This window comes from Acetomicrobium sp. S15 = DSM 107314 (assembly GCF_016125955.1).
GTDB lineage: Bacteria > Synergistota > Synergistia > Synergistales > Thermosynergistaceae > Thermosynergistes > Thermosynergistes pyruvativorans.
Genome location: NZ_JADEVE010000215.1, coordinates 1 through 57,671, shown reverse-complemented (window position 1 = coordinate 57,671; position 57,671 = coordinate 1). Strand labels below are relative to the sequence as shown.

Sequence of the window (57,671 nt, the reverse complement as noted above, 5' to 3'; positions counted from 1 at the left end):
TTCAAGTTCGTGCCGAAGCGCCTCTATTTTCCCTTTGATCGAGGCTTCGCTCGCGGAGGCGATGCGCCCTAATTCTTTTGCCCCCTCTTGAAGCGCTTCTTCAGCTTCCAGGCCGAGGACAGCAGAAAGCACCTGCCATCGCTCTGTAGGGGTTGAGTCCACAATACGCGTTACGAGCCCTTGAGGTATGAAGGCCGTGGATAAAAAAGCCTCCTTAAGTCTCTTGACGTCGTTTTCCGAGAGCGTCCTATCCCATGGATTCAGCACTTTGGCTATCTGAAGATTCACCTCTCGGACAGTTGACGCAATCGGTAGCCACTCTTCGCCCTCTTGGCGCTCGAGAAATGCCTCCTGGCGGCGCTCTTTGCCGAAAGCTCGGCGAACCCTGTAACAGAGGCCCTTAGCTTCGAAGAGACACGCTACCTCGCCACGGCTTGAACCGACTCTCACGAGTTCGCCGTGTTTTACCGGCCTCACAGGGGTTGACTCGCCGAATAGCGCCAATAACAAGGCATCGAGGATGGAACTCTTGCCAGCGCCATTGGGGCCAACTATAGCTACGGCCCCTGGTTCAAAGGATAAAGAAGCAGATTTAAGACCCAATATGTCGCGCACATGGAGATCGATCAGCCTCATTGCCGCATCCTCCCGATGCTGCTCAATCTCTCCCAGATCGTCGAGGGGTCATCGCCATGTAAAAGAGAAATGCCGGCCTCGCAAAGCATATCCCTCAATACGTCGTCTTGCTCCATTTCACCTACGTAGCGCTTCCACAGCTCGTTTACGTTCAATTCATACAGAGAGTCGTCTTCTCCTTCCCTCTGAGGTCGGATGGCAAAGACGGTGACGATTTGCCCTCCCCGCTCCAAAGCCCTGAAGCGCTCGAAGAGTTGTGCATCGTTGAGGCTCGCCCCTTGAAGAGCGACGCGCACGAAGGCATCGGAGGAAAGACGGTTCAAGTCCGATTCAAGCTTGATCATAGCTTCATTTTCATCGGCATACTTGAGCGTCTTCAGCGGTCTCCCTTCCAGCCTTAGAGCCCGCAGAGACCCTTCCTCGATCAAAAAACAGCCCAACGGTTTGCCTTCCTCTGCAAAGTCCAAACGAAAGAGCGGACCGCAATAGAATGCCTTAAACGTCTTGGCTTTTAAAGGTATATCACCATGCCTGTGGATATGACCGCAAACAGCTGTCTCTACGCCAAGCCCCATAAGGCCGTCGATGGGAAGCGTAACCTCAAAGTCAGCCGGCGCGCTCCCCTCTATGGCAAGATGCGCCATGGCTATGGGGATTCCCTGTGGTGAAGATTGTGCCCACGCGTCTTCCAACAACTTTATAATGCCTTCGGGTGGCAGTTGATGCAATCTGAGATATGGCATGAGCAATAGCCTGTAAGGACCGAGATTGATGCTCGTGGGTTGGTTTACGATTTTGAGGCGGCTTTCCCCTTCGAGGATCTCCCATACTTTTATGCCGCTCCAGTCGTGGTTGCCCTTTAGTAGCAAAACCATTGGGTGCTGCGGCTGGTCCAAAAGGCGCCTCAAGGACGAAGCGACCAACGTCACCGCATCTTCACCAGGATAACGAAAATGATCGAAGACATCGCCAAGCACTACAATGCACTCTACACAAAAAGCTTCAGCTAAGCAACAAACTTGCCTTAGGCCTTCGCGCGCTTCATCGAGCCTGTCTATGCCCCACGTGCGAGCCCCCACATGCCAGTCCCCGGTGACCAGCATCCGCATGACGAGCTACTTCCTCTCCCCCTTAACCCAAACCGAGTTCCTTCTCTATAGGTCTTAGGGCATTTATCACTTCCTGGATCAACGTATCGAGGGGCTCGCCCAATAATTCCGCACCCTTTTCGATCACAGCGCGATCCACACCTCGGGCGAAGGCCTTGTCTTTCCACTTCTTTTTGACGGATTTGACCTCGAGGTCGTTCAGTGACTTGCTGGGACGCACCAAGGCGACGGCGATGACAAAACCGGTGAGCTCGTCCAGCGCGTAAATGGTCTTTTCCATGAGCGATCGAGGCTCCACGCCGTTTATATCCCAACCGTGAGCCTGAACAGCCCTTATCACCTCAGGTGGGTAGCCTTCTTCTTCGAGCCAGACGACTGCCTTTCGAGTATGTTCTTCTATAGTCGGGAACTCCTCGTAATCTAAATCGTGAAGCAGTCCTACTATCCCCCAAAGCTCCTCGTCTTCGCCGGCGCGGCGAGCGAAATGTCTCATGGCCGCCTCAACAGCGAGAGCGTGTTTCAAATGGGCATCTTCTTTATTGTGAGACACAAGCAATTGCCATGCCTTTTCTCTGCTGAGATCCACAACAGCACCTCCTACAAAGATTTAACCTGAAATCTTAGTCCGAAACTCAAAGGAGCAATAAAGGCGGGAATGAAAGTTCCGGCGAAGGTCCCACGACGCGCCGCGTTTCTTCAAATTCAAAATCGAAGAGGATTTGAGAGATGAACATTTGCGTCACATTTTCCGTCTCATATGGTATGGAAAAACGTCTGTAGCCAAATTTTTCAGCATAATAAGTCAAAACTCCTCGATCTCCGTTCCTCGCCTCGAGGAGCGCATCTTTCAAGACCTCAAAAAAACTCTCTTCGTCAAAGAACGGATCGCTGCTAACCACGGCAATCGTCTTGCACTCGTCTACGAGCATCTCTCTATCCCAGATGCTGCAGAGCAAAAGGCCGACTTCTACGTCATCTACACCCTGCATTATGCGCTGAAGGGCCTTTTCCATCTCTTGAGAGAAAGAAAATATCATGAGAAAACCGAAGATTATGCTTCTGCTCTTGGCGGGGTCTACGAGTCTATCCCTGAAGAAAAGCCCGCCATCGCCTGACGATGGGCTGTGGATACATAACAGCTCACTGTTGAGTTCCAATGCGGAGCTGGCAATTGACTGAAGATCTTTGCCATACAAGCTCAGAGCCGAAACCGGGCTATAGTCCAAACCATAGGGCAGCCACGAAGCTACTTCGAGCTCGAGCGCCCTATCCCAGTAAGGAAGCACTCCCATCTATCGTCCACTCCTCTTTTCGTTCAATAATTTACATACCAGCTCAACGAGGCTATTGATCTCCGGCTTTGTAATCTGTCCATCGGCGCCGGCGCTTACAGCTTTGCGCTTTATGTCGTCTGCCATGATCGAGGAGAACACTACTACAGGTATGTCTTTGAGACGCTGATGCTCCTTTATGCGCTTGGTGAGCGTGAGACCGTCCATTTTGGGCATCTCTATATCGGTAATGACCAAATCGAAGCGATCTTCCTCATCGGCCAGGCGGTCCCACGCGGCCTTTCCATGGCTCACCATTTCCACATTGTGGAAACCTCCCTCAGCCAACGCCTCTTGAATGAGGCGGCGGATCAAAGGAGAGTCTTCGGCCACCAAGATCTTATAACGGTCAGGATCCACTACGCTTTGACCTGATTCTTTGAGGCGCACCGTATCGGGTGTAAGCTCCTTGGCTAACGAAGGATTCACCATCTGGACGATCCGTTCATAGTCCAAAAGCAGAATGTTGCGCCCCTCCCTCTTTATAACGTAAAGGGCATCCTCTCCCAAAAAGCCGCCCGTGAGCGAGGCGTCGAGCTCTTCGGAGTTTATGCGGTAAATGCGCTCTACCCCATCCACCACAAAGCCCAGTTTCATTTGATTGAATTCCGCCACTATGACCTTGCTCTGTTCGAGGGGAACATTGGGCTTTATCCCGAGATACGTCCGCAGATCCACAAGAGGTATGACCTCGCCTCGCACCGTAGTTATGCCAAGCATTGCAGGGTGGGACTGGGGCACAGGACGCACGCCGGTCCATCGCAGGATTTCTCTGGTCTTGTCCACGTTGATGGCATATGGCTGATCTCCTAACAAGAATACCACGACTTGCCACTCATTAGTCCCGACTTCTGTGAGAATACGCTCCTCGTCCATGGGAACACCCCTTTCTTCGCCTCAAGACAAATATAGTCCAATCTGCCCATCGCCACAAGCAGGTTACCCTGTTCGCCCAAAGAGCTGGGACAATTCTCTTAAAATGTAAAAAACCTTAGATTGCAAATATTCCTCCCTCAATCGCCATCTCCAGTTCCCTTTTGACCTGCCTGGGAAATTCATCCTTGCCTCAGATCCAAGCCCAAGCAAGTCTTGAGGGGAAAGAATCGCCCACTTGGCTACAGAGGATAAAGCCATTCTAACAAAATCCCAATGCACGCGCTCCGCAACGATCTGATGACCTATATAAGATTCCAATTGGCGTATTGCCTCGCCGGTGGCTTCCTCCTCAAACCATCCGCGCACCGTATTGTTATCGTGCGTTCCGGCGTAAAGCAATAGCCCTTCTTTATGGTTGTGCGGCGCAAAAGGATTATGAGCCACATCTCCGCCGAAGGCAAACAACAATACCGCCATGCCAGGAAACCCATAATGCCTCATGGCCGCCTTAACGTCATCCGTGATCAGGCCGAGATCTTCAGCGATCACTACGGCGTTGGGGAAATGCCTTCTCACAGTGTCAAAAAAGTCATAGGGACAAGCCTTCATCCACTTCCCATTTACCGCCGTCTCCTCTTCGGCTGGCACTGCCCAATAAGCTACAAAACCGCGAAAGTGATCAATTCTCAAGGCATCGAAAAGCTTGAGGTTGCGCTCGAAGCGCGAAAGCCACCACTTAAATCCACGCTCCTTCATAAGATTCCATTTATAGAGTGGGTTTCCCCATCGCTGGCCAGTCTTGCTGAAGTAATCCGGCGGTACACCAGCAACCGAGCGCGGGCAACCTCTGTCGTCGAGGTCGAAAAGCTCTTGATGAGACCACACGTCAGCGCTATCATGGCTGACGTAAATGGGCATATCGCCTATCACCGTTATGTCGTGGTCCTGACACCGCTTGCGCAGCGCCTGCCATTGACGGTCGAATAAATACTGTGCCACCTTGACCTGCCGTATGGCTTCCGCTTCTTTCTCAAGCAGGTCTTCCAAGGCCCTTTTGTCTCTATATTTAAACGCATCGGGCCACTCAACCCAGCTCCTGCTGTTGAACTTTCTCTTCAAAACCACAAAAAGGGCATACTCATCGAGCCACTGAGACTCGGACTGACAAAAACTCTCGAAGTCGTGATCGCAGCTAAAGCGTTGGCACACTTTTTCCAAGAGCGGTCCCTTTAAATATGCTGCTTTGTCGTAATCCACCACATCGGAGCCGTATCCTATGGGCTTCAGTTCTTCGCCCTTCAATAGTCCGTCTTCTGCTAAAAGTTCTGGACTTATAAAGAATGCATTCCCTGCAAAGGCCGATATGCTGCTGTACGGAGAATGATCACTACCGCCATCGGTGGGGTTTAAAGGTAATACCTGCCACAGGCTCTGTCCTGTTTCAGCTAATAGGTCTACGAAGCGATGAGCCTCAGGCCCAAAATCCCCAACCCCGAAGACTGAGGGAATCGATGATATGTGCAGGAGCAAACCGCTGCGTCGTCTGTCAAGTCCAACGCAATCGTTCGGAGTTTTATCCATATTGCTTGAGCCCCCTCGAGAATTCTTGCATAGTAAGATTATAACCTTATTTGCACCGGCCATCCACGTCGCGAGAATACGGTCATGCGAAACGCTTAACCGCAAACCAGCCCACTATCTCGTGGTGCATTATATACACCAGTAATTGACCTTTGCGTGCACTGGACAATACAAACCCAATGGTTCACATCAAGAACAAAACGCTAAGTTTTATTGACATTATGTTGTAATTACCTATAATCACTACTGACAATTTTACTATACCCTTAAAAAAGAGAGGTATGTCATGTGCGGAGGAAGACATGGTTGTTCTTGTCGTGACGCCCCAGATCCTCGTCTGGAGGGGTTTCTGGCTCCATGCCTTTTGCTTCTGCTCAAAAAGGAGCCGGTCCACGGTTACGAGCTCGTGGAGAGGATTAAAACGGTCAAATTGCTCAAAGCCCTTCCTGACCCTGGGGTCGTCTACAGATATCTGCGTCGCCTTGAGGATATGGGGATGCTCGAATCCCACCTGGAACCGGGGAGCGGTGGGCCGGCTCGCAGGGTTTACTCGATAACACCGGAAGGCGAAGATTACCTAAAAGCCTGGGTGGCAAGCCTGCGCGACATGCGCGATGCTTTGGATAGCTTCATCATGATGGCAGAAAAAGACCTCAGCTAAAGCCAAAGCAAGATCCGGGCTCAACGCCCAGGAGAGGAGGGAATAACCACGCCCACAGCTATTAAAGCCTCGGGGTTGGTTAAGCGATACGGCGACTTAGTCGCCGTTGACGGTATAAGCTTCGATGTAGAAAAAGGAGAGTCTTTTGGCTTTTTGGGCCCCAACGGGGCCGGCAAAACCACTACCATCCGCATGCTCACCGGGCTTTCCAAACCTACAGCGGGAAAAGCCGAGCTGTTAGGTCTCGAAGTTACATTGAACGCCGCCGGGGCCAAAGGGTTTACGGGAGTAGCGCCAGAAGTCTCAAACCTCTACGATGAGCTCACGGCCCTGGAAAACCTCATCTTTATGGGCAAACTCTATGGTGTAACGAGTAAGGATAGGCGTGAGCGAGCCGAGGCGCTGCTTGAGTTGTTCCGCTTGCAGGAAAAGAGAGATCATCCGTTTGGGACGCTCTCTCGAGGAATGAAGCGAGCTCTTACCATCGCTGCAGCCCTCATTCACAACCCAAAGATATTGTTTCTGGATGAACCCACTGTAGGATTGGATGCGATGGCGGCGCGCTCTTTGAGAAAGACTATCAGAGAGTTGCACGATCAAGGTATGACGATATTTTTGACCACCCATTACCTGGAAGAGGCGGACATCTTGTGCGACCGCGTCGCGATCATCGTGAAGGGGCGAATCGTCATGACAGGAAGGCCTGAGGAACTAAAGGAGATGGCCACTAAGGAACAAGCCGTCGAATTTACCGTATCCGGAGATGCTTTGACGCTCGTGGAGCCTCTGGCTGCGCTAACAGGAACTAAGCCTATGCTTATCAACTCAAGCACTTTGCGCTGCAGCGGCACTACGAATTGCCTTCTGCCTCACATCTGCCGAGCGGCGCAAGATGCTGGGGCAGAAATTGTGTCTATCAATACCGTAAAACCCACTCTCGAGGAGGCTTTCGTAAGGATAACCGGGCTTTCTCCAACTGTTATGGCTACGGAAAAGGGAGGGAAGTGACGATGCGCGATGACTTAAGGGGAATATGGTGCATTATCGAAAAAGACATGAAGACTTATTATTCCAAACCACCGGCCATCAGCTGGGGAATAGTATTCCCTATCACGTGGGTTCTGGCCTTCTATCTCAGGAACCCTGTGGATTTCGATGGGTTGGTCCCTGGACTCGTAGCCATGACCGCACTATTCAGCACTACCGCAGCTGAAGCGGTGGTGATAAATTTCGAGCTTCGCCTGGGGTCATTGGAGAGGCTTCTCCTCGCTCCTATCAGCATGATGGCAATTTTGTTGGGCAAAATTCTGGGCGGAGCCATATTCGGCCTCTTTATGAGCTCGGCAGTGGCAGTAATATGTGCCTTATCTTTAAACCTTCACGTGGATTGGACTATATTTTTCTCAATCCTCTTGCCAGCGCTGTTGGCATTTTCCGCCATGGGATCGCTCCTTTGTCTGATGGTTAGGGAGGTTTTTGAGGCTCAAAGCTTGCTTAATCTTCCTCGCTTTGTCATGGTATTTATAAGCGGCGTGGTATATCCCCTTGAAGCAATGCCGATGGCCTTGCAGCTTGTGGCTCATCTTTTGCCTCTCACCTACGCCATAAAAGGGTTTAGGGGAGCCTCAGGTCTCAGCCAAGGCGCCCCAATAGCCCTTCATGCTACGGTTCTAATGGCGTTCTTTCTGCTCTTTCTATTTCCAGCTGCCAAGCTGCTATCTAAAAAGTTCGAATAACCTTTCTATCCTCCACCGATAAAAGGGAGGAGTTTTATGCTATCGCCGGGCTGGATCACTTCGTCCATACCGAGCATCTTGCCGTTGCACACGGCCACACCGACGATGGCAGGGTCTACCCCGCCCATTTTTAGAAATTCGCGCAACACCAACGGCCGATCAATCGGAAGTTCTATCTTCTTTTCTTTGCCGTCGGCCAGCTCTGGCATTAAAATGAGCGTCGCCACACATTACCACCTGCACACGCCCTCAGCACGAGCTGCTTCTGCCACAGCCTTCGCTACAGCCGGAACGACGCGCTCGTCAAATGCCGAGGGAATAATGTAATCTGCCTGTAGTTCCCGTTCTGAAACAAGGCCGCTCAAGGCATTGGCAGCGGCCAGTTTCATGCCCTCAGTTATTTTCATAGCTCCCGCATCGAGGGCACCCCTGAAGATACCTGGAAAGCCGAGGCAGTTATTTATCTGGTTCGGAAAGTCGCTCCTCCCAGTAGCCATAACGGCAACTCCAGCCTCTTTAGCTTCATCAGGGAAAATCTCAGGCGTAGGGTTAGCCATGGCAAAAATTATGGCTCCCTTCTTCATGGACTTAGCCATATCCTTAGTTACCGCTCCAGCCACAGATACTCCGAGGAAGACATCTGCTCCTTTAAGAGCAGTCGCTAAGTCTCCAGAAAGCCCCTCAGGGTTGGTAATTTCGGCCAATTCCTTCTTCGCCCAATTTAGGTCTGTCCTATTTTGGCTTATAATTCCCTTGCTGTCGCAAACCACGACATTTTTAGCTCCAGCGCTCAAGCAGACCTTTGCGATGGCAGTACCGGCAGCGCCTGCTCCATTTATTACAATACGGACGCTGTCTATGGTTTTGCCGACCACTTTTAAGGCGTTTTGGAGACCTCCCAATACTATAACGGCAGTGCCATGTTGATCATCGTGAAAAACGGGAATGTCGAGGGACTCTTGAAGTTTCCTCTCGATTTCAAAGCAGCGAGGAGCGGCAATGTCTTCCAGATTTATGCCGCCGAACGTCGGAGATATGAGGCGCACTGTCTCTACAATCTTTTCCACGTCCTTTGTCGCAACCAATATGGGAAAGGCGTCTACATTTGCGAATTTTTTGAAAAGGTTGCACTTTCCCTCCATCACAGGAAGTGATGCGAGCGCTCCGATATCGCCCAAGCCCAACACAGCGCTGCCGTCGCTCACGACGGCTACCAAGTTCCAGCGGCTGGTGACTTCCCATACTTTAGAAGGATCGTCGTGTATCTGCCTACACGGTTCAGCCACGCCAGGCGTATATGCTAAAGCAAGGTCTGCGGCATCCTTCAAGGGAACCTTATACCCTACTTCTATTTTTCCCCGATGAGCCTTGTGCAATTCAAGGGCCTTCTGGTAAACATCACTGCGTTCTGCCATTGCTACTACCACCCTCCGAAAGGTTATATTTGCGGCATCCACCTCACCGCCCCGTGTTATAATTTTAGCTTACATGAGTAGGTTTGGCAAAAACGTAGTTATTATCGGCACGTAAGCCAAGATAAGAAGTCCTACTATCAAAACAATAAGGAAGGGAAACACTTTTTTAGTGATGTCTCCCATAGTAATGTTAGCTATGCTGCAGGAAGCAAAGAGAGAAATCCCAACGGGAGGCGTGGCCATACCAATGGCAAGCGAAATAACGGTTACAACGCCAAATTGCACCAAATCTATACCAACTTGCTCCGCAATCGGCGCAAACACTGGGACAATAAGAAGTATTATCGCAGCTGTTTCCATAAATGTCCCTAATATCAAATATATAACAAGCATCAAAAAATAGATGACGTATTTATTTGTCGAGAATGACAGAATGCTATTCGATACGATTGTAGGCACTTGTTCTACCGTCATAAGCCAGCCAAAGGGATTAGCAGCAGCTATAAGCAACATTATCATGGCTGAGTTGAGCGACGCTTTGTAGAATATTGGGATCAAATCTTTGAGCGTAAGTTCGCGATATACGAAGAAACCGACAATTAGTCCATAGACAACCGCTATGGCCGATGATTCTGTTGGCGTAAAGACTCCGCTCATTATGCCCCCCAGTATTATAATAGGCATCATCAATCCCCATGATGCGTCGGCAAATGTCCTAAGGCGCTCCTTCCAGCTGTGACGTTCCTCCGTAGGGTACCCAAGTTTACCCGACATATAACGGTTCATAAAAAGGAGCAATGCGGAGAGAAAACACCCTGGAACGATCCCGCCTATAAGGAGTTTTCCTACCGAGACATTGGCCGTAACGCCAAAAATGACCATGGTGATGCTTGGCGGTATAATTACGCCGAGGCATGCAGCTGCAGCAACAACAGCCGCTGCATAACTGCGCTCGTATCCGCGTTTTTCCATTTCTGGGATGGTAAGGTTTCCTATGGCAGCGGCGGTAGCAGGAGTGGATCCGGATATAGCAGCAAAGAAAGTGCATCCCAATATAGAGACTGCGGCCAACCCGCCTCGCACATGTCCCACCAGAGTGCTAGCCAATTCCACAATACGCCTCGACACGCCGCCCCGTTCCATAATAGCTCCTGCGAGCATGAAAAAGGGTATGGCCAAAAGGGGAAAGGAATTGGCACCAGCCACCATGCGCATGGGGATCAATGTAAGCGGAAGGTTACCGGAAAAAATCATAGCAAAAAGGGCAGCGATAGCCAGTGCAAACCCTATCGGCACATTGATCGCAAAACATATAACTAACGTAGTCAACAAAATAGCAAGCATTGAAAAATCACCCCTATAGCCGGTTGTCGCTGCTGTCTACGCTAAAACTTTTTAGCGATTTTAAAACCTCCTGGCTTCCATAAACCAATATCAAGATGCCCATAGCTGGGATAGAGGCATAAACATAACTCATTGGCAAGCCCAGAGCAGGCGACGGCTGTCTTGAAGTCATAACGATTACTTTCCAGCCATAATAAATCATACAAGAACCAAAAAACATGACTATCCCTTGAACTAATATCCTTAAAATTTCTTGCATGCCCTTAGGGAGCAACCTCACCAGTGCATCGATACCTATATGTATTCCTTCTTTGATTCCTATAGCAGCAGCTACAAAAGTACACCATACGAATAGAAACCGTACTAACTCTTCACTCCACGATGGGGCTCTATTGAATGCATACCGCATTATCACCTGATAAAATGTAAGACCGGCAATTACCATCATCAAAATGGCTAAAAACCATTTTACCCCTGTATTAAACCACGCATACACGCTTCGCCTCTCAACCATGTCGACCCCCCCACATAAAACAGAGAGGAAGAGACCTCGCTCTTCCTCTCTGTTCGACACAAAAGTTATTTTGCGCTCATAGCTTGCTCTACCAGCGCTTTACCGCGCGCTTCGTCACCCTCGCCAATCACCTTATAGAACTTGGGGTACACCTTCTCGACAGAGACCTTTGCAAACCCGTCCTTCTCTACTTCGTTTATTTCCATGCCCAGATCTTTTAAGACGCCCAACATGCGTGTCTCGTATTTCGCAAACTCTTCACGTTGAATTTCACAGGCGGCCTTAGCGCATTCGGCTATAATCTGCTGTTGTTCTGGAGTAAGCTTCTGCCAAAGCATCTCTGAAACGATATATTGCCTCGGATAGTAAAAATGGCCGCTCAAAGACAGGTATTTTTGCACCTCGTAAAACTTTTGGCTGTAGATCAGATTTAACGGGTTCTCTTGACCATCTACTACACCCTGTTGTAGAGCCGTATAAACCTCGCCAAAGGCCATAGGAATAGCAGAAGCGCCGAAAGCGTTTATGGTGTCTATCATGATTTCGCTTTCCATAACGCGAATCTTTAAGCCCTTCATGTCGTCAATCGTCTTTATGGGGCGTTTGCTGTTGGTGAAATAGCGAAAACCACCATCGTTGTATGCCAGGTGGCGTATGCCTACACTCAAATATTTCTGCTGAACCTGCTGCCCCACAGGCCCATCAAGCACCTTGTGCGCATGATCGAGGTCAAGGAAGAGAAACGGCAGATCCCATATGGAGGCAGCCGGCACAAAGCGCCCCATGGGGCCATTTTCCACGTCGCCCATCTCGATGGCTCCCATTTGCACGCCTTCAACTATAGTCCTCGCGTCGCCGAGCTGTGCAGCTGGGTAGATCTGAACGTCAAATGCGCCACCAGACTTTTCTTCGACCATTTTCTCAAAGGCATAACACGCCACATTTTGGGGATCTTCCATTATAGTGTTTCCATTGTGAGCGAACTTAATAACCATGGGCTTGCTGGCAGCAAAAGCCTGGGGCGCCATAAAAATCAACGCACACAAAACAACCACTAAATATTTAGAAATCTTACTCATCCTCTACACCTCCAATGTTATGTTGTAACCAGAAGCTTTAGCCACTTATCACTTTCTCTGCTATTTCTCTAAACTCTTCTATTGTGAGCAAGCCCCCCTTCGACAAGGACTTTTCTTTCACAGCGTTGACGATTTCAAGTTTTTGCTCTTCGTTGGCAGTGAGGCCTAACTTGTCAAGATAAATCTCAATGTTGGGAACGCCGCTCATCTTGCCGATGACCACTTCTGTTTCAGGGTGACCTACGAGAGGATAAAGGTATGGCGCAAGCTCGAGAGGGGCAATATCTTTCGCATTCTTATACCAGGCTGCCACTATGCCAGACTCTATCTGATTAATGCGATCGCCCACGATGCCCTCATTGGGCCTCACGGTGAAGTCGGAGATCTCCCTGAGGAATTTAGAGAGGGGATACATCTTTTCATATTTTAATCCTGTATCAACACCATACATACAGAGGAGTGAAAGGGCAACCATCTCGTAAGGAGCATTGCCGGCTCGTTCTCCTATACCGGAAATCGAGGTATGAGCTATATCTGCTCCTGCCGCCATGGCCATGATGGTGTTCGCCGCACCGAGACCGAAGTCATCATGAAAATGAACGCCAATGGGCTTATCGCTGATACGCTCTTTTACTTTTTTGAGGAGATACGGTACTGCGTGAGGATTTAATGCGCCAAGCGTATCCACAACGGTAAGTTCATCCATGTGTCCTTCTTTGGCAACGCGCTCGATTAGGTTGAGATAATCATTCATGTCTGCCCTGGAGCCATCGATCGTGAAGAAAGAAACGTATAGACCATTCTCATGAGCATATTTGGTGGCTTCTATCGATAGATCTATAGCCTTCTCCGTCGTCCACCCGTAAGCATTTTTAATCAAATGATCACTTGAAGGTATTTCGAGGACTACGTTCTTCACGCCACAATCGATGGAGCGCTTTACGTCATCCTTCATGCACCTGGCAAAGGCAAAAATCTCAGGTCCCAAGTTGCGCTTTACAATCTCGGTTATGGCTTCTGCGTCCTGCTTCGATACGGCAGGCATCCCAGCCTCTATGCGGTGAATTCCTACTTCCGCCAACTTCTCCGCTAAGGCTATCTTTTGATCCTTATTAAAAACGAGGCCCGCCTGTTGTTCGCCGTCGCGCAAGGAAACGTCATGGAACTTTATATTCTTAGAAAAGACCATGTCCTTTCGCACTTCGGGCACAAAATTCCAAGGGCTGGTAAACCACTTGTCCGTTTTCCATGCTATCTTCGTGTCGATAAACTTAGTCATCTTAACTCCTCCTTTATTGGTTTGTTCTACGCTGTGCCTAAATCTTCCATCATTTTTTTATTGACCCAGTACTTGGGCCTACCATCTTTTAAGGTGCGCACCACCTCCTGTGCCGCTTTTCTTCTGAGTTCCGGCTCGCTTTCCTCGGAGTAAAACGCGGCATGAGGCGTTAATATTATGTTGTCCAGCTCTGCCAAAGGGAAAGGGTAAGCGGGCGGTTCGTTCTCGAGCACATCGAGCCCTGCGCCGGCAATTATGCCTTCCTTTAATGCTATATACACGTCGCCTTCGCTCACCAGCGGACCGCGGGAAGTGTTCACGATAAATGCTGTGCGCTTCATCTTTTTCAGGTTCTGTAAGTTTATTATGTGTTTCGTCTCCTCGGTAAGCGGAGCGTGAATGGAGAGAAAATCGACAGACGCAAGAAATTCGTCAAAATCATGGAATCTCTTCACGCCCAATTTGTCAAAAACTTCCTGGGGCATATATGGGTCATAGGAACAAACGTCCATGCCGAAAGCTTTGGCCCTCTCTGCCACGCGCTGACCGATGCTGCCCAAACCGAAAAGGCCAAAAAGCTTACCCCGAAGTCGCGGTATCGGTTTAGCCTCGTTCACGTCCCAAGAACCGCTTTTTACACGATTGTTGAGAAAGGCAACCTTGCGCACACCGCTCAAAAAGAGGGCCATAGCATGGTCCGCCACTTCGTCTTGGCAATAATCTGGAACATTGGCTACCATAATTCCTTTGCGGCTTGCCGCCTCGAGATCTATGTTATTAAACCCTATACCGGTACGCACCATCACCTTGCACTTGGTGAGGCTATTTACAACCTCGGCAGTTATTGGGGCATAAACGACGATCATGGCATCGCAATCCTTGCCTTCACGCGCCAACGTCTTCGGATCCGATCCACTTGCCAGGGTCAACTCGGCTCCTATAGTCGCAAGCTCCGCACGTTCTATCTCCATATCCGGAAATATCGTGTCCGTCATCAGCACCTTGTAATTAGACAAATACTATCCCTCCTTCTAAGGGGTTCACACCCTTATGTCTTCCGATAATTCGGCCTTGTAAACCTCTGCTATGGCCTCTTCCACATTGGTCAGGTGGTCTAACATGGCATCGCTCGCTTCGCGCGCGTTTCCGGAGAGGATCGCCTTCATTATCTTTTCATGAAATGCGGTGGCCACCTGTACTTGGTTCGGGCGTTTTATGACATCCAAGTTGACCTCCAAGAGGAGGTCGCGTATGGCGTTTAACATTTCTACGAGCACAGAATTTTGGGCGGCTTCGGCTATGGCGCGGTGGAAGGCGAAATCTGCCATGAGAAAATCCCTTTCTTCTCCGGCTTCTTGATGACGCAACGTCTCCTCAAAGGCTTCGGTTATCGTCTCTCTATCTTCTGCCGTAGCCCTTTCCGCAGCCAGGCGTACTATCTCTGCTTCTACGAGTTTTCTGGCCTCGATCAGTTCCATCACGGAAAACTGCTTGAGCAAATAGGCCAGCTTGAAGTGATCGGAGAGGAGCGATAGGTTTTCGCACAGGTGAGCGCCATCTTGCCTTATTTCCAATATGCCCATATATTGCAGGGCGCGCATGGCCTCACGCAGCGAAGATCTGCTCACCCCCAGCATTTCGGCCAGCTGCCTCTCTGGAGGGAGTTTCTGCCCTGCTTCCAACTCCCCTTTGAGAAGCTTCTCCTGGATCTGCTCTACGATGATTTGCGAAATCGTGCTCTTTTGAATCTTTGAAAATGTCATAAAACGATCTAACTCCTTATTTGAATCGTATTGAGCTATATCAGCTTGGTTACTTGCCCGCGGCAGTAGCGAGATCTACAAGTTCTGAACCATTCTTTTGCACGAAACCCTGCCACACCGGCTGTACGGCAGCGGTAAAGGCTTCCTTGTCAACTTCGTTTATTTGCATACCAAGCCCTTTAAGCTTCTCAACAAGCATAGTATCAGACTCGCCATTTAACTTACGCTCATAATCTCTCGCTTCATGAGCAGCAGCTTGTATAATTTTTTTCACGTCACCAGGATAACGTTCCCACATTTTAGGGTTAATAATAAACACACCTGCATTGTATATATGGCCAGATAAAGAGAGATATTTTTGAACTTCATAGAAACGAGATGATTCTATGACAGCAAGCGGGTTTTCTTGCCCGTCAACTACACCTTGTTGAAGTGCGGTAAAAAGCTCAGGAAACGCAATAGGTATTGCACTTGCCCCTAACGTCTTAAACATTTCAATCCTTATTGGAGACTCTGCGCTTCTGAACTTTATGCCTTTCATATCGTATGGAACCACAATAGGTCTTACATTATTGGTAAAATGTCTAAACCCGTTTTCCCAATAAGAAAGCACTTTTACGCCAACTGGTTCTAAAACGTCAGAAGCAAGTTTCTCTCCAAAAGCTCCGTCTAATGCCTTGTGTGCCATTTCATAGTCTCTAAACAAGAAGGGAAGCTCTTCAACCGCAGCCTTGGGGTTCATGCCGGTCCAGATAGATATACCCATAATAACTGCTGCATCAAGAGTGCCCGCCATTACCTGCTGGAGTTCTTCTGTATCGCCCCCCAGAACACCGCTGTGATATGTATCCACTCTTACTGCGCCAGATGTTCTTTCTTCAACTAACTTCTTAAATAACTCCAATCCTTTTTGCGCAGGGTGTGTAGGTGCAAATATATGAGCCACCTTAAGCACAAAATTTTTATTAGCACCATAGGCAGCACTAGAAACCATAGGTACAACTAATATCATCACTAAAACTACCAGACGCTTCCATTTGCTAATCATTACAAATCCTCCTTTTATTTTAATGATCTGTTACGCAATCTTAAAAACTTATTATGCTACAAGTATCCACTTTTAACACTCACCTCTTTTTATAATGCAAAGCAATTTTTATTAACACTAATATCAAGCTTGTAACCAATATTTGAAGTTATTAAATAATCAACTTTTAGTTCATTAAGCTTGCCTTAAGCTTTGAACAAGTTTCGGCAAATAGCATTGTATCGACGCTGTATACCACATAATTGACACCAACTTCAAACCATCTCTTTGCTTCTTGTAGTTCGGTACAAAATACTCCAATACACACGTTTCGTTCCTTACCTTTGTTTATCATATCAATTAATGCATTAGTAACTGCATGGTGATGAATTTGACCAGGAAAACCAAGGGAATGAGATAGATCCACGGGACCCAACAAAATGGCATCTAAGCCTTTTATATTTGATATTGCATCAAATGATTCAATTGCTGATTTTCCCTCAAGCAAGAGAATAACACTGGTAGTTTCATTTGCTTTTTTATAAAACACTTCTCCTCCTATTCCATATCTATTGGCTCTCACGCAGGGACAGGCTCCCCTCACCCCAAGAGGAGCGTACCTTGCATATCCTATAGCAGCCTCCGCATCAGACACAGAAGATATACCAGGAACTACAACACCCGAAACGCCGGTATCCAGTGCCTTACAGACGGACACCGGCGATTTTTCGGCCACCCTTATTGTGCTAACAATCCCAGCAGCATCTGCAGCTTGGGCTAAAACTCTGCTCGTAGAATAATCTATTGGGCTGTGCTCCATATCTATGATGATAAAGTCAAAACCCGTATAGCCCACAATTTCCACAAATTCACTGGAAGTGGATTGAATAAACATCCCTAAAAACCTATGATTACTGTGTGCCAACTCTTTAAATGAAATCATCGCACCTTCCTCCTCATTTACCCAATGCATTAACTAAAAATAAAGAAACTTGGGGTATCAAAACCACTATCAAAAGAGCGATAGACATCGTAACAACTACATATATAATATCAGGAAACGTATCTTCTACTGATATGTCAAGGATTTTGCACGATGTAAACAGACAAACAGCCAAAGGTGGTGTTGCTCCACCAATAGCCAAGTTTAAGATCATCGCAATACCAAAATGGATGGGGCTGAAACCTAAATTTGTAACTACTGGTAACAAAATAGGAGCTGTTAATATTATTGTAGAATTAGTTTCCATAAATGTACCTAAAAATAGTAATAATATCATTATTAATAAATATATCACTACTGGGTTACTTGATAATGACAATAAAGCTTTAGCAAAAACCTCAGGCACATTTTGTGTTGCCATTATCCAACCAAACGGAGCAGCTGTTGCCATAATGAACAATATTATTGCACTCATTTCCGCACTTTTTGCACATATTGCATATATATCACTCAGTTTTAACTCTCTATAAATAAAAGCTGCAAGAAAAAACGCATAAAACACAGCTATAGCAGCTGCTTCTGTTGGAGTAAATATACCTGATAATACTCCACCTAATATAATAATGGGCATAAAGAGTGGCAAAAGTGCATCCACAAAAACCACAAAATGCTCACCTAGGGTAAGATTATTTCCACCAATATTCCTGTAACCTCTTTTAATTCCTAAAACAACATCCAAACCGATAAGAAAGCCAACTGTTAACAAGCCTGGTATAATTCCGGCTAAGAACAAGTCTCCTATAGACACGGTACACGCTGTTCCATATACGACCATCGAAATACTTGGAGGGATGACTATACCCAATGCACCTGCCCCGGCCAACAAAGAAGCGGTAAAACTTTTGTGGTATCCATTTTTAACCATCTCTGGTCCCATTATGCTTCCTATAGCCGCAGTAGTAGCCACTCCAGAACCAGAGATAGCCCCAAAAAACGCACAACCACCTGCTGCAGCCGCTCCCAGCCCACCAGGCACACGTCCCAAAATCATATTGGCAAGCTTCATTAGTCTAGGTGTAGCTCCATATGCCATAATTTCCCCTGACAAAATAAACAAAGGTAGAGCCATAAGGGGAAATGAATTAACCCCTTCGACCATACGCTGAGATATTATCGTCAACGGAGGAAATCCGCTAATTAGAAGAAATATCATTGAGCTTATACCTATCGCAAATCCTATAGGAATACCTATAACTAAAGCTACAACTAAAGTGGTAAACAGAGCTAATATCACAATTGTTCACCACCTGCATTTGCTTCTTTGCAATTCACTTTAAAATACAATCTAATTAACAAGTATAAGATCATTATAAAACCAGATACCGGCAAAGATATGTATACTAAGCCCATTGGAATCCTTAAGCCAGTACTCAGGTTTTTCATTGTGATATTTACGATAGGCCAGCTATAAAATATCACACATACTATAAAAAACAAGCACACAAGATCTTGTGCAATTTCTACGTACTTTTTAATTGTTTTTGGCAACAAGTTAACAAAGAAGTTTATATTGGTATGAGAATTGTGAGCTATTGCGATAGCAGCACCCAAAAAGGCTATCCACACCATTGAGAATCTTGCAAGCTCTTCTGCCCAGAAAAAGCTTATACCAAAAACATATCTACTCACTACTTGCGCAAACGTGACTATAGCCATTTCTATAAATAGAATCACACACATGCAATTGAGGATTTTCTCAAACACCTTCATCGGCGCACCTCGCATATGTTCGAGTTGTTTTGGCTGGATGGTCTGACCATGTGATAACTATACTATATGAGTTCAGGGAGGTATTGTCAAGTTTGACTATTGTTGACTTTTTGAGGAATCTGAAGCATGTAAATTGAGATAAAAAGGTGGGAGAGAAGAAGAAATCGGCCCTCCCACCCGCCGCAAAATTCTTCTGCCTCGCTAATACACGAAATCGTGACGTTTCTTAAAAAGACCGCGTCTAGTTAGACACCGCGTCAGACACGCCACCAAACGCACCAAAACAACCACTTTCAGATATCATAACTCTTAACCGATGAAGGCTCCGCCGTTAACTGCTATAACTTCGCCCGTGATCCATCCGGCCTCATCTGACGACAAAAACAATGCCGCGTTGGCAATATCGCGCGGGTTCCCCTCGCGCTTGAAGGGAATTGTCGATTTTAATTTTTCTACCGTCTCTTTGGGCCAATTGCGTTCAAATATTGGAGTGGCGATGGGTCCTGGAGCTATGGCATTCACGTTGATTCCATATGGCGCTACCTGAAGGGCGAGGGTCCTCGTAATGCCGATTATGCCACTCTTCGACGCCGAATAGTCAACACCTACCGGCCTTGCGGTTTGACCGCAGATGGACGACATATTGACGATCTTTCCATACTCTCGAGCGATCATGTGGTCTATCACGGCTTTACAACAAAGAAATGTCCCTGTTAAGTTAAGCCTTAGCAATTGATTCCAATCATCTAAAGTGATGTCTTGAATCCTGGCGCCGCGCCCCGTTCCAGCGTTGTTTACCAAAATGTCAACCTGCCCGAGTTCGCTTATGGCCTTATCGACCATAGAGTAAACCTGCTTTTCGTCTCCAACGTCAACCGATACAGCCACAGCCTTTACGCCTTGCGCCTTTAACTCATCAGCAAGATTTGAAGCTTTATGATAGTTTACGTCTGCGAGCACTAAAGATGCGCCCTCACGCGCAAAGACACGTCCGATTTCGCTACCGAAGCCACCGGCAGCCCCTGTAACGATTGCAACTTTGCCTTCTAACCGCATCTGGCTCAATCTCCCTTCAGCAAGCCTTCGTCTGCCAATATCTCAGCAACCCACTTGACTGTATTGGCACAAACCGAGGGGCACTTATCTTCATGACCACCGGCTGCGAGGAATTCTTTATAATCCTCTTTATCTCGGAGATCAAACGGTCTGCCCATTAATTTCGTTTGTATATCGCGGCAGATTGTACTTCCGTATTCACCTTTGAAGCGATCTACAAGCTTAGCCACTAATCTAAACGTCTTACGTCTCTCTCCGCCGGGATCGGCAAAGTTGTCGAAGTCCCGACCAATAAATGTGCTTATGACCATCACGCCACCGGTCAAAGCGCCACAGGCGCTTCCGGTTAAACCAATTCCGCCCGCCAAGCCAGTCGCAGCCTTAAAGACGTCGTTGCTTATTGTCCCCAAAACAGTCTTATAAGCACCAACGACGCACTGACTGCAACCTCCATATTGCCTTTCGTACTGATACGCCAGCTCCTGCATTTTGTCAATCAACTCACTAAGGTTCATTGCTCTCCTCCTTTGGATTCTTCGATGGCTCAATACTAATTTTGAACACTTGCCAAGCCACACTCAAGCCATGTCTTTAATTCTGTTAGTGCATCTCGCCTTCCTCCTAATCGTTTAAGCTCCCATTTGTAGTATATTAACCCTTACAAGGCAAATACGAAACGCGCAAGGATCGTTTTTGTGCTTTCGGCTTTTAACGTAAAGATGGAAAGGGAGGAGACCAGATGGCGAAAGGGTATGAGCGCATCGTTATATCGGGAGGAGCCTTCGAGCGAGGAGAGAAATACGGAGCAGCAGCTAAAGATAAGATCGAAATCGGCATTCGAAACTACAGCCGTATGTTTGAGGCGTTTTCCGGGATGGGATGGAACGAGGCGCGCAAACTCTCCGAGGTCTTTTTGCCCGACATTGAAGAGTACGCACCTGAAGTCCTATTAGAGATGAAAGGTATAGCAGCTGGGTCGGGAGCCGATTTTAAAGATATCCTCACATTGAATGCGCGCAGCGAGATTGCTTTGGATGCTGATGGCTGCACAAGTTTAGGCGTAACGCCACGACTTACCAAGGACAACAAGGCTTACGTGGCCCAAAATTGGGACTGGATCGCCCCTCAAAGAGATGCGCTCGTTCTACTTGAGATAGCTCAGCCTCCTGCTCCTTCGCTTTTAGTTTTGGCCGAAGCCGGCATGGTCAGCGGTAAGGGCTTAAACTCAGCCGGTTTGGGTGTGTGCCATAATGCCTTATCCACCGGAAAGAGGAGAGTGGGCGTGCCCATATTCGTCATCCTAAGAAAAGTCTTAAACGCGCCCACCCTTGGCGACGCGGTGGAAGCCGTGGCACAAGCGAAGCGGGCCAGTTCGGCCAACTTCTTGGTGGGCACTGCAGATGGGGAGATAATCGATATAGAATTCGCCCCTGAGGACTTCGACGTGCTCTATGCCGATGAAGGGTATATCGCTCATACTAATCACTTCACCTCTTTGCGATTGGTGAGAGTGCACGATCATGGCAAGGTTATTCTGCCTGATACGTTTCACAGGTTGGGGCGCATAAAGCGACTCATCCGAGAGCACAGCGGTCGTATCGATATAGAAACGATGAGCACATTCTTACGAGATCATACCAATGCGCCTGACTCGATATGCCGCCATGAAGATCCTCGCGACCCGGAAGGAAAGAGGCTTTCGTCTGTTTACTCTCTGATCATAGACATGACGGAGCGCACGCTGTGGATTACACACTCTAACCCCTGTGAGGGCAATTATTTCCCGGAAAGCCTGCCAGAAGGATAGAAAGCAACAATATAAGGACGGCGACAATACAGAAAAGCGCGGAAATTGCCGCCGTCCTTATATTTAGTTTCTTCGCGCCAAAAATTCTGCGCTATGTTGAAAGCAGCGTGAGCATCGTACCCGCAGCAACAGCAGTGCCGATGACTCCGGCTACATTCGGCCCCATAGCGTGCATAAGCAGGAAGTTGGAAGGATATTCCCTCTGACACATTCGCTGAACGACGCGTGCTGCCATGGGAACAGCCGATACACCGGCGGCTCCTATCATTGGGTTTATTTTACCGCCCGAAAGCACCTTCATAATCTGGCCGAAAACAACACCACCGGCGGTGCTGAAGATGAATGCCACCAGGCCAAGCGCTATGATCTTTATAGTAGCAGGGGTTAAAAAGTGCGGCGCATCCATGGTGGCTCCAACGCTCAATCCCAAAAATATCGTAGTAGCATTTAATATCTCGTTCTGAGCCGCATGGCTGAGTCGTTCCGTCACTCCGCACTCTCTAAGTAAATTGCCGAACATTAGCACGCCGAGCAGCGGCACCGCACTGGGAAGAATGAGCCCCGTGACCACAGTGGATACTATAGGAAATATCACCCGTTCAAGCTTGCTAACAGGGCGAAGTTGCTCCATTTTTATGCCTCTATCGGCCTTGGTTGTAAGTGCCCGTATAACGGGTGGCTGTATAAGCGGCACAAGGGACATATAGCTGTAAGCCGCTACTGCTACAGCCCCCAAAATCTGCGGTGCCAACTTCACCGTGAGATAGATCGCAGTGGGACCATCAGCACCACCTATTATGGCGATGGAGGCAGCTTCCTTGACCGAAAACCCCAAGAGTAGGGCTCCAAATATGGCTACAAACACGCCGAGTTGGGCCGCGGCTCCCAAAAGGAAGGTAATGGGATTAGCCAAGAGGGGGCCAAAGTCTGTTAGGGCACCTATGCCCATAAAAATGATGATCGGATAGATCTCATGTTCGATACCATACGATACATAGCGCAGGAAACCGCCCTCGTCAATGATACCGCTTAAGGGTAAGTTGACCAAGATACATCCGGTGGCTATAGGCACAAGGAGGAGGGGTTCAAACCCCTTGACGATAGCGAGATATAGCAGGACAAAAGCCACGATGAGCATCACAATGTTGCCTCCGGTAAGGCCCATAAGGCCAGACTGGCCAAAAATACCTTTTAGAGCCGTAAAATAGAGATCCATCTCGTTCCCCCCTAAGCGATAATCACGAGTGTATCGCCGGTGTTGACAGAGTCACCCGCTTTCACGCGAACCTCTTTAACGGTTCCAGACGCGGGGGAGAGAATCTCGTTCTCCATCTTCATCGCTTCTAAAACTAAAAGCAATTCGCCGGATTTAACGGCTGACCCGGGCTGCACAGAAACTTTGAGGATCTTGCCCGGCATGGGAGCAGATACAGTTGTGGCACCGGCGGGAGCCGGGGTTGATGGTGCTGGAGATGGGGCAGGCGCCGGGACAACCGGTGCAGGCGATGCGGGCTGAGTCTGAGCCACTGGCGCCGAAGCAACCGGTGCAGGCGGAGCATAAGCCTGCGTCGGTTGAGAGGCCACTCGCACACTTCCTTCGCCAAGTTCTTCCACTTCTACTTCGTATATCTTGCCATTGACTACGACACGGAATCTTTTGGGCATATAAATTTCTCCTCCTACTATTACTATATTGATCGGTTCTTGAACGGCAACTTAACTTTCAGGCACCTTCAATCTTCAAAGCCTTCCATTTGCTCCACACGCGCCGCCGCTTTCCAAAGGTTGAATTTAGCCATAACCGCTGGAGTGACGGACACTCTCGGTGCCCACGCGCTCGCCGAAGCCGCAACGGCCGCCGCAATTACGGCAACCAACTCTTCTCCTGCAGCGTCTTCTTCCCGCGATGCAAGCATTGGAGGTTGCTGAGCCGGAACAGACGGAGGTGGGGTTTGAGGCACAGATGCAGACACTGAACCTATGTCGCCGCGACTTACATCTTTTTTGGAAACAGATAGGAATCTAACACAGTAAATAACGAGCGTGAGCCCTATGAGCACGATGAACACAGTGCTAAAAGCGATTACGGAAAGCAGGAATGCCCCTGAGATGCCTGCTTCAAAATGAGAAACCAAGTCCGCCATCTAAAAGAGCCTCCTCAATTGGGGATTATACCGTGCTTGCGCTTAGGTCGCTGCTCGCGCTTTCCTTCGTTCAAGAGCAGCGCCTGATAGACGGCCCCCCTCGTCTCTTCTGGCAGTATCACGCGATCTACAAAACCACGAGACGCCGCAATGTAAGGGTTGGCAAAGGCCTCTCTGTATTCCTCTATCTTTTGCTTTAAGGCTGCTTCTTTGTCCTCGGCTTCTTCTATTTCCTTGCGAAAGATGATGTTAGCTGCCCCCTCTGCCCCCATAACCGCTATTTCAGCCTGAGGCCAGGCCAAGACTACATCAGCTCCAAGATCTTTGCTGCACATACCTAAATATGCGCCACCATAGGCCTTCCTGAGGATCACTGTTATCTTCGGCACCGTAGCCTCTGAATAGGCATAGAGCATCTTGGCGCCATGGCGGATTATACCGCCGTATTCCTGCGCTGTGCCAGGGAGATACCCCGGGACATCCACAAAAGTTACCACAGGGATGTTAAAGGCATCACAAAAACGAATGAAACGACTCGCCTTATCTGAGGCATCGATATCCAAGCATCCCGCAAGGTGAGCAGCCTGGTTAGCGATTATGCCTATAACTTTTCCGCCCAACCGCGCGAAACCAGTGACCATGTTTCTGGCATAAAGAGGCTGAACCTCGAAGAAGTTGCCTGAATCAACTACGCGAGCAATAACGTCGTGAATGCGATAACCCTTGTTCGGGTTAGTGGGGACGATTTCGCGTAATGATATATCTCCTCGATAGGGGTCATCGCCAGTATCGATTATGGGCGGCTCTTCCACGTTGTTGTTCGGAAGATACGAAAGGAGAGTACGAACTTGTGTAAAGCATTCATCCTCATTTGAGGCAAAGAAGTGGGCGACGCCTGAGGTCTGGTTGTGAGTCAGCGCTCCTCCTATCTGCTCAGATGTCACATCTTCACCCGTTACGGCCTTTATAACCGCAGGGCCGGTGATGTGCATAATGCCAATCTTGTCAATCATAAACACGAAGTCCGTAAGCGCAGGGCTATATACCGCTCCACCTGCACAAGGACCGGCTATGACCGAAAGCTGAGGAACCACTCCGCTCGCTTTTACGTTGCGGAAAAATATCCCACCGTAGCCGGAAAGAGCATCCACCCCCTCTTGAATGCGGGCACCACCTGAGTCGTTGATGCCGATTATAGGGGCGCCATTCTGCAAGGCCAAGTCCTGTACCTTCCAGATCTTCTTGGCGTGCATCTCGCCGAGCGAACCGCCCATCACGGTAAAATCTTGACTATAGACGTAAACCAATCGCCCGCCGACGGTGCCAAATCCCGTGATCACGCCATCGCCCAAATACTTCTTCTTGTCGAGGTCAAAGAGCGTGCAGCGATGTTCGACGAACTCATCGATCTCCACAAAACTCCCAGGGTCTAAAAGCTTCTCAATTCGCTCCCTGGCGGTGAGCTTGCCCTTCTCGTGTTGCTTCTCTATAGCCTTGCTCCCGCCGCCCTGTTTTACTGTCTCCCTCTTCTTCAAGAGGTCTTCGCACAGGACATCTATGCCTTTTTCAGGCATAACCCCAACCCCCTTTTTAACGTTTGCGCTCTGAAAGTTCCAACAGCACGCCGTTTGCGGCTTTTGGATGAATGAAAGTGATCCTTGCCCCGCCAGCTCCATAACGAGGCTTTTCGTCAGTCAGGCGAACCCCGTTGGCTTTGAGCTCTCTTATAGCCTCTTCTATATTTTCAACGCGTATAGCTATATGATGGAGACCTTCTCCTCGCTTTTCCAGAAACTGCGTCACTGGGCTATCGTTTGAGATCCCTTCGAGCAATTCTATCTCCGTGTCGCCCAAGGGAAGAAAGGCCGTCACAACCTTCTGATCAGGCACCTCTTCCCTTCCCGTGCACTTGATGCCGAGCACTCCCTCCCATAGCTTTAATGTCTCATCGATACTTTTAACCGCTATTCCAATATGATCAACGCATATAGGCTTCAAAGAATTCACCTCCGCTTGACACACAAGAGTTCAGCTTTTAATAATTTACACCTCGGCAAAGCGCCTTGACTCTACAGCTCCCTTTAGCCATTCTATAATATCCTTGGTGGATGTTCCAGGGCCGAACACTGCCTTGACGCCCATATTAAGCAGAATTGGTATATCCTCTTCTGGGATAACGCCACCACCAAAAACGATGATATCGGCTGCGTTCTTTTCTTTTAACAACTCGATCACTCTTCTAAAATAGTACTCATGAGCACCAGAGAGGATCGAGAGCCCGATGGCGTCGGCGTCCTCTTGTATGGCGGTTTCAACGATCTGCTCGGGCGATTGTCTCAAGCCCGTGTAGATGACCTCCATGCCAGCATCGCGCAGCGCACGAGCCACCACCTTAGCTCCTCTGTCGTGTCCGTCCAAACCTGGCTTCGCTATTATAACCCTTATCTTGCGGCCTTCCATGGATTATCCCCTCCCACTCATTTGACGGCATCACAAGACGACGTTCTCGCGATATTCGCCGAACTCTTCGCGAAGGACGCCACATATTTCACCTTCAGTGGCATAGGCCTTAACAGCGTCTAATATCCGAGGCACAAGATTCATGGAGCTGTCCCTCGCGGCCTCTCGAAGCAGCTCGAGAGTCTCCTTGACGCGCAGGTTATCGCGCCTTGCGCGGAGAGCCTTAAGTCTTTTTATCTGCTCTTCTGCAACTTTAGGATCGACCCTGAGGATCTCGGGACGCTCGCCCTCCTCGGCAATCTGGAATTTGTTGACCCCCACAACTATTTGTTCGCCTTCTTCCACAGCCCTCTGGTAAGAATATGCGGCATCCTGGATTTGCTGCTGCACGTAGCCCTTCTCTATAGCCACTACCATGCCGCCCAAGTCGTCGATCTTCTTGATATATTCTTGGGCTTGACGCTCTATCTCATTCGTGAGCCACTCTATATAATAGCTTCCTGCTAAAGGATCGACAGTGTTGGTAACTCCTGACTCATAGCCAATTATCTGTTGAGTCCTGAGGGCTATGCGGACGCTCCTTTCCGTAGGCAAGGCCAGCGCCTCATCGAAACTGTTGGTGTGAAGCGATTGAGTGCCGCCGAGCACAGCTGCCATGGCCTGGAGAGCCACGCGCACTATGTTGTTTTCAGGCTGTTGAGCCGTCAGAGTGCAACCTGCCGTTTGCGTATGGAAACGGAGCATTTGAGCGCGCTCATTGCTAACTCCAAAGCGGTCTTTCATGATCTTCGCCCACAGACGGCGGGCCGCACGGAACTTGGCTACCTCTTCTAAAAAGTCGTTATGAGAGTTGAAGAAAAACGACAGACGCTCACCGAAGACGTTAGGATCGAGGCCTGCCTTTACGGCCGCATCTACATAGGCTATACCATCAGCCAAAGTAAAGGCTACCTCTTGAACGGCAGTGGAGCCAGCTTCACGGATATGATAACCAGAGATGGAAATGGTATTCCACTTCGGCACGTATTCGCTACAAAACGCAAAGGTATCCACGACAAGGCGCATGGATGGTGCAGGCGGGAATATGTAAGTGCCCCTTGCAATATACTCTTTCAGTATATCATTTTGAATTGTCCCCGAGAGCTGCTCTGCCGAAACCCCTTGCTTTTCACCTACAGCTATATACATCGCCAGGAGTATTGCCGCAGGGGCATTTATAGTCATAGAGGTAGAGACTTTATCCAAAGGTATGCCTTCGAAGAGGTGTTCCATATCCTCCAGGCTATCTATGGCAACGCCCACTTTGCCCACTTCTCCTTGGGCTAACGGGAAGTCTGAATCATATCCGATCTGAGTCGGCAGGTCAAAGGCCACGGAAAGGCCCGTTTGTCCTTGTTCCAAGAGGTAGCGATAACGTTTGTTTGATTCCTCGGCGGTCCCAAACCCCGCATATTGGCGCATCGTCCAAAGCCGACCGCGGTATAGAGTAGGTTGGACCCCCCTAGTAAACGGGTATTCTCCGGGAAAGTTCAGGTCCCTCAGATAATCCATATCTTTGATGTGTTCGGGCGTATATGCCCTATCTACTGGAATGCCGCTTATCGTGGTAAAGGTTCCTTTTCTTTCGGGATGTCGAGCGATGGTTTTTTTAATGACTTCATCATATTGCGCTCTCGCCTCTGCAATGCGCTTTAACTCGTTATCTTTAAACAATGTGCTCGCCTCCTTACCCTACGCTGCAAGTATACAATACAGAAGAAATATTGAAAGGCTTACCCCAAATATTTAATCGTTCAACAACGATAGCGTTTTTATTATCAGCCTACCTTTAAAAAAAGGCAAGTCCTTTGGAGAAAATACAGACTTTTCTATACAAAATAAATAAAAACCGCCCTTGGCTTAAAATCTCCAAGGGCGGCAAAATCACCGACTGTTTAGCGCTACTCCAACAATCCCAACTCTTCAAGCTTGCCCTGCGATGGCACGCCCTCGGCAGTCCACTCACGTAAGGCATAATAATCTACAAGCATTCGGCCGAGGTGTGGTATGCTGCCAGCTGCCGCTCCGGTCTTTTTGTCGTGAACCCCCAGCCTTGGAGGAAGTACGTCGTCTTTGCGCGTTATGCCTAACATATAACTGTACATCCTCTTTAGATTGAAATTGCGCTCCCCGGCTTTCATGAGATCATCACCGGATATCCCCCACCCCGTAACCGAAGTTATCCAACCAGCTATCGCATCTGGCCCAGCCGCATCCTTAGCACGAATGAGAAATTTGCACAACCCAAGATCGTTGAAAATTTCCATGAAATTCTGCATAAGATAGGCAATTTCAGCTTTGTTTTCGACACCGTGGCGCTCAAATGGCTTATCGAACCCCAAAGCAGAAAGCGCAAATACCCCTTGCTCAGCAAAGTAACCGAGGGCCTCAAGGTGACAGGCACCCCTGTTGGCCGTGGCATAATTTACGGCCATAGAGGTAAATGCCCTTGGATCATGATAAGCATATTCCAGGCCTTTAGTTTCCACGGCAAACTCCTTAGCAAGGCCGCCGAGTTGACTCGAGGCACGCCTTACCCCTTGGGATAAAAAGGCTCCAAAGCCTTCATCGTGGCCTATCAATTCCACCAGCTTCAAAATAACCTCGCCGTCACCCCAGCGGATCTCCATCCCACCGGTATCTTCTTTGGTAATGAGCCCATTTTCGTAACATTCCATGGCCCATCCTATCACGCCAGCCGTAGAGATCGTGTCCAATCCCAAGCGGTTGCACAGGTCGTTTGCGGCGCATATAACGTTTAGATCTTCGTTCAAAAGATTGGCACCGAAGCCGTCGCAGGTTTCGTATTCGGGGCCGTGGCAAACTGTGCCGGCGTGAGGCCCTATTTCTACACGCACGTCCTTGCCGCAACGGATGGGACAAGCAAAACAGCCATAGTGTGAAACGAAGACCGTTTCAGCTATCTTCTGACCGCAAGTCTTAGCTGCCCCTTCTTCCCAAGAGCCCAGCGACCAGTTGCGGATAGAAAGGTCTCCGTTTGCCTCCACACCCATTAACCCTCCGGCGGTGCCGAAATCTGTAAGACCTTTGGCGTTTGTTCTCACGATAGGCGTAAACTCGCGTATCGAAGCGGAAAGTTTTTCACGCTCCTTTATGGGAACCTGCAGAGTCCCTCTCACTACGACAGCCTTTAATTGCTTAGATCCCATTACCGCTCCCATACCAGTCCGACCGGCTGCTCGCGTTTGATGTCCCCCGGTCATAACGCCGGAGATGAGGACCTTTCTTTCTCCGGCGGGGCCGATGCACGCTACTTGGCATTTATCTCCGTGCCTTTTGCATAACTGATCGCACGTTTCATAAACATCGAGCCCCCAGAGATCAGAAGCATCCTTTAGCTCAACTCTGTCATCTTCCAAAAGCAGATAGAGCGGCGCTTTGGCGGTGCCACGAATGACAATGCCGTCGTAGCCCGTCTTTTTTAGCTCAGCGCCGAAGAAACCGCCCATGGTAGCCTCACCCCATATACCGGTCAAGGGCGATTTGGCGCATACAGAAGTCTTACAGGCACATGGGATAGGTGTACCTGTAAGAAGGCCATTCATGAAGACTAACGTGTTGTCTGGTCCAAGAGGATCGGCCTTGTATGTTTTTTCATCGTATAAAAGTTTTGCGGCTAAACCTGAGCCCCCCAGATGTTTCATCTGAAGCTCTGTCGGTAGCTCTCTCACGCCTATAGAACCTGAACTTAGATTTACTTCTAAAATCTTAGCAGAGGCCATAGTTCTCGCCCCCAACATCAGTACACCTTGCGATATAGTTCAATGATCTGTTCCTCCGTAGCAGAGCGCGGATTATTGGCAGGGCTGCCGCTTGCTATTGCATCGTGAGCCATCTTAGGGAGCGCTCTTTCGTAATCTTCTTTAGATATACCCATCTCCTTAATCGAAGGAATTTCAACGTCCTCGCATAGCCTGCTTATAGCCTCTACGGCTTCCCAAGCCGCATCGAGCACGCTAAGCCCTTCTATGTTCTCCCCCATGGCTTCTGCCACTTTGGCGAACTTTTCCGGCTTTGCAATGTAAGTAAACTCGGCCCACACAGATAATAGCAGTGCGTTAGATACGCCATGAGCGACATGAAATACTGCGCCTATAGGACGCGACATGCCATGTATAAGCGTTACAGAGGAATTATTAAAAGCTATGCCAGCCAATGTGGCAGCGCGCATCATATTTGAACGCGCTTCCAAATCTTCGCCGTTACACCATGCCCTACGAAGGTTTTGAGAGATAAGACGAATGGCCTCTAAGGCGAGCAGGTCGGTAGTGGGTTGTTCTTTCTTTGAAACATAAGCTTCTACTGCGTGACAAAAGGCATCCAAGCCTGTAGCTGCCGTCGTCTTGGGCGGAACACTGAGGGTCAATGTAGGGTCAGCAATTGCCACGGTAGGAATAATAAAAGAAGAGTTAATGAGCATCTTAACATCATTCTTAGTATCGGTGATAATAGTGAATCGGGTCACTTCTGACCCCGTACCCGCAGTGGTAGGAATGGCCACAAGTGGGGGGATGGGTTTTTTCACCTTCTCCGCACCCATGTAGTCCGTAATGCTTCCACCATTCGTGTGCAATATGCCTATAGCCTTAGCCGTATCTATAGGGCTCCCGCCTCCTATGGCTAAAAGAAAATCACACTTCTCTTCTCGATAGATCTTTAGGCCAGCCTCAACATAAGTATCCTTAGGTTCGCCTGGTACGTCCGTAAAAACAACATAATCAATTTCTGCGCCTTTTAAGAGCGTTTCTACCCTTTGCACATACCCAACCTTTTTCATAATTTCATCAGAGACGATCAGCGCTTTTTTGCAACCGAGCTTTCCGACTTCCCTGCCCAAATCCTCAAGGCAACCAGGACCTTGCAGTAATGTCCCCGGCATACGAAATTCAGTCTTGCGCAACATGGTTTCCCCCTCCTTAAATCAGTTTAACTTTATTTGATGATTAACCCTTATTTGATGATTAACCCTTAAAAACCTAATCCGTGATAACCTATCAGGGCAAAAAGGGCAATAACTGGTATTACAATCTGCGTTACGAATATAGGCCAATAAGCCTCCCTGTGAGTTTGGTGGCATATGGTCAACAGCGTTATCTGCGCCCCCTGATGAGGAAGCGTATCGAGCGTACCAGCAGCTATTACTGAAACGCGATGCACCCAATCCATGGGCACTCCTAAGGAAATATAAAGATCCTTCAAAGCAGCGTAGGCTACGCCTAATCCTCCAGAAGCTGATCCTGCGGCGCCAGCAGCTATAGCTGTGGTGATGGCTACGAGCAAAAGCGGTGGCATAGCCATTACCTTTAAACCCTCGATGATTTGGGCAAATCCTGCAGTATTTCTCACCACGCCGGCAAAACCCACTACAATAGCAGTGTTCAATATCGCAGGGGCTGAATTCAGTGCCCCCCTGTTTAAGATTTGAATCCAATTATTATATCCACCACCGTAAGGAGCCAAAAGCAATATAGCTAACACAATTCCTGCGAGCACCGCTGCCTCAACGGGCACTCGAAATACGTTGAACAGCGCAAGTATTACTATGCACGGGATCAAAGAAGGGATAGGATGAGGTAGTCTCTTTTCGCCCCCCGCACGCGCCATTGTTTGGCGCGTATGCTCATCCTCCACAAACGTATGGCCTTTAGCTGCATAGCGCTTCCCTTGCCATTCGAGATACCAAAAGATCAGGGCAATTTGAATTATAACGGCTAAAGCGCCACCCACAGGATCTGCTATGGAGGAAGTTCCTAAATATCTCATAGGTATGACGTTCTGGATCGCTGGGGTTCCAGGGCCGTTCATAGACCAGGTCCAGCATCCTGCAGATATAGCAGCCGGAATAAGCCTTCGGCTTATATTAGCCTCTTTAAACATGTACAAAGCAATCGGATACATAGCAAAAAATACCACAAAACCGCTTATTCCTCCGTACGTAAGTATTCCCGTTATAGTCATAATAATGGGGGCCACGTATTTGCCTTTTGTAAGGCCAATCATCCATCGAGCCAACGATTCTGCGGCTCCGGTATCTTCCATAACGGAGCCGAACACGGCACCGACAAAAAATATAAGGAAGAAGTTTTTCACATAATCTGCTGCAGTGGCCATGTAGGGCCCGAGCATCGTCTCAAATAGCGGTAAGCCGGCCACTAAGGCTACAAGCATGGAAAGCAAGGGACCCAATATAAGGGCACTCCATTTCTGAAACGCAAGATAACCAAACAGTGCAAGTGCTATGGGGAGTATCGCGATTTGCAAGAAATCCATATTTGTTTTCACCTCCACTGCTATAGAGTATAGCCTTAACATCACGAAATCTTATAACTCTCTATTAATGATTAGTTTTGCTTTGTATATCCTGAAGGTCTCCACCTCCTTTTGTTTACTTATGGTTGTCTTTGGTTGGTTTTGTTCACGATTACTCAAACCAATCTTACTCACGGTCAAAGTAAAGGTCAACTTTTAGCGGCATATGAAGCTAAAGAGACAGCTCTATACAATAAGGGTCGCTAATGTCTCAAGCCAACATTGCTTGGCACACAAGCCCTACCGAGAGCAGAGCAGGTCCCTTGTGTGCTATGCTTTGTGAGTCCACAATAACCGAAATGATGTTATAACAATTAGCTCCTTGCTTTCTCTTTTCTTTCCTTTAGCTGCCTTATCATCTCGGGAACAATCTTAAAGAGGTCGCCGACAATTCCGTAATTGGCCACCTTAAAGATGGGGGCTTCCGGGTCCTTGTTTATGGCTACGATAATATCGGAAGTTTGCATGCCGGCCAAATGCTGAATGGCTCCGGATATGCCACAGGCTATGTAAAGCTTGGGCCTCACTGTGCGTCCGGTCTGACCCACCTGATGTGCATAGGGGATCCAACCGCTGTCAACGGCAGCCCTGGAAGCTCCTACGGCACCTCCCAAAAGTTGAGCCAGCTCTAAAAGCATTTTGAAATTTTCGGGCCCCTTCATCCCCCTGCCGCCCGAGACTATAACGTCGGCGTCAGCGAGGTTGACCGTGCCTGCCGTGTCCTTGATGAAATCCAAGATAGAAATGAGCAAGTCCTTGGGAGTTGATACAGGCTCTATTCCTATGATACGAGCCCCATCTTTGGTAACTTTCTCGGGCATGGGCATGACTTTGGGGCGAACCGTTGACATCTGTGGCCTCTTGTAAGGGCATAGTATCGTCGCCATTATATTGCCACCAAAGGCAGGGCGAGTCTGCATGAGCAACCCTCTTTCTGGATCTATATCGAGTTCGGTGCAGTCTGCAGTGAGGCCCGTTTCGAGGCGCGTGGCCAAAGCCCCGGCAAAATCCCTCCCGAGCGTCGTAGCACCTATGAGGACAATTTCAGGTTTGTATCCATTTATGATGTTTTCTGCCTCGCGCACGTAAGAATTGGTCTGATACTCTCTGAGGTGAGGGGCATCTACCACGTAGATCTCGTCAACGTCGTATGTGCCCACCTCTTTGGCCATATCTTTTGCTCCATCGCCTATCACCATGGCGCATAGAGGTGCTGTTAACTTATCAGCCAGATCTCGCCCTTTGCCGAGGAGTTCAAAAGAGACATGGTTGATGCGGCCAAATTCGTGTTCGACGAATACCATCACCCCTCTATAGCCGGTAGCTTCCTCGCCATGTTTTTCTTCCATGAGAAGGGCCTTCATGGGGCAGGAATCGACGCATTGGCCACAGAGAATGCAAGACTCGAGCACTTCGGCGATGCCATCGTCGTTCAACCTTATAGCGTTGTATGGGCAAACTTGGACGCAAAGACCACAGCCTGTACACTGCTCTTTTATGACTTTGAGCGCCATTATAATATCCCCCTATATGCTTATAACTTGCTGAGAAGAGAGGGCGTCCAGGAGCTTAGACACAACTTCCGGGACTTCTCCTTCTAAGATCTGACCACCGGCCCGCGGGGGCGGAGTGAAAATCCGGATCACTTGAGTGGGTGAGCCATCGAAACCAAACTTAGCCTGATCTCCATTTAGGTCCTGTGGCCCCCAGATTGGAATTTCAGTCCTGGCAGCTCTCCTTATAGAAATTACATTCGGCAGGCGCGGCTGGTTTATGTCCTTTACTACAGTCATAAGGGCTGGCAATGTTGTCTCCACCACTTGAATCCCTTCGTCCAAGAGGCGCTCGACTATAATCTTTTTACTTTCTGAGTTTATTTCTTTTACTTTGCAAACATAGGTAAGTTGCCTAAAACCGAGCCTTTGAGCCAAGCCTGGGCCAACCTGGGCGGTGTCACCATCGGTGGCCTGCTTGCCACAAATAACGAGATCAATTTCGCCTAACTTTTTGATAGCCAGCGAAAGCGTATAAGCGGTCGCCAGTGTATCTGAGCCTGCAAAAGCCCTATCGCTTAAGAGGACAGCTTTGTCCGCTCCCATAGCCAGGGCCTGTCTTAAAGCCTCCTTAGCCTGAGGGGGCCCCATGGAAACTACTATGACTTCGCCGCCGTAGCGCTCCTTGAGCCTAACCCCCTCCTCGATAGCGTATTCGTCAAAGGGGTTGACCACGCTCTCCACACCTTCACGAATCAATGTGCCTTTAACAGGGTCCATCTGCACTTTGGCCTCAGTGCTCGGGACCTGCTTGATACATACCACTATACGCAAGCGAAAACTCACCCTCTCTTTCGCAGGAACTGCAACTTCTAAGCTCAACGGCCAACAAATTTCGGCTGCCGCTTCTCTAAAAAGGCCGCTACGCCTTCTCTTTTATCCTCAGTGGAACAGGCCAAGGCGAAGAGGTACGACTCATGGGCCAGCCCCTGGTCGAGGCCGAGGTTTGCACCTCTGTTCAAAGCTTCCTTAGCATATTGAACCGCAAGTTTGGGGAGAGCCTTAATTTTTTGAGCCCATAACGCTGCCTCTTCCATTAGGCCATCTGCAGGGACGACCTTGTTGACCAATCCTACACGGTAGGCCTCCTGAGCGTCTATCATGTCACCTAAAAGCACCATCTCCATCGCCTTTGTCCTGCCAACCGTGCGAGCAAGCCTTTGGGTGCCGCCACCGCCGGGGATGATGCCGAGCTTAACCTCTGAAGCCGCGAAGCGCGCGCTTTCGGAGGCTATCCTAAACGTGCAAGCCAAAGCCAGCTCAAGCCCTGCACCTATAGCATAGCCGTTTATGACGGCGATGACAGGGACGTTCAGATTTTCTATGCGATCGTAGAGCTCTTGGCGCTGCCTCGTGTGCTCCCTGCCCAAAACGATATCCCGTTCGGCGAGCTCTTTGATGTCGGCGCCAGACATAAAGGCCTTATCTCCAGCTCCCGTTATTATCACAACCCTAACGTCTTTGTCGCTCTCGATCGCGCCTATAGCCTTTTCGAGCTCCCCGACGAGCGTATTATTCATGGCATTCCTCACCTCGGGCCGGTTCACAGTGAGGTACGCCACTTGGTCTTTCACTTCGCAAAGGAGGATTTCGTTCGACACCTCGATCACCTCACGCGAAGGCGGATATGCCAAGGTCGCTGCTCGCTATGATGAGTTTTTGTATTTCGCTTGTGCCCTCATAAAGCGTGTTTATCCTTGCATCGCGATAGAAACGCTCGACAGGAAATTCATTCGAGAAGCCGTAACCGCCAAATATTTGAATAGCTCTATACGCCACTCGATTAACCATTTCACCGCAGAAGAGTTTAGCCATAGAAACCTCCCTGGTGCACCGCACGCCCTTATTTTTTAAGTGGCCGGCCCTGTAGACCAAGAAGCGCCCTGCATCGATATTGATGGCCATTTCGGCAAAATGCTCCTGAATGAGCTGATGGCCAGCTATCGGCTTGCCGAACTGGACCCTCTCCAAGGCGTATTTCTTGGCGGCGTCATAACACCCCTGTGCTGTGCCGACGCAGCCCGCAGCAACCGTATAGCGACCGTTGTCGAGGGCACTCATGGCCACCTTGAAGCCGTCTCCCGGGTTGCCGAGGACGTTCTCTTTGGGCACGCGTACATCTTCAAGTATCAGTTCAGCAGTGCTCGAGGCGCGAAGACCGAGCTTGCCATGGATATCTCTGGATGAAAAGCCGGGCGTCTTCGTATCTACGATGAAGGCAGTAATTCCTCTATGGCCGGCAGACTTGTCTGTCTTTGCGAATATTAAGGCCACATCTGCGCAACCGTTTGAAATCCACATCTTGTTGCCGTTCAATATGTAGCTGTCGCCATCGAGGACGGCGCTTGCCTGCATACTGGCCACGTCGCTTCCCGAATTAGGCTCGGTCAAGCCGAAGCATCCCAATATTTCACCAGAAGCCAATCTCGGTACATAGGTGCGCTTTTGATCTTCCGTGCCCCATCTTAAAATTGAAAGCGCTACAAGTGAAATCTGGACCGAGTAGATGCCGCGCACAGAGGAATCCACGCGCCCCAACTCCTCAGCCACGAGGGCGTGCGATATGTAGTCGAACCCTCCGCCTCCGTATTCCTCCGGAATGACGGTGCCAAATATCCCAAGCGCTCCCATTTTCTTGACGATCTCTTCTGGAAATTTCTCTTCCTGGTCATACTGGGCTGAAACGGGCGCGATTTCCTTGTCGGCAAAATCCGCCACCATCTTTTTTATCATCTGTTGCTCTTCATTAAGATCGAAATCCATTATTCATCCCTCCCCGAGCTTATCTTTAAGAGGTCACTGTTCGTATGTGTAAAAACCCTTGCCGGTCTTGCGCCCCAGATACCCTGCGCGCACCATCTTTTTCAGTATGTAGGGCGGGCGGTAACGCGGGTCTCCGAGCTCGCGGAAGAGGGTCTCCATCTTAGCGAGGTGTACATCCACGCCTATCATGTCGATCAATTCGAGCGGACCCATAGGCAGGTTGGCGCCCAGCTTCATCGCTGTATCTATGTCTTGGGGCTCGGCCACACCTTCGGAATACGCTACCACCGCCTCGTTGAGGAGGACACCTAAGATGCGGCTCACTATTCCTGCAGGTGTCTCAATCTTTATGGCTATAGGTGTCTTACCTAAAAACTCAGCGAGCTCCTTCGTTTTTTCCACAGTATCTTTCGACGTCTGCAGTGCGGGCATGATCTCGACGAGTTTCATGACTACCGGAGGGTTGAAGAAGTGCATTCCTATGACCCTGTCGCTGTGTTTTGCTGCGCTAGCGATCTCCGTTATGGGACAAGCTGTCGTATTTGTGGCGAGGATCACATTCGGCTCGAAGTTAGCGTCTAACCTCGCAAATATCTGCCTTTTAACTTCTACATCTTCAACAACCGCTTCGATCACGAAGTCCACATCTTTGGACATGACTGCCTCGATCTCCGTGCCGCCGCTGATACGGGACATGATATCCTCGACCTCTTCTTTCGTCATCTTTCCCTTCTCGACGCGCTTTTCGAGGCCGCTTCTTATCCTCTCTATGGCTCTATCCACAAAGGGCCTGTCCACATCGATGAGGACAGCGTCGAGCCCAGCCTGAGCACAGACCTGAGCAATGCCGTGCCCCATCGTCCCCGCGCCCACCACCATGACCTTCTTGAATGCCATCTCCTCCACCTCCCTGGTATAAAGTAATATTTAAGGTTACATCGACAACGATCTTTTTACTAAGCAACCGTTTTAAGTGCTTTCAGAATAAGTTCCCCATATCATCGAACGGGAACTCATAAGGGCCGCTTGCTACTTCCACGTACGGCTTCATCGCCTCGGCTTGCGAGATCAGATTCTCGGAGACCTCCAACTCGTCCAAGAGAAGTGTGTTTTTGATCCGCGCCATTTTAATCTGTGTCTTATCTAAAAGGTTAGAGGTCTTTACGGCAGCTTGAATGGCTAATTTGTCATTTTCTAAAACCATGGGTATTTTTGCCCCCAGAGGAACCGTCGAAGTCAACGGGTTGGGATACGTCTCTTCGAAGTCGAATTTCTTAAAGGCCCTCATCGTCGTAAAATCCGCCATACCCAAGCCATTGCCATTGCCGTGGGATTTGTCCGTAATATCCAACACCACTACCCTCTTTATGTTTGGTCCCCCTGTCATAGTCGGTACGGTGTATCTGCCAACTATGTTTGTATCAAAACCTGTGCCGCTTATATCTTTGCCGATCTCATCTATGATCAGCACGTCCAGCGAATCGAAGGGAATCTTCGGGTAGAGCCTTTTGGCTTCTTCTAACAGCTTCGGCTCCTCTTCCTCGATTTCGTCTTTTTTCAACACTGCTATCTTTGCGGTCTCGTGATAAGCGTTTTCGATAATTCCCACGGCGAAAAGCAAATTCATCTTTTGTAAGGCCACTTTAGCTATATCCACCACATTTTCTGCCATCTGCTCAAAACCCAGTTCATGGCATATTTCGGCGCCAGCTTGTTTGCCGAGGCCTATAGTAATCATCTTCATGAGACCGCTTTCGTATTTGCCCCTGAAGGTAGTATGCAGCTTGATCCTGTTAATTATGACGATATGATCGGCGCTCAAGGCGTGCTTATCTATGCGAACGGGAAGCCCCTTTGAAGTGCGCCCGATCTCGACGACCTCCATGGAAGAACGGATAGGCGCTCCTACATATTCCTCCGTCACGCCAAGGCGCTCAAGCACGCCTTTTTGTCCCTCCGCCGTAGCGCCGCCGTGACTTCCCATTGCTGGCACAATGAATGGCTCGCCTCCTGCGTCCTTTATGGCGCCGACCAGCGTTTTCACCATGAGTGGTAGGTTTGTTATCCCCCTGCTCCCCACGCCTATGGCTATGCTTTGCCCCGCCTTTATTGCAGAAAGCACTCCCTTATCTTTCAGCTTTTTAACGAGCTCTGAAGCTACATCTTCTATCTTTGGCCTTTCAAAACGCTGTCTTATCTTCACCATCCGAGGGATTGGCATATCGCATAAAAGCTTTTTCACTACGCTGACCACTGTCATTTCCTCCTCTTTTCCCAAACTTCAGGATTTGCCAGATGAGTAGGTCGATTACCCTTTAAGACCTGAGCTATTCCCTCGGCCGCCATAACGGCCATTCTTTTTAGGGCTTCACCGGTGTGAGCTGCCATATGAGGGGTAACGATCACGTTGGGAAGCGAAAATAGCGGGTTTGTAGGTAAGGGCGGCTCGGGATCAAAGACATCAAGGCCGGCACCGGCCAATTTTCCAGATTTAAGCGCTTTATACAAAGCACCTTCGTCGACCAAAGAACCGCGGGCAGCGTTTATAAAAATTGCGCCCTCTTTCATCAAGCCGAATTCCCTTTCTCCGATCATACGATAATTTTCAGGCGTAGCTGGAGCGTGAAGGCTAATGACGTCGGCCTCTTTTAGGAGATCATCTAAGGTTGAAACAAGCCTTATGGGAAGGCTGCTGTCAAGCATAGACTCCGTTATATATGGATCATAAGCGATCACGTGCATACCAAGGCCGTGGTTGCAAATATGCGCTACGGCACGTCCAATCTTTCCAATGCCTACCAAACCGAGGGTTTTTTCGCATAACTCAAGACTTTTAATCGAAAAGCGAGAGTTAAAATTATGCTCAACTCTAAGGGCTTTATCTGCCTCAAAGACATTTTTAGCTATGGCCAACATGAGCATCGCTGTGTGTTCAGCGACAGCGATCGTATTTGAGCCAGGAGCATAAACTACGGCGATACCTAACTCTGTGGCAGCTTTCACATCTACATTATCTACACCGACGCCGTGGCGCCCCACCACCTTGAGCTTAGGGGCCGCTTCCAAAACCTTTCTCGTTATAGGCGTAGAGCGAACCAAAATGCCGTCTACATCGCCCACCTCGCGTGTGAGCTGTTCTGGGGTGGGATCGCTGGCGATCACGACGTCAGCCACTTCGGATAAAATGTCAAGTCCCGCTTGGTGCACCTTCTGCACCACCATTACCTTGAATCTCATAATGATACCCCTCCAATTACTATGTAGTTAATCATCTCGTCATCGAGATTTCGCGCGCGATCTATAGTTCAACCATTGAGGCAGAGCGATACCGGATAGGATGATGATCCCCACGAGGTCCGTGTAAAGTCCGGGCTTTATTAAAAATAGCGCCGCCGCGAATAGAAACGCCCGCCCTATCATGCCAACACGACCAAACACAAAACCCTCGAGTGAACACGCCAAAGAGACAATACCTATGGATGCAGTGACGATAGCCAATATAGTCCACGTTACGCTTGGATGCATCAACATGAGCGATGGCGAAAAGACAAACATGTATGGGATTATAAATCCCGCCAAAGCAAGCCTCACTGCAGTCCATCCGACCTTGCTCGGGTTAGCGCCGGCCAAACCGGCTCCTGCATAGGCAGCCAGCGCCACAGGGGGCGTAACAGCTGACAGCGCTGCAAAATAAAGGGCAAAAAGATGTCCTGCCACCGGCGAGACCCCGAAGGCATCAAGCGCTGGAACCGCTACGGTGGCTGTGACGATATAAGCCGCAGTGGTGGGCATACCCATACCTAATATTATACAAGCCGCCATGGACAAGACTAACGTGAGAATGAGATTATCATGCGAGAGCATGACGATGACATCAGCCAGGCGCAATCCCAACCCTGTCAAGGAAAAGACCCCCACGACCAAACCCACGGTCGCACAGGCAATCGCAACGGTTAGCACATTTCTCGCACCATTCTCAAGCGCCTTTATGGTCTTACTCAAATTCAACCTTGTAGATTTGCGGATCATAGATATAACTATTGCAGCGATAATACCTTGGAACGCAGCATAGATCGGCGTATATTGGGCCACAAGAAGATATATGAGTAAAGCTATAGGAATTAAAAGGTGCCCTCCATCTTTAAGCACTAACCATATTTTAGGTAATTCCTCTCTGGGAATGCCCTTAAGTCCCTGTTTATGTGCTTCTAAGTGGACCATCATCCATACGGAGAAGAAATAAAGAACGCCAGGCACAAGAGCCACCGTTGCTACCTTTATATAGGGAATGCCTAAAAATTCTGCCATGATGAAAGCTACAGCCCCCATAACCGGGGGGAGAATCTGACCGCCAGTGGAAGCCGCCGCCTCCACTGCTCCCGCAAAGTACGATTGATATCCGACGCTTTTCATGAGAGGGATGGTGAATGTGCCTGTGGTAACTACGTTGGCAGCAGCGCTGCCGTTTATCATACCCAAAAGTCCGCTGGCCAATATAGAGACCTTCGCGGGGCCACCAGGACTACCGCCAGCCAAAGCCATCGCTAAATCTGTAAAGAATCTGCTCATACCGGTTTCAGCCAGGAAAGAACCGAAGAGGATGAAGAGAATTATATAAGTTGACGAAACTCCAAGGGGTATACCATATACTCCTTCTGCGCTGATAAACATATGCTCTATCAGTCGTTGAATGGAATAACCTCTATGTATAATGCTTGCAGGTAAATAGGGCCCCATATAAGCGTAAACCAAAAAGACAATGGCCAATACCGTCAATTCAATGCCTACAGCCCTTCGCGCAGCTTCTAACACCAACAATATACAGCAAGCCCCCATGATCAAGTCCATTTGGGTCGGTATGCCGCCGCGTATAGATATAGCATCATATTGTAGCAATAAATAAATGTTTACGCCCATACCGAGTATAGCCAATACATAGTCTAAGATGCCAGGATTTGATGCATGCCCCTTTTTAGAGGCAGGGTAAAGCAAAAAGGTTAGACATAGCGCAAAACCTAAGTGAACAGCCTTTTGCTTCATGGACGGAAGAGTGGTCAAGCCCAAGATGTAGAGCGTCAAAAGCGACATGCTTACAGCTATCACTTTGACTATAACTTCAGAGCCCCCGGTTACTTTCCTGAAGCGCGACTCTACGTCATACTTGCGTATCAATTCATCAAGATCTATCGTATGAGACTTATCCTCTGACTGCTTCTGGGTCTCCTCTGTCTGGTCCAACCAAAGTCACCTCTCGATCGATATCGACAGCTCAAAAAAGGCCTGTATGCGCTGGGCCCCGATAGCGATCGAAGCCCAGCGCCTCTACTGCAGTAGTATCAATATGTCATCTACTTAAGCACGCCGATCTCTTTAAAGTATTTGGCAGCACCAGGGTGAAGCTCTACGGTCTGGCCGCTCAAAGCATTTTCAGGTTTAATGTTTTCCGCTACTTTATGAATCTTGGCAAGATAATCTACGTTCTCGTAGATAAGTTTCACAACTTGATATACAAAGTCTTCATCTAAATCAGCACGGCATACAAACCAGTTGGCCACGGCAAATGTTTGAACAGGCTTTGGTTGATTTGGATATGCGTTAGCGGGAATCGTATATGGAAAATAAGCGGGGGAAAGTTCCTGAAGCTTTTTGACGATTTCAGGCGGAAATTCCAATATCTCAAAGTCCCCAGTGCTCATCAGATCCATCATCGTAGACGAGCCCAGTGCGGCGATCATGTTTGCTCCTACAGCCTGTCGGTTTTTGAGCAGTTCCACAGACTGAGCCTCGCTCGTATACTCCGGGATAAAATCCTTCCTCTCCTGATAGTCCATGCCATACACTTGAGCCATGTGGCGAGAGTTGAGCTCGGTAGCGCTGCCGACAGCCCCTACACAGAAGCGCTTTCCTTTGAAGTCGGCAAATGACTTGATGTTAGCGTCTTTGCGCACGGGAACCTGCATGACATTCGGATAAAGATAGGTGACGGAGCGGAAGTTTGTGAGCGCTTTCCCCTCGAAGGGACCGAGGCCATTAAAGGCATCATAAGCCACGCCGGCTTGGACGACTCCGAAATCCGCCTCTTTGTTATGGATGAGCCGCAACTCCACAGGACTGCCAGCGGTAGATTGCGCCGAGGCTTTGACATTTGGCATATTATGGTTAAGTAACTGAGCTATTGCGTTAGCCAACAGGAAATAAGTGCCACCGCTCGTAGCGCCGGTTATCTGAACCAATCTCGTTTGAGAATAGGCAATTTGCCCACTCGCCGCAACGAACAGAAAAACCACGCCTACCAAAAGCACTTTCTTCCAACTTTTCCCTCTCATACTTACACCCCCGTTTAAATTTGTCTTTTGCCCAATGCAAAACCTGCCCTCAGGGCTTTCAGATTCATCTCTTCCGTCCCCTTGGGAACGCGGCCCTGCACTGCCAGCTCTAATGATTTCTCGCTCACTATCTTAGTGACAGTGGCGATGACACCTAAAGCGACGATATTGCTCACTACATCGCGCCCAACATCGTTGCGGGCCGTTTCGGTTATCGGCATTTTAAAGACTGCGCCTTTCACGCACGGTAGTTCCTTTACGTATAGAGGATCAATTATGAGGGTACCGCCGTCTTTAAGCTGCCGCGCATATTTATCGGCAGATTCTTGAGTCATGGCGAGCAACAGGTCAGGATGCGAGACTTCGGGATAGTCTATCTCATCGTCGCTCACTATAACCTCAGAGCGGCTGGCACCGCCGCGCGCTTCTGGCCCATAGGATTGCGTGTGAGTGGCATTTTTGCCATCGAGTATAGCGGCCTCAGCCAGAATGATACCGGCGAGCATCAGCCCCTGCCCACCAGAGCCAGCTAATAGGATTTCGTATCGCTCCATCATGCTCCCTCCTGTGCACGTGCGACGGCCCTGGCATAAATTTCTCCAAAGTCCGGTTTTTCCTCTTTATGCAACACGCCTATCACAAACTTGTCCTTCAGCTTCTCAGGGGGAAGTTTGGCAGCTGCAGAGACAGGAACTGCATGGTCGCGCTGCCACTTCATCATCTCTGCAGGGTTTCCCATCTTATTGCGCCTGCCGAAGCCCGTAGGACATTGAGTCATCACTTCTACGAAAGAAAACCCCTTGTGAGAGAGGGCTTCCTTGATCACTTCGTCGAGCTGTTGCACGTGATAAGCAGTTCCTCTGGCTACAAACGAGGCCTCTGCGCCAATCAGCAGTTTACAAGCGTCGAACGAGTACTCCACCATGCCGTAAGGGGCCGTTGTGGCCCTGCTGCCAGGAGGGGTCAATGGGGAATATTGACCGCCGGTCATGCCGTAGATATTGTTGTTTATCATAATAACCGTAAGATCGATGTTGCGCCTGGCCGCATGGATCATGTGGTTGCCGCCTATGCCGACGCCATCGCCGTCCCCAGTTATCACGGCTACTTTTAATTCTGGTCTTACAAGTTTAAACCCGGTGGCAAACGCAACCGCTCTGCCGTGAGTCGTCTGAAATGTGTTGAAATCCATTATTGCATTTGACCTGGCAGAGCAACCTATACCAGTGATTACGACCATCTCATCCTTAGAATAACCCAAAGCGTCCACCGCCCTGATGAAGCTTCCGACCACGATACCATCACCACAGCCGGGGCACCATATGGTGGGAAGTTTGTCTATGCGCATATAGTTCAGTATATTAGCCAACTATACCACCTCTTTGACTTTGGCAAGGATCTGCTCAGGACTTATCATAAGGCCGTCTGTCCGATTTAGAGGCACCACATCCACAGACAGACGCCTGACTGCGCGCTCCACCTCGCCGATGAGCTGCCCCTTGTTCATCTCCGGCACAACGATAGCCTTGACTCTTTCGCCAGCATCTCTCACAACTTTATCCGGGAAAGGCCACAATGTCTTAGCCTTGATCACTCCCACTTTGATGCCTTCCTGCCGCGCGATTATCATCGCTCGCCTGGCTGAACGAGCGGTGCATCCATAGGCGAAAATCGCCACGTTTGCGTCCTCCATCTGAAATTCGTCCGTTAGCGTGATCTTATCTTTATGCTTTTCAATCTTGTCATGCAGGCGATCCATGAGCTTCGCAGCAACCTGAGGCTCATAGCAGGGGAAACCACGATCGTCATATGTATTGCTCGTTATGTGATATCGGTACCCCTTCCCCAACGGCGCAAAGGGCGGCACTCCATCGTCTTCCGGCAAAAACGGGATGTATTCTTCCGGGGGAACCTTCGGGAATTTGCGGTTTTCTATTTTAATCTCGCCTTCGGATGGCAAAATTACCTTCTCTCGAAGATGACCTATTACAGCGTCGGAAAGCAAAATGACGGGCGTCCGTAACTTTTCAGCGAAATTAAAGGCCGTTATAGTGAGATCGTACATCTCGCGCACCGAAGAAGGCGAAAGCACCACTATCGGGTGATCGCCGTGCGTCCCCCATCTGGCCTGCATGACATCCCCTTGGGCAGGAAGAGTGGGAAGTCCCGTGCTCGGCCCACCTCTCTGTACATCGACAACCACGCACGGCATCTGCACCATGGCAGCATAGCCGATATTTTCTTGCATCAACGTAAAACCTGGACCGCTGGTGGCCGTCATGGATTTTACGCCCCCTATAGAAGCGCCAACTATGGCAGCCATGCTGCCAAGCTCGTCCTCCATTTGGACGAAGGTGCCTCCAACCTTGGGCAACTTCTCAGCCATGATTTCGGCTATCTCCGTCGCAGGCGTTATCGGATATCCGGCGAAGAAGCGACAGCCTGCTCTTATTGCCGCTTCCGCGCAAGCCTCATTGCCCTGCATAAGCAACGCATTGTTTTTATTAATCACACTTTCTGCCTCCAATCGCCATTATATGCCATCAAGCTCCTCAGGCCTCACAAACAGAGGCGCGCTCCTCCACTTGCACGGCAAAGTCAGGGCATCTGAGTTCGCACATCTTGCAGCCTATACAATCCTCAGGGCGCGCTACATAAGCTTTGCCCTCGTCTATATGCATTTCCAACACCTGTTTGGGGCAAAAGGCGACGCAAATGCCGCAGCCTTTACACCACTTTTTGTTTATCGAAACGCTAAACTTCAAAAATATCCCTCCTTTAGAATAGGCGGCGAACCACCATGGCCACACCCTGTCCGCCGCCGATGCACGCCGTCGCCAGTCCCAGCTCTTTATCGTATGTCTTCAACGCATAAAGAAGGGTCGCCAAGATCTTAGTGCCCGTGGCGCCTATGGGGTGACCGAGGGCGATGGCTCCGCCATGGACATTGCATTTCGACATATCAAAAGACATGGCCTTTTGGACAGCCAGAACCTGAGCGGCGAAAGCTTCGTTCAGCTCTATCAGGTCGATATCTTCAAGCGATAGATTTGCCTTCTGCAACGCTTTAGGTACTGCATAAACCGGCCCCATACCCATATGATCCGGCTCGCAAGCCGCAACATCGTACCCAAGCACCTCGGCCATGGGTTTTGCGCCATTAGCACGAGCCCAATCAGCATCAGCTACAACGACGGCGCTTCCGGCATCACAAAGGGCAGAGCTCGTCCCTGCCGTTATAGTCCCACCTTCTTTATAGATAGGTGGAAGTTTTGCCAGCTTTTCCAGGCTCGTGTCGCGCCTGGGTATCTCCTCGGTATCAAAAGCTATTTCTTCTTTTTTGCTTTTAATCTTCACAGGCACAACTTCGCCCTTGAACTTGCCCGACTCCATCGCTGCTACCGCTCTGCGATGACTCTCAAGCGCGTAAAAGTCTTGCTCTTCTCTGGAGATTTTGTACTCCTCGGCCAAGATCTCTGCCGTAGCCCCCATCATCATCCCCGCCAAGGGGCACATAAATCCGTCCTTGTGAAGGGAATCGTGGGAAGTCTTGTCGCCCATACGATGCCCCCACCGAGCTTCCTTCAAGAGATATGGCACGTTGGAAGCGCTCTCCATCCCACCGCCAACCCCTACGGCTATATCCCCCAAGCGAATCCTGTCGCAGACCAACATGAGCGCCCTCAACGATGAACCGCAGCGTATGTTGACCGTAAATGCCGGAACGGTAACGGGAAGGCCTGATTTTACGGTGGCGATCCGAGCGGGATTCGGCCCCACGCCAGCTTGCCATCCGTTGCCCATGATGACTTCTCCGACGGCGTCCGGTGCCACTCCAGCGCGCCTAACCGCCTCAGCTATCGCTATAGCGCCGAGCTCGGGAGCCTCAAAGGCAGCTAAGCTTCCACCGAATTTCCCGCCCGCCGTGCGCACAGCGCTTAAAATCACGGGCCTTTTCACAACAGATCCCCCCTTCACGAGGTTTTGACCTCAAGATAACTCATCTCAAGGCTTTCTTCAATAGTTCTGGTATGTCGCGTATCCTCGAGGCCACCAAGGCACCAGCTTCAGAAAGTGCCTTCACCTTAGAAGAGGCGGTGCCCTCTCCTCCTCTGATTATCGCGCCGGCATGCCCCATGGTCTTGCCCTCTGGAGCGGTACGGCCCGTGATGAAGGCTACGACGGGCTTGTTCATCTGCTTTATATATCCAGCCGCCCTCTCCTCTGCGCTACCACCTATCTCGCCGACGACGATCACGGCATCTGTATCTTTATCATGCTCAAACTCTCTGAGTACGTCTGAGAGCTCCATTCCGACTACCGGATCGCCGCCTATACCGACCAAGGTGCTCTCTCCGTATCCCACCTCATTTATATGGCCCGCTACCTCGTAAGAGAGGGTGCCGCTGCGCGATATTATGCCGATCCTGCCTTTTTTGAACATGTTGGCCGGCATGATACCGAGCTTTCCGATGCCAGGGCTTATTATCCCTGGAGTATTAGGCCCCAGCATGATAGCGCCATGAGCCCTCGCTACCCTCCTGAGTTCTATGGCATCATGGACCGGCACGTGCTCAGGTATTGCTACCACGAGTTTTATTCCCGCATCTACAGCTTCCATGACGGCATCTTTGGCAAAAGGTGCCGGGACGAATATAACGGTAGCGTTGGCACCATGCCTCTCGACTGCTTCGACTACACAATCATAAACCGGCAATCCTTCTACCGTTTCGCCACCTCGGCCGGGCGTAACGCCAGCCACCAAGTTTGTGCCACATTCGAGCATCCACTTCGTCTGAACTCTCCCTATGCGACCGCTGATCCCTTGAACTATAGCTTTAGTGTCCTCAGTAAGAAAAATGCTCACCGCAAACCCACCCCCATCATCTCCTTCAACTTAAGGACAGCTTCTTCTGTATGGACGCTCTTTATGACTGGAACGTCAGCTTTTTCGAGGATGGCCCAAGCTTCTTCCTGTTGGTTGCCCAAAAGCTTCACCACAATGGGGATCGCTTTAGTGTTTGCCTTGACCCCTTCAACGACACCCTTTGCAGCTTCAACCATCGGATTTACGCCGCCGTAGAGATTTAAGATTATGCCCTTAACGTTGTCGTCCTTAAAGAGAAGTTTCAGAGAGCGGAAGATCAATTCCTGCGTTATACCTCCTCCAGTCTCTAAGAAGTTAGCCGGCTTAAGCCCTTCATCGAAGAGTATATCCATGGTGTTCATGGCCAACCCTGCCCCACTGGCGATAACACCGACATTCCCGCCTACATTTACATATGTGACGCCGATCTCGCGCGCCTCGCGCTCAAATGGGTCTTCAATCACCTCTTCGACCGCCTTCAACTCTTCATGTCTGAACAGAGCATTATCGTCGACTTCGACCTTGGCGTCTGCCGCCACAAACCTGCCATCCTTCAGGCGGCAGAGCGGGTTTATTTCGAGCAAGAGGAGATCGTTCTTGTAAAAACATTGACATGCCCTAAAAGCCAACGAAGAGAGCTCAACCAATTCCTTGCCCCTGAGACCAAGTTTTCTAATACGATTGCGGAGCTCGTATTCCTTGGTTGAGCCAACGTCTTCTATGTACCATCTCAGCAGGCGATCGGGTTTTTCTCTGGCGAGTTCTTCTATCTCCATGCCACCTTCGGGAGAGAACATGAACAGTACATTGCCGTTGCTGCTGTCAACTGTGAAGCTCAGATACATCTCTTTATCTAAGTCCAAGGCTTCCTCTACAAGGAGTGACCTTACGACATTCCCTTTGATTTTCATACCGAGGATTGCACTGGCCGCCTCTTTTACTTCTCTTGAAGACGAAGCGAGCTTGACGCCACCAGCTTTCCCTCTGCCTCCCGCGGTAACTTGAGCCTTCACCACAACGGGTATTCTTAGCTCCTCAAAAACCTTCTCCGCTTCTTCGGGCGTTTTTGCCACTTTCCCCCGTGGCACGACAATCCCATGCCCTGAAAAGAGGGCCTTGCCTTGATATTCAAGTAGCTTCACTAATGACACCTCCAAGGGATCGTTTAAAAAAATAGGGCTCGGCAATCGAGCCCTATTGTAACACATTGGTCAAACTAATTGTTATATTTACTGACTTTTCTGTTGTTCGACAACATATGAATCTACCCAGCCCAAAACATCGTCAAATATGAGCATCGCTTCTCTAAGTTCGTCTTCTTTTATGATGAGCGGAGGGGCTACTATTATGATGTTCTCGTGGGAATACGTAGAAAAGCCCTTCTCGAAGAGCATCCTTATTATCTTTGGCATGATGCGCTCCGGGTCGCTCCCGTAGGAAACGAGCGCCTCTTTAGTCTTTTTGTCCTTAACGAGCTCAACAGCGGAAAATAGCCCTATATATCGCACATCGCCCACGCAGGCGTGCTTTTCCTTGAGCCTCTCCAATTCCTCTCCCAAAACCCTACCCATCTCCTTGGAGTTCTGTAGGAGATTTTCTTCCTTATACACGTCTATTGTGGCTATGCCGGCGGCACAGCTTATGGGATGAGCGCTGTAGGTGAGGCCACACAGGAGGGGATGATCGTCAAAGTGTGAAGCGATCTCCTTACTCACGATTACGCCGCCCAAAGGCACATAGCCGCAGGTTATGCCCTTGGCAAATGTGATAATGTCAGGCTTAACGTTCCAGTTATTTACCGCAAACCACTCGCCCGTCCTGCCCCATCCGCACATGACTTCGTCACATACCATAACTATCCCAAATTCGTCGCATACTTCCCTTATGCCGGTTAAATATCCTTTAGGAGGTATGATCACGCCGTTACTGCCAGTGACGGTTTCCAAAAACACGGCAGCCACGTTTTTAGGCCCCTCGTATAAGACTTGCTCTCTGAACTTGTCTACGTAGTATTTGCTTGCAGCTTCCTCGCTGGGGAAGTCAATGCCGGCCCTATAAAGGTAAGGGTCAAAGAACTTCACAAAACCTGGGATGCCGGGTTCCGATGGGAATCTCCTCGGTTCGCCCGTCAGGTTTGCAGCACCGTATGTGGCGCCATGGTAGGAGCGGTAGCGGGAAAAGATCTTGTTGCGACCCGTATACATCCTCGCTATCTTGATGGCATTTTCGTTGGCGTCGGCGCCTCCGAGGGTAAAAAAGACCTTTCCCATATTTTCTGGAGCCACTTCTTCTATAACCTTCCTGGCGAGCTCTGCTCTTACGTCTATGGCATACTTAGGTTCAAGATAAGGCAGTTTCTCTGCCTGAAGCTTTATGGCCTCTATAACCTTCTTATTGCCGTGGCCGATGTTAACGTTAACGAGCTGGGAGGACATGTCAAAATATCGCTTGCCGTTTGCATCCCAAAGATATATCCCTTCTGCCTTCGTTATTACAGCCGGGTCAAGGGCGCCTTGGGCGCTCCAGGAGTGAAGGTTGTATTTTTTGTCCAGTTCTTTCACCCTTTTTGCATCAATGTGCAGGTTTTCCATGATGTATTACCTCCTATCTATGCTTTACTACCATACGCTGCATCTCGCAGGTAGCATCATTTACCTTGTAGATATCACATGGGTTATCGTAAACTAAATCAGTCAGCAAGCTTATCTGCCAGCCAACAATATATGGAGGCCATGTCTTTGTCTCCCCACCCGGCCAAGAAGGCTTTTTCATAGGCATCCTGGGCAACCTTGCCAGATATCGGCTCCATGCCGCTTTGAGAGAGCAGCTTATTTGAAAGGCGCAAATCTTTCAGCAGGTATTTCATCGCGCCTCCGGGTTCAAAGTTGCCTGGGAGGACAAATTGCTCCATGAGGCGTTCTAACATCCTGCTTTGACCGTAACTGACACGCAGCAGTTCGTAGAGCTGCTTTTGGTTCAGCCCGATTTTCCCCGCAGCGACCATCGCCTCCGCAGCGGCCAGGAGATTGACCGCCACCAAGTATTGATTGACCAACTTTGCCGCGCTCCCCGAACCACTTTCCCCTAAATATTGAATATTTTCCCCAATAACTCTCAACACTGGTTCCACCCTGATGAAAGCCTCGCGGTCTCCCCCTACCATAACAGTCAGAGTTCCCTTTTCGGCCCCCTCCGGGCCGCCGCTGACCGGAGCGTCCAGATAAAAAATCCTTCGCTTGACCGCTTCGGCATAGATCTTCCGGCTAGTATCTACGCCTACAGTAGTGCAATCTACGCAGACCAATTCTTCATGCCCTTTTGATAAAACCCCGTTTTCGCCCAAGTAAACTTCTTCTGCATCGGCGGGCATGGACAAGCTGGTGAACAGCACATCCGCTTCTTTCGAAACCTCATCGACGGAGCTTGCGGCCAGAGCTCCCTCGACAATTAGAGGTTTCAGCTTGGCCGCAGTTCGATTGTAAACCAAGAGGGGATATCCTGAATCAAGTAAACGAGATGCCATTCGGCTCCCCATGGTCCCCAATCCGATGAAACCTATTCTCACGGGTTTATTCTCCCCTTCTTCTTGAGAATGCCTTCTTGGCAAGCCGCATGGCCGTTCGATAGCGTTAAAATCTTTAAAGGTACCAACAAAGCAAGGATATCGCAAAGAAATAAGAGCTACTTCTCGCGAAGGCGCTTAGAGAAACATTCGTCTAAGAGGTGAGGCTCGTGGCCTCCCTTGGATTCAGCCCTTCGCATGTAATCTTCTAAGAGCGGTCTGTAGTCCGGGTGAGCGCACTTTTCTACAATCTGGCGGGCACGCTCGCGAGGAGAGAGCCCTCGCAGGTCAGCTACACCATACTCCGTCACCACTACATCCACATCGTGTTCCGTGTGGTCCACATGAGAGCAGAACGGAACAACCCTGGAAACGGCATCGCCTTTTGCCGTAGAGGGACAGAGAAAAATGGAAAGATACGCGTTTCTGGCAAAGTCGCCGGAGCCGCCGATGCCGTTCATCATCCGAGTGCCAGACACCATGGTGGAATTGACATGACCGTATATATCCACCTCTATGGCCGTGTTCATCGAGATGACCCCCAATCGCCTTATGACCTCGGGGTGATTGCTTATCTCTTGAGGTCGCAGCAGCACCTTGTTTCTGTATCCTGTGAGGTTGGAATAAAGCCTCTGAGCTCCTTGAGGGCTCGGGGTGAAAGACGTTCCCGAGGCGAAATCTAACTTCCCAGCATCGAATAGATCCAAAACAGAATCCTGAATGACCTCTGTGTAAACCAAAAGGCCGTCAGCAGGCCATTCCATAAGCCCTGCCATCACGGCATTAGCGACGCTTCCGACTCCCGATTGCAAGGGTAAGAGTTTTTTGGGCAATCGAGCTGCCTTTACTTCCAAATCTAAAAGGTCTAACAAATTTTGGGCCATTCGCCCGCTCGTCTCGTCTATAGAAGATAGAGGGCGTTGTTTGTCGGGTATATCGCAGAATACTATAGCTGCAATTTTGTCCGTACCGCACTCTATGTACGGCGTACCCACGCGATCGCCCACCTTTACGATCGGTATGGGTTTTCTGTTTGGCGGGTCATCCGGGATGTGGATATCGTGTAACCCTTCGAGCTCCAATGGCTGGGTGAGATTGATCTCCACAATCACTTCTTTTGCTTTCTTGACAAAGGTAGGAGAGTTGCCGACGGATGTGGACGGAATGAGATGACCTTCTTCGGTTACGGCCACAGCTTCGACGATGGCCAAATCCATATTGCCGTAGAAGCCGTATCGCATATTTTGGGCAGTCATGGAGAGATGGAGGTCTTGGAACGACACTCTGCCCTCGTTGATGGCCTTCCTTATCCGCTCTTCGGTCTGATACGGAAAGCGTCTGAGTATGGCCCCAGCTTCAGTGAGCTCTCCGTCGAGTTCCGGCCCCACGGAAGCTCCGGTCCAGAGGGTTATTTGCAGTCTTTCTCCCTTGCGCACCCTCTCTGCCACGGCCAGCGGCACAGCTTTAGGATAGCCGGATGGGGTAAACCCGCTACACCCTACACACATGCCATCCTTTACAATTTTGGCAGCTTCTTGAGGAGACATAATGCGAGAACGCAAAGACGCATTGCGGACTCTTGACTCAACATCGCAGCTCAGCTCACCCATTGCGCTCCCTCCTTAAAATCTTCTGCGCGCTTATGAGGCCTCCCAAAAACGGGCGACCTCATAAGCAAAAGATGCTCAACTCATTTTTGCACCAGCCAATCAAGCCCCAACTCAAGCAGCTTCTCTTCGGTGGGGACACCATTTTCGTCCCAGCCCATCATGCTGTAATAAAGTTTTATGGCTTTGTTTAGATCTTCCTTAGGCACAAAAGCACCTTTCATGGCACCGTTCTCTAACGGCTGATGAAGCCTCTCCGGGAACTTGTCGTCGCTTGCCGAAAATCCTTCCCTCAGGTTAAAGACCCTCGCCATGGTTATACCTCTTTCGCCGGCCTTCATGACCTCCCAAAGGGAGGTGTTCCAGCCAGTGTAAGCCTTTAATGCGCCCAACACATCGGAAATGGGCATGGCGCTCCTCGGAACGGGGACAAATTGGCATATTCCAGCCTCGTTGAAAAAACTCCACCAATAGCTCAAATATGTGAACGTCCTGACTTTGAGTGGTGAATACTCCGTTGCACTCGTGGGAGAATAAACCCCCATAGGAGGCATGGTGTTTACAAAGCTATAGCTTTCGGTATTTAACATCGTGTCATGGCCCACAACCATATGGTCAGCACCACGCTCACAGGTCGCATATCCCAAACCCACCGCATACTTGCCTCTTGGGTCATGCATGGGCAGCTCCTGCCCCTTTATGGCGAGGACGCATTTATCAGAACCTCTACCTACTTTCTGAGCGGCCCTGACCGAACCTTCGGCCAATATGTCACCAAAACCCTCTCGTTTGCCAATTTTCTCCAACATCTGCAACATCGCCTGAGCGTTGCCAAAGGTAAGTTCTATGCCGTCTGTATCGGACTTTGTCAATATACCGGCCTCGAAGCATTCCATAGCCCACGCTATAACCATGCCAGCGCTTATAGTATCCATGGTATATTGATTGCAAATCTGATTTCCTAAGGCAACCGCGTTTAAGTCATCAACCATGCAAAGAGAGCCGAGGGCAGCAAGTGTTTCATATTCTGGTCCGCCATAAGCGGGATCAATCCCGTGTTCTTCTGAGCGCACAACGCGCTTACAGCGCACCGGGCAAGCGAAACACCCTTCTCTCGCCGCCAAGATGGTGTCTACCATCCTTGCGGCACTGATATTTTGTGCCTTCTCAAACTCGCCATAGTGGAAATTCTTGGTCGGAAGGATACCTAAAGCGTTGTTTCCTGTCACCGCAGCGGCTGTGCCCCATTCGTAGAGACCCTTGGCGAGAGGGTTTTCTTGGACCGCCTTGGCTAACCTCCTGGCGATCTCGGATAGAGTGGTCGGATCGGCTGCCGGCACGTCTTTAGTTCCTCTTACGGCTACGGCCTTCAAATTCTTAGATCCCATAACCGCCCCAAGGCCGTTTCTGCCATTAAAATGTTTGAGGTTATTGGTTACGCAGGCAAACCGCACCATCCTCTCCCCTGCTGGGCCGATCTGTGCCACCCTGACTCTGGAGTCTCCCACCTCATTTCTGATAGCTTCCTGAGTTTCTCCAGTTGTTTTTCCCCAGAGGTGAGAGGCGTCGCGAACTTCTGCCGACCCATCCTTAACATACAGATACACGGGCTTTTCAGCCTTCCCCTCTATTACGATAGCGTCAAAGCCCGCCGTCTTCAGCTCCGGCCCCCAGAAGCCACCGGCTTCCGATTCGCCAAAGCCACCAGTCAGTGGAGATTTGGCTCCTACGGCATACCTGCACATTCCTCCCACGCGCGCCCCTGTCAGTGCACCAGAGGCAAATATCAGAATGTTGTCGGGAGAAAGCGGATCTACCTTAGGTTTAAGCTCCTTCAGCAGGTAATAGACAATTAGACCCGAGCCCCCCATATAGGTGCGATAGAATGCTTCGTCGAACTCCTCTGTTTTAATGCTCGCATCGCTCAAGTTCACCCGCAAAATTTTACCATTGTAACCATACGGCATGAAAAACCCCCCATTTAACGATATTTATGCCATTTCATTAATATTACCACATCTCTTCCAAGCTAAACCCCTCAAGACTCTGCTTGAGGGGTTTAGTGAATCAACCTTTCCTCGTCCGATTTCTCCTCGGCGCTCGGAATAAGCTCCTCGCGTTGAACGCAAAGCTTCGACAAACGATGACTCGGCGAAACTTTATTCTTTACCCCTTCGATACTGCACTAACAGATAGAGTAATATTCCCACAGCTAACCCCCAGGCAGCTCCTCTGATGGCCAAAACGGCGGCCATGACGCCAGCTACCCCCATCTCCTCATTTGTGCGGATCATGTTCATCCCCACCCTGGCACATACAAATCCTTGCACCAACAACGTGATAGAGAGCGCAACCGGCAGGATCGGCCTCACTAGAGTTACCACTGGTATCGTAGCAACAGCAATGAATGTGGTAACCCTAAATGTGCCAGCGCCGCTAAAGATGGAGTCCATTCCTTCTCTTCCCTCTTGGTATCGCTGTGCTACAGAGGCAGTGACGGCTGCCCACAAGGGACCGCACAACTGAGTGTACGGCGAAATCAGTGCCTCGATTATGTTGCGAACACCGCTTATCAGATTAGAGCGATCCGCGTTGAAGTCAATCTTTTCATCTCTTCTTGCTTTATCCGCCTCAGTTATTAAGGCTTCAGCGGTAACAAAATCACCAAAGGCTATAATATAGGCGGAAAACATGAGAGGAAGGGCGTTCAAGAATATAGCCAAGGAGGGAAATCCGATAGCAAATGGACTGACATAATTTATTATCTCCCTGATGGGAGGGAGGAAAAATATATTCCCAATCTCGACCTTAGGAATAGATAATTCTCCGAATAACGGCCCCAAGATTATCGCTAGAACTAAAGCAGGTAACATTCCAAATCTTCCAGCTTTATTTAAGAAAGGATGCTTTTCCCGCACGTCTGTAAAGCTTTTAGAAAAAAGTAAATAATAAGCAAATAAGCCACTCAAAGCCAACGTAAAAGGAAATTGCCCAAAGCGCCCACCCGGGCGAAATTCCCCCATAACTGCTGCGAAACCGGCACCAAGAAGTATACCTGCCTTGAGGGAATTTGGCACCATAGCTATCAGACGCTTGGCTAGCCCGGTAATACCCATGAAGACAAAGAAAATACCAATGGAAAGCTGAAGCGCCACTAAGGCTTTGGTCCTCTCCGGCCCTATAGCATAAGTGTTGAGCCAAGCTACCACCAAAGGAATGGCGGGCGTAATCCATCCTGGCACAACGGGATCCCCCAAATGAGCATGAAGCATATATAAAAATCCATTAATTATAACCATTCCCCAGGCTATTTCGAATGGAACACCCAAAACCTCGGTCAAAACTGGTATGGCACCCAAACACGTGGCACAAAGGAGGATCCCCTGAATACATTCCGGCCATTCCCACCTATAGTGAACCAGCGGCAATCTTACTTTGAATATGCCCAAAGGCCAATAAGGCTGTTCAATATCCATCCCGCTTTCGCGACGATATATCGCCATCTCTCTATTCCTCCTTCCGCTTATTTGCCAAATTAGCTTTCAAAATCGAGCTAAGACCTCCTCGGTTTTTATCTATATAGATCTGCTTCTTATCTCGCTTTGTATTCAAATCTAAACAACAAAAGATTAAAAATTCTTAATGTCAAATATATAACATCATAGATACAAGATCAAATACTGCTTAGCTAAGTTAAGTTTGCTAAAACACAAAGCGGCGAAATATATAAACCTATCCACCCAACAACCCCCCAATCATAGTTCTCCTAAGGTCAAAGGCCTTTGATTCATGTCCTAAAACAAGAAGAGCAATCAATACGCCTCCTTGAAAAACCTTATGGCGTCTTCTTCTTTCACCTCCCTCGGGTTATGGGCTAAAAGCCTGGTCTGAAGCATTGTGTCTTTGCCCATCTTTTCGAGCGTGTCTTCTTTGACTCCCACGTCTCGCAGCTTTAAGGGCATGTCCAAAGACTTCATGAGGCTTACAATTGCGTCCACGCACTTTTCGGCTTTCTCTTTGGATGAAATCGTTTGTACGTTTTCTCCTAAGAGGGAATCGACCTTCCCGTAGCGGTCGTAGTTGCTTATTAAGT

At 49.4% G+C, this 57,671-nt stretch carries 56 protein-coding genes (1 of these 56 running past the window's edge); 4 read left to right on the top strand and 52 right to left on the bottom strand.

Annotated features, from left to right (window positions below):
• The 6 genes from EZM41_RS06125 to malQ form a co-directional block, all read right to left on the bottom strand.
• A protein-coding gene (locus EZM41_RS06125; RefSeq protein WP_198470245.1) for an AAA family ATPase crosses the window boundary here: on the bottom strand, window positions 1-636 show its 5' portion. It extends 2,022 nt beyond the left edge of the window; 636 of the gene's 2,658 nt are visible here — the first part of the coding sequence; its start codon is at window positions 634-636; its stop codon lies beyond the left edge, outside the window.
• Window positions 633-1,745 (bottom strand): metallophosphoesterase family protein, encoded by a 1,113-nt coding sequence (locus EZM41_RS06120; RefSeq protein ID WP_198470244.1) that lies wholly within the window; start codon window positions 1,743-1,745, stop codon window positions 633-635. Before EZM41_RS06120 ends, EZM41_RS06125 begins: the two co-directional genes overlap by 4 nt.
• A 22-nt stretch (window positions 1,746-1,767) precedes the next feature.
• On the bottom strand, window positions 1,768-2,331 hold the full coding sequence (locus EZM41_RS06115; RefSeq protein ID WP_198470243.1) for an HDIG domain-containing metalloprotein: 564 nt from the start codon (window positions 2,329-2,331) through the stop codon (window positions 1,768-1,770).
• 46 nt (window positions 2,332-2,377) lie between these two features.
• Complete coding sequence (locus EZM41_RS06110) at window positions 2,378-3,037, bottom strand: hypothetical protein (protein WP_198470242.1); 660 nt, start codon at window positions 3,035-3,037, stop codon at window positions 2,378-2,380.
• On the bottom strand, window positions 3,038-3,952 hold the full coding sequence (locus EZM41_RS06105; protein ID WP_198470241.1) for a chemotaxis protein CheV: 915 nt from the start codon (window positions 3,950-3,952) through the stop codon (window positions 3,038-3,040). It abuts the gene before it with no gap.
• A gap of 63 nt (window positions 3,953-4,015) precedes the next feature.
• On the bottom strand, window positions 4,016-5,533 hold the full coding sequence (malQ, locus tag EZM41_RS06100) for a 4-alpha-glucanotransferase (protein ID WP_198470240.1): 1,518 nt from the start codon (window positions 5,531-5,533) through the stop codon (window positions 4,016-4,018).
• Between the two features lie 286 nt (window positions 5,534-5,819).
• Here malQ and EZM41_RS06095 point away from each other — a divergent pair, with 286 nt between their 5' ends.
• The 3 genes from EZM41_RS06095 to EZM41_RS06085 all read left to right on the top strand — a co-directional run bounded on the left by EZM41_RS06095 (window position 5,820) and on the right by EZM41_RS06085 (window position 7,930).
• Entirely contained in the window at window positions 5,820-6,194 is a 375-nt protein-coding gene (locus EZM41_RS06095; protein ID WP_198470239.1) for a PadR family transcriptional regulator, read from the top strand.
• Window positions 6,195-6,269: 75 nt separating this feature from the next.
• Complete coding sequence (locus tag EZM41_RS06090) at window positions 6,270-7,202, top strand: ABC transporter ATP-binding protein (protein ID WP_232619129.1); 933 nt, start codon at window positions 6,270-6,272, stop codon at window positions 7,200-7,202.
• A 2-nt stretch (window positions 7,203-7,204) separates the two neighbouring features.
• Complete coding sequence (locus EZM41_RS06085) at window positions 7,205-7,930, top strand: ABC transporter permease (RefSeq protein ID WP_198470238.1); 726 nt, start codon at window positions 7,205-7,207, stop codon at window positions 7,928-7,930.
• Between the two features lie 5 nt (window positions 7,931-7,935).
• Here EZM41_RS06085 and EZM41_RS06080 read toward each other — a convergent pair whose 3' ends face one another.
• From EZM41_RS06080 to EZM41_RS06015, 14 genes are all read right to left on the bottom strand, one after another.
• Window positions 7,936-8,157 (bottom strand): hypothetical protein, encoded by a 222-nt coding sequence (locus EZM41_RS06080; protein WP_198470237.1) that lies wholly within the window; start codon window positions 8,155-8,157, stop codon window positions 7,936-7,938.
• Between the two features lie 3 nt (window positions 8,158-8,160).
• Window positions 8,161-9,345 (bottom strand): NAD(P)-dependent malic enzyme, encoded by a 1,185-nt coding sequence (locus tag EZM41_RS06075; RefSeq protein ID WP_198470236.1) that lies wholly within the window; start codon window positions 9,343-9,345, stop codon window positions 8,161-8,163.
• A gap of 69 nt (window positions 9,346-9,414) precedes the next feature.
• The gene (locus EZM41_RS06070; RefSeq protein ID WP_198470235.1) at window positions 9,415-10,689 is read right to left on the bottom strand and encodes a TRAP transporter large permease; all 1,275 of its coding nucleotides are present in this window, start codon (window positions 10,687-10,689) and stop codon (window positions 9,415-9,417) included.
• A 13-nt stretch (window positions 10,690-10,702) separates the two neighbouring features.
• A complete protein-coding gene (locus EZM41_RS06065) occupies window positions 10,703-11,203 on the bottom strand; it encodes a TRAP transporter small permease (RefSeq protein WP_198470234.1) in 501 nt (166 codons plus the stop codon).
• Between the two features lie 65 nt (window positions 11,204-11,268).
• On the bottom strand, window positions 11,269-12,282 hold the full coding sequence (locus EZM41_RS06060) for a TRAP transporter substrate-binding protein (RefSeq protein ID WP_198470233.1): 1,014 nt from the start codon (window positions 12,280-12,282) through the stop codon (window positions 11,269-11,271).
• Window positions 12,283-12,319: 37 nt separating this feature from the next.
• A complete protein-coding gene (locus tag EZM41_RS06055) occupies window positions 12,320-13,561 on the bottom strand; it encodes a LeuA family protein (RefSeq protein ID WP_198470232.1) in 1,242 nt (413 codons plus the stop codon).
• A gap of 26 nt (window positions 13,562-13,587) precedes the next feature.
• Window positions 13,588-14,577, bottom strand: a complete 990-nt coding sequence (locus tag EZM41_RS06050; protein ID WP_198470231.1) for a C-terminal binding protein — start codon at window positions 14,575-14,577, stop codon at window positions 13,588-13,590.
• 24 nt (window positions 14,578-14,601) lie between these two features.
• Window positions 14,602-15,324 carry a FadR/GntR family transcriptional regulator gene (locus EZM41_RS06045; RefSeq protein WP_198470230.1) on the bottom strand — a complete coding sequence of 241 codons (723 nt, stop codon included), beginning with the start codon at window positions 15,322-15,324 and terminating at the stop codon, window positions 14,602-14,604.
• A 49-nt stretch (window positions 15,325-15,373) separates the two neighbouring features.
• A complete protein-coding gene (locus tag EZM41_RS06040) occupies window positions 15,374-16,372 on the bottom strand; it encodes a TRAP transporter substrate-binding protein (RefSeq protein WP_198470229.1) in 999 nt (332 codons plus the stop codon).
• A 166-nt stretch (window positions 16,373-16,538) separates the two neighbouring features.
• Window positions 16,539-17,294 (bottom strand): HpcH/HpaI aldolase family protein, encoded by a 756-nt coding sequence (locus tag EZM41_RS06035; RefSeq protein ID WP_198470228.1) that lies wholly within the window; start codon window positions 17,292-17,294, stop codon window positions 16,539-16,541.
• A 13-nt stretch (window positions 17,295-17,307) separates the two neighbouring features.
• Entirely contained in the window at window positions 17,308-18,588 is a 1,281-nt protein-coding gene (locus EZM41_RS06030; protein WP_198470227.1) for a TRAP transporter large permease subunit, read from the bottom strand.
• A complete protein-coding gene (locus EZM41_RS06025) occupies window positions 18,585-19,064 on the bottom strand; it encodes a TRAP transporter small permease (protein WP_198470226.1) in 480 nt (159 codons plus the stop codon). The genes EZM41_RS06030 and EZM41_RS06025 overlap by 4 nt, the downstream gene beginning before the upstream one ends.
• Before the next feature lie 309 nt (window positions 19,065-19,373).
• Window positions 19,374-20,120, bottom strand: a complete 747-nt coding sequence (locus EZM41_RS06020) for an SDR family NAD(P)-dependent oxidoreductase (protein WP_198470225.1) — start codon at window positions 20,118-20,120, stop codon at window positions 19,374-19,376.
• Between the two features lie 5 nt (window positions 20,121-20,125).
• On the bottom strand, window positions 20,126-20,635 hold the full coding sequence (locus EZM41_RS06015) for a C-GCAxxG-C-C family protein (RefSeq protein ID WP_198470224.1): 510 nt from the start codon (window positions 20,633-20,635) through the stop codon (window positions 20,126-20,128).
• 224 nt (window positions 20,636-20,859) lie between these two features.
• Between EZM41_RS06015 and EZM41_RS06010 the strand changes: the two genes are divergently transcribed.
• Entirely contained in the window at window positions 20,860-21,927 is a 1,068-nt protein-coding gene (locus EZM41_RS06010; protein ID WP_198470223.1) for a C45 family autoproteolytic acyltransferase/hydolase, read from the top strand.
• 91 nt (window positions 21,928-22,018) lie between these two features.
• Here EZM41_RS06010 and EZM41_RS06005 read toward each other — a convergent pair whose 3' ends face one another.
• From EZM41_RS06005 to EZM41_RS05850, 32 genes are all read right to left on the bottom strand, one after another.
• A complete protein-coding gene (locus EZM41_RS06005) occupies window positions 22,019-23,143 on the bottom strand; it encodes a sodium ion-translocating decarboxylase subunit beta (protein ID WP_198470222.1) in 1,125 nt (374 codons plus the stop codon).
• 11 nt (window positions 23,144-23,154) lie between these two features.
• Complete coding sequence (locus tag EZM41_RS06000; protein WP_198470221.1) at window positions 23,155-23,592, bottom strand: biotin/lipoyl-containing protein; 438 nt, start codon at window positions 23,590-23,592, stop codon at window positions 23,155-23,157.
• Between the two features lie 68 nt (window positions 23,593-23,660).
• Complete coding sequence (locus EZM41_RS05995; protein ID WP_198470220.1) at window positions 23,661-24,071, bottom strand: OadG family protein; 411 nt, start codon at window positions 24,069-24,071, stop codon at window positions 23,661-23,663.
• A 14-nt stretch (window positions 24,072-24,085) separates the two neighbouring features.
• A complete protein-coding gene (locus EZM41_RS05990) occupies window positions 24,086-25,645 on the bottom strand; it encodes an acyl-CoA carboxylase subunit beta (RefSeq protein ID WP_198470219.1) in 1,560 nt (519 codons plus the stop codon).
• Window positions 25,646-25,661: 16 nt separating this feature from the next.
• A complete protein-coding gene (mce, locus tag EZM41_RS05985; protein WP_198470218.1) occupies window positions 25,662-26,069 on the bottom strand; it encodes a methylmalonyl-CoA epimerase in 408 nt (135 codons plus the stop codon).
• 45 nt (window positions 26,070-26,114) lie between these two features.
• A complete protein-coding gene (locus EZM41_RS05980; RefSeq protein WP_198470217.1) occupies window positions 26,115-26,531 on the bottom strand; it encodes a cobalamin B12-binding domain-containing protein in 417 nt (138 codons plus the stop codon).
• Between the two features lie 30 nt (window positions 26,532-26,561).
• Complete coding sequence (locus tag EZM41_RS05975) at window positions 26,562-28,244, bottom strand: acyl-CoA mutase large subunit family protein (protein ID WP_198470216.1); 1,683 nt, start codon at window positions 28,242-28,244, stop codon at window positions 26,562-26,564.
• Window positions 28,245-28,471: 227 nt separating this feature from the next.
• Entirely contained in the window at window positions 28,472-30,313 is a 1,842-nt protein-coding gene (locus EZM41_RS05970; RefSeq protein WP_198470215.1) for an aldehyde ferredoxin oxidoreductase family protein, read from the bottom strand.
• Between the two features lie 17 nt (window positions 30,314-30,330).
• A complete protein-coding gene (locus tag EZM41_RS05965) occupies window positions 30,331-31,494 on the bottom strand; it encodes an iron-containing alcohol dehydrogenase (protein ID WP_198470214.1) in 1,164 nt (387 codons plus the stop codon).
• 65 nt (window positions 31,495-31,559) lie between these two features.
• Window positions 31,560-32,861, bottom strand: coding sequence for a GntP family permease (locus EZM41_RS05960; protein WP_198470213.1), 1,302 nt, complete (start codon window positions 32,859-32,861; stop codon window positions 31,560-31,562).
• Window positions 32,862-33,214: 353 nt separating this feature from the next.
• Window positions 33,215-34,414: an electron transfer flavoprotein subunit alpha gene (locus EZM41_RS05955; RefSeq protein ID WP_198470212.1), complete on the bottom strand. Its 1,200-nt coding sequence runs from the start codon at window positions 34,412-34,414 to the stop codon at window positions 33,215-33,217.
• 12 nt (window positions 34,415-34,426) lie between these two features.
• Window positions 34,427-35,173, bottom strand: coding sequence for an electron transfer flavoprotein subunit beta/FixA family protein (locus EZM41_RS05950; protein ID WP_198470211.1), 747 nt, complete (start codon window positions 35,171-35,173; stop codon window positions 34,427-34,429).
• Between the two features lie 98 nt (window positions 35,174-35,271).
• Window positions 35,272-36,054 (bottom strand): enoyl-CoA hydratase-related protein, encoded by a 783-nt coding sequence (locus tag EZM41_RS05945; protein ID WP_198470210.1) that lies wholly within the window; start codon window positions 36,052-36,054, stop codon window positions 35,272-35,274.
• Window positions 36,055-36,064: 10 nt separating this feature from the next.
• Window positions 36,065-37,216 (bottom strand): acyl-CoA dehydrogenase family protein, encoded by a 1,152-nt coding sequence (locus EZM41_RS05940; protein WP_198470209.1) that lies wholly within the window; start codon window positions 37,214-37,216, stop codon window positions 36,065-36,067.
• 33 nt (window positions 37,217-37,249) lie between these two features.
• Window positions 37,250-38,113 carry a 3-hydroxyacyl-CoA dehydrogenase family protein gene (locus EZM41_RS05935; RefSeq protein ID WP_198470208.1) on the bottom strand — a complete coding sequence of 288 codons (864 nt, stop codon included), beginning with the start codon at window positions 38,111-38,113 and terminating at the stop codon, window positions 37,250-37,252.
• Between the two features lie 82 nt (window positions 38,114-38,195).
• Entirely contained in the window at window positions 38,196-39,470 is a 1,275-nt protein-coding gene (locus EZM41_RS05930; protein ID WP_198470207.1) for a lactate racemase domain-containing protein, read from the bottom strand.
• A gap of 2 nt (window positions 39,471-39,472) precedes the next feature.
• Window positions 39,473-40,453 carry a hydroxyacid dehydrogenase gene (locus EZM41_RS05925; protein WP_198470206.1) on the bottom strand — a complete coding sequence of 327 codons (981 nt, stop codon included), beginning with the start codon at window positions 40,451-40,453 and terminating at the stop codon, window positions 39,473-39,475.
• A 39-nt stretch (window positions 40,454-40,492) separates the two neighbouring features.
• Window positions 40,493-42,454: a TRAP transporter permease gene (locus EZM41_RS05920; RefSeq protein WP_198470205.1), complete on the bottom strand. Its 1,962-nt coding sequence runs from the start codon at window positions 42,452-42,454 to the stop codon at window positions 40,493-40,495.
• A gap of 110 nt (window positions 42,455-42,564) precedes the next feature.
• Window positions 42,565-43,542: a TAXI family TRAP transporter solute-binding subunit gene (locus EZM41_RS05915; protein WP_198470204.1), complete on the bottom strand. Its 978-nt coding sequence runs from the start codon at window positions 43,540-43,542 to the stop codon at window positions 42,565-42,567.
• Window positions 43,543-43,556: 14 nt separating this feature from the next.
• The gene (locus EZM41_RS05910) at window positions 43,557-44,096 is read right to left on the bottom strand and encodes a 2-oxoacid:acceptor oxidoreductase family protein (protein ID WP_232619128.1); all 540 of its coding nucleotides are present in this window, start codon (window positions 44,094-44,096) and stop codon (window positions 43,557-43,559) included.
• A complete protein-coding gene (locus EZM41_RS05905; RefSeq protein ID WP_198470202.1) occupies window positions 44,096-44,911 on the bottom strand; it encodes a thiamine pyrophosphate-dependent enzyme in 816 nt (271 codons plus the stop codon). The genes EZM41_RS05910 and EZM41_RS05905 overlap by 1 nt, the downstream gene beginning before the upstream one ends.
• Window positions 44,912-46,054 (bottom strand): 2-oxoacid:acceptor oxidoreductase subunit alpha, encoded by a 1,143-nt coding sequence (locus EZM41_RS05900; RefSeq protein ID WP_342449249.1) that lies wholly within the window; start codon window positions 46,052-46,054, stop codon window positions 44,912-44,914.
• Window positions 46,055-46,094: 40 nt separating this feature from the next.
• Complete coding sequence (locus EZM41_RS05895) at window positions 46,095-46,307, bottom strand: 4Fe-4S dicluster domain-containing protein (protein ID WP_232619127.1); 213 nt, start codon at window positions 46,305-46,307, stop codon at window positions 46,095-46,097.
• A 13-nt stretch (window positions 46,308-46,320) separates the two neighbouring features.
• Window positions 46,321-47,502 carry an acetyl-CoA C-acyltransferase gene (locus EZM41_RS05890; RefSeq protein ID WP_198470201.1) on the bottom strand — a complete coding sequence of 394 codons (1,182 nt, stop codon included), beginning with the start codon at window positions 47,500-47,502 and terminating at the stop codon, window positions 46,321-46,323.
• Window positions 47,503-47,542: 40 nt separating this feature from the next.
• Window positions 47,543-48,409, bottom strand: a complete 867-nt coding sequence (gene sucD, locus EZM41_RS05885) for a succinate--CoA ligase subunit alpha (protein ID WP_198470200.1) — start codon at window positions 48,407-48,409, stop codon at window positions 47,543-47,545.
• A complete protein-coding gene (gene sucC, locus EZM41_RS05880; protein ID WP_198470199.1) occupies window positions 48,406-49,551 on the bottom strand; it encodes an ADP-forming succinate--CoA ligase subunit beta in 1,146 nt (381 codons plus the stop codon). Before sucC ends, sucD begins: the two co-directional genes overlap by 4 nt.
• Before the next feature lie 87 nt (window positions 49,552-49,638).
• Complete coding sequence (locus EZM41_RS05875) at window positions 49,639-51,000, bottom strand: aminotransferase class III-fold pyridoxal phosphate-dependent enzyme (RefSeq protein WP_198470198.1); 1,362 nt, start codon at window positions 50,998-51,000, stop codon at window positions 49,639-49,641.
• A gap of 98 nt (window positions 51,001-51,098) precedes the next feature.
• Window positions 51,099-51,974, bottom strand: a complete 876-nt coding sequence (locus EZM41_RS05870; RefSeq protein ID WP_198470197.1) for an NAD(P)-binding domain-containing protein — start codon at window positions 51,972-51,974, stop codon at window positions 51,099-51,101.
• A 116-nt stretch (window positions 51,975-52,090) separates the two neighbouring features.
• The gene (locus EZM41_RS05865) at window positions 52,091-53,581 is read right to left on the bottom strand and encodes an acetyl-CoA hydrolase/transferase family protein (protein ID WP_198470196.1); all 1,491 of its coding nucleotides are present in this window, start codon (window positions 53,579-53,581) and stop codon (window positions 52,091-52,093) included.
• A gap of 80 nt (window positions 53,582-53,661) precedes the next feature.
• Window positions 53,662-55,545, bottom strand: coding sequence for an aldehyde ferredoxin oxidoreductase family protein (locus EZM41_RS05860; RefSeq protein ID WP_198470195.1), 1,884 nt, complete (start codon window positions 55,543-55,545; stop codon window positions 53,662-53,664).
• Window positions 55,546-55,737: 192 nt separating this feature from the next.
• Window positions 55,738-57,081, bottom strand: a complete 1,344-nt coding sequence (locus EZM41_RS05855; RefSeq protein WP_198470194.1) for a hypothetical protein — start codon at window positions 57,079-57,081, stop codon at window positions 55,738-55,740.
• Window positions 57,082-57,390: 309 nt separating this feature from the next.
• Window positions 57,391-57,671 (bottom strand): iron-containing alcohol dehydrogenase (locus EZM41_RS05850; RefSeq protein ID WP_198470193.1); only part of this gene is annotated, 281 nt, incomplete at its 5' end.

Coding starts and splice junctions, on each gene's coding strand:
- EZM41_RS06120 (WP_198470244.1), bottom strand. CDS start 1,745: ATGCGGATGCTGGTCACCGGGGACTGGCATGTGGGGGCTCGCACGTGG.
- EZM41_RS06110 (WP_198470242.1), bottom strand. CDS start 3,037: ATGGGAGTGCTTCCTTACTGGGATAGGGCGCTCGAGCTCGAAGTAGCT.
- EZM41_RS06105 (WP_198470241.1), bottom strand. CDS start 3,952: ATGGACGAGGAGCGTATTCTCACAGAAGTCGGGACTAATGAGTGGCAA.
- malQ (WP_198470240.1), bottom strand. CDS start 5,533: ATGGATAAAACTCCGAACGATTGCGTTGGACTTGACAGACGACGCAGC.
- EZM41_RS06095 (WP_198470239.1), top strand. CDS start 5,820: ATGTGCGGAGGAAGACATGGTTGTTCTTGTCGTGACGCCCCAGATCCT.
- EZM41_RS06085 (WP_198470238.1), top strand. CDS start 7,205: ATGCGCGATGACTTAAGGGGAATATGGTGCATTATCGAAAAAGACATG.
- EZM41_RS06075 (WP_198470236.1), bottom strand. CDS start 9,345: ATGGCAGAACGCAGTGATGTTTACCAGAAGGCCCTTGAATTGCACAAG.
- EZM41_RS06070 (WP_198470235.1), bottom strand. CDS start 10,689: ATGCTTGCTATTTTGTTGACTACGTTAGTTATATGTTTTGCGATCAAT.
- EZM41_RS06065 (WP_198470234.1), bottom strand. CDS start 11,203: ATGGTTGAGAGGCGAAGCGTGTATGCGTGGTTTAATACAGGGGTAAAA.
- EZM41_RS06060 (WP_198470233.1), bottom strand. CDS start 12,282: ATGAGTAAGATTTCTAAATATTTAGTGGTTGTTTTGTGTGCGTTGATT.
- EZM41_RS06055 (WP_198470232.1), bottom strand. CDS start 13,561: ATGACTAAGTTTATCGACACGAAGATAGCATGGAAAACGGACAAGTGG.
- EZM41_RS06045 (WP_198470230.1), bottom strand. CDS start 15,324: ATGACATTTTCAAAGATTCAAAAGAGCACGATTTCGCAAATCATCGTA.
- EZM41_RS06040 (WP_198470229.1), bottom strand. CDS start 16,372: ATGATTAGCAAATGGAAGCGTCTGGTAGTTTTAGTGATGATATTAGTT.
- EZM41_RS06035 (WP_198470228.1), bottom strand. CDS start 17,294: ATGATTTCATTTAAAGAGTTGGCACACAGTAATCATAGGTTTTTAGGG.
- EZM41_RS06025 (WP_198470226.1), bottom strand. CDS start 19,064: ATGAAGGTGTTTGAGAAAATCCTCAATTGCATGTGTGTGATTCTATTT.
- EZM41_RS06020 (WP_198470225.1), bottom strand. CDS start 20,120: ATGCGGTTAGAAGGCAAAGTTGCAATCGTTACAGGGGCTGCCGGTGGC.
- EZM41_RS06015 (WP_198470224.1), bottom strand. CDS start 20,635: ATGAACCTTAGTGAGTTGATTGACAAAATGCAGGAGCTGGCGTATCAG.
- EZM41_RS06010 (WP_198470223.1), top strand. CDS start 20,860: ATGGCGAAAGGGTATGAGCGCATCGTTATATCGGGAGGAGCCTTCGAG.
- EZM41_RS06005 (WP_198470222.1), bottom strand. CDS start 23,143: ATGGATCTCTATTTTACGGCTCTAAAAGGTATTTTTGGCCAGTCTGGC.
- EZM41_RS06000 (WP_198470221.1), bottom strand. CDS start 23,592: ATGCCCAAAAGATTCCGTGTCGTAGTCAATGGCAAGATATACGAAGTA.
- EZM41_RS05995 (WP_198470220.1), bottom strand. CDS start 24,071: ATGGCGGACTTGGTTTCTCATTTTGAAGCAGGCATCTCAGGGGCATTC.
- EZM41_RS05990 (WP_198470219.1), bottom strand. CDS start 25,645: ATGCCTGAAAAAGGCATAGATGTCCTGTGCGAAGACCTCTTGAAGAAG.
- EZM41_RS05980 (WP_198470217.1), bottom strand. CDS start 26,531: ATGGAAGGCCGCAAGATAAGGGTTATAATAGCGAAGCCAGGTTTGGAC.
- EZM41_RS05970 (WP_198470215.1), bottom strand. CDS start 30,313: ATGGCCTCTGCTAAGATTTTAGAAGTAAATCTAAGTTCAGGTTCTATA.
- EZM41_RS05965 (WP_198470214.1), bottom strand. CDS start 31,494: ATGTTGCGCAAGACTGAATTTCGTATGCCGGGGACATTACTGCAAGGT.
- EZM41_RS05960 (WP_198470213.1), bottom strand. CDS start 32,861: ATGGATTTCTTGCAAATCGCGATACTCCCCATAGCACTTGCACTGTTT.
- EZM41_RS05955 (WP_198470212.1), bottom strand. CDS start 34,414: ATGGCGCTCAAAGTCATAAAAGAGCAGTGTACAGGCTGTGGTCTTTGC.
- EZM41_RS05950 (WP_198470211.1), bottom strand. CDS start 35,173: ATGGACCCTGTTAAAGGCACATTGATTCGTGAAGGTGTGGAGAGCGTG.
- EZM41_RS05940 (WP_198470209.1), bottom strand. CDS start 37,216: ATGGATTTCGATCTTAATGAAGAGCAACAGATGATAAAAAAGATGGTG.
- EZM41_RS05935 (WP_198470208.1), bottom strand. CDS start 38,113: ATGGCATTCAAGAAGGTCATGGTGGTGGGCGCGGGGACGATGGGGCAC.
- EZM41_RS05925 (WP_198470206.1), bottom strand. CDS start 40,453: ATGAGATTCAAGGTAATGGTGGTGCAGAAGGTGCACCAAGCGGGACTT.
- EZM41_RS05915 (WP_198470204.1), bottom strand. CDS start 43,542: ATGAGAGGGAAAAGTTGGAAGAAAGTGCTTTTGGTAGGCGTGGTTTTT.
- EZM41_RS05910 (WP_232619128.1), bottom strand. CDS start 44,096: ATGGAGCGATACGAAATCCTATTAGCTGGCTCTGGTGGGCAGGGGCTG.
- EZM41_RS05875 (WP_198470198.1), bottom strand. CDS start 51,000: ATGGAAAACCTGCACATTGATGCAAAAAGGGTGAAAGAACTGGACAAA.
- EZM41_RS05865 (WP_198470196.1), bottom strand. CDS start 53,581: ATGGGTGAGCTGAGCTGCGATGTTGAGTCAAGAGTCCGCAATGCGTCT.
- EZM41_RS05860 (WP_198470195.1), bottom strand. CDS start 55,545: ATGCCGTATGGTTACAATGGTAAAATTTTGCGGGTGAACTTGAGCGAT.
- EZM41_RS05855 (WP_198470194.1), bottom strand. CDS start 57,081: ATGGCGATATATCGTCGCGAAAGCGGGATGGATATTGAACAGCCTTAT.